This window comes from Streptomyces spectabilis, assembly GCF_008704795.1.
GTDB classification, from domain to species: Bacteria; Actinomycetota; Actinomycetes; order Streptomycetales; family Streptomycetaceae; genus Streptomyces; species Streptomyces spectabilis.
This window is the reverse complement of the sequence record NZ_CP023690.1, coordinates 6670675-6726774: the sequence shown is the minus strand read 5'-3', so window position 1 is coordinate 6726774 and position 56100 is coordinate 6670675. Positions and strand designations below refer to the sequence as shown.

Here is a 56100-nt window from a genome sequence, read left to right as displayed (position 1 = left end):
GGTCGAGCCAGATGCCGAGCAGGCCGGCGTCCCGGGCGCCGCGCGCGTCGATCTCCGGTTCGTCGCCGACGTAGGCGATCTCGCCGGGCGCCAGGGCCAGCGCCTCGCACACCGCCTGGAAGGCCTCCGGGGCGGGTTTGGCGACGCCCAGGTCGGCGGCGCACAGGACGGCCTCGAAGCGGTCGCGCAGGCCCAGTGAGCTGAGCTTGTACTCCTGCACGGACAGCGCCGAGTTGGAAAGGACCGCGTGGCGGTAGTCCCGGGCGAGGGCGTCCAGGGCGGGCACGGTGTCCGGGAAGAGGGCCCAGGCGGCCTCGTAGTGGCCCAGGTAGCGGCCGAACCAGGCGTCGGCCTCCGCGTCGTCGAGGGCGGCGCCCAGGAACTCGCGCACGCGGTCCCTGCGCTGGGCGTAGTACTCCACCTCGCCGGCGCCGAAGCGGGCCCAGTGCCGGTCCGTGACCTCCTTCCACAGGGCCAGGGCGCGATCGGCGGTGTCGTACCGGGCGAGGAGGCCTTCGGCGGCGAGATGGGCCCGCATGCCCGCGAGATCGGCGGAGGCGTAGTCGAAGAGGGTGTCGTCGACGTCCCAGACGACGGCCTTGACCGGCCCGGCGGCGCGCTGCGGCCCAACGGCGTTGATCGGCATGTTCCGAACGTACGCGAAAGGGCCCGGCAGCCGTGATGGCTTCCGGGCCCTTTCCCGCGGTCCGTACGGGCCGTGTGCGCGGGGCGGTGCGCGCCGGGCGCGCACCGGTGCGCGGTGTCTCCAGGCGCTACGCGGTCAGCTTCGCGAGCGCCGCGTCGATGCGCGCCAGGGCGCGGTCCTTGCCGAGGATCTCCAGGGACTCGAAGAGGGGCAGGCCGACCGTGCGGCCGGTGACGGCGACGCGGACGGGGGCCTGGGCCTTGCCGAGCTTGAGGCCGTGCTCCTCACCCGCGGCCAGGACGGCCTCCTTGAGGGCCTCGGGGGACGTCCAGTCGGCCGCCTCCAGCTTGGCGCGGGCGGTGGTCAGGAGCGCGTCGGAGCCCTCCTTCATGGCCTTGGTCCAGGAGGCCTCGTCGAAGACCGGCTCCGGCAGGAACAGGAAGTCGACGTTGTCCGTGATCTCGGAGAGGACCTTGAGGCGGGTCTGGGCGTGCGGCGCGATGGCCTCCCAGACCGCCGCGTCGAAGTCCTCCGGGGCCCAGGGGGCGTGCGGGGCGCGCAGCCACGGCTCGCAGGCCGCGGCGAACGCCTTCACGTCCAGCATGCGGATGTGGTCGGCGTTGATGGCCTCGGCCTTCTTCAGGTCGAAGCGGGCCGGGTTGGCGTTCACGTCCGCGAGGTCGAACTTGGCGACCATGTCGGGGATCGAGAAGACGTCCTGGTCGGCCGAGAAGGACCAGCCGAGGAGGGAGAGGTAGTTGAGCAGGCCCTCCGGGAGGAAACCACGCTCGCGGTAGAGGTTGAGCGAGGCCTGGGGGTCGCGCTTGCTCAGCTTCTTGTTGCCCTCGCCCATGACGTACGGGAGGTGGCCGAACTCGGGGATCGACTTGGCGATGCCCAGGCCGATCAGCGCCTTGTAGAGCGCGATCTGGCGCGGGGTGGAGGAGAGCAGGTCCTCGCCGCGCAGGACGTGGGTGATCTCCATCAGGGCGTCGTCGACCGGGTTGACCAGCGTGTACAGCGGGGCGCCGTTGGCGCGGACGATGCCGTAGTCGGTGACGTTCTCGGCCTGGACGGTGATCTCGCCGCGGACCAGGTCGGTGAAGGTGGTGGCCTCGTCCGGCATCCGGAAGCGGACGATGTGGCTGCGGCCCTCGGCCTCGTACGCCTGCTTCTGCGCGTCGGTGAGGTCGCGGCACTGGCCGTCGTAGCCGGACGGCTTGCCGGCGGCGCGGGCGGCCTCGCGGCGGGCGTCGAGCTCCTCGGTGGTGCAGTAGCAGGGGTAGGCGTGGCCCGCGTCGACGAGCTTGGCGGCGACGTCCCGGTAGATGTCCATGCGCTGCGACTGGCGGTACGGCGCGTGCGGGCCGCCCACCTCGGGGCCCTCGTCCCAGTCGAAGCCCAGCCAGCGCATGGAGTCCAGGAGCTGCTCGTACGACTCCTCGGAGTCGCGGGCGGCGTCCGTGTCCTCGATGCGGAAGACCAGGGTGCCCTCGTTGTGCCGGGCGTAGGCCCAGTTGAACAGGGCCGTGCGGACCAGGCCCACGTGCGGGTTGCCGGTCGGGGAGGGACAGAAACGTACCCGGACGGTGCCGCCGGGAGTCGCGTTAGCCACGCTTGATCACCTTGTTGGTGAGAGTGCCGATGCCTTCGATGGTGACGGCGACCTCGTCGCCGACGTTGAGGGGGCCAACCCCCTCGGGGGTGCCGGTGAGGATGACGTCGCCGGGCAGCAGCGTCATGGCCTCGGAGATGTTGACGACCAGGTCCTCGATGGAGTGCACCATCTCGGAGGTGCGGCCGAGCTGGCGCTGCTGGCCGTTGACCGTGCACTGGATCGTCAGGTCGCTCGGGTCGAGCTCCGTCTCCACCCAGGGGCCGAGCGGGCAGGACGTGTCGAAGCCCTTGGCCCGGGCCCACTGCTTCTCGCGCTTCTGCACGTCGCGGGCGGTGACGTCGTTGGCGCAGGTGTAGCCGAAGATGACGTCCTTCACGCGCTCGCGCGGGACCTCGCGGCACATGCGGCCGATGACGACGGCCAGCTCCGCCTCGTGGTGCAGCTCCTCGGAGAACGACGGGTACTGGATCGCGTCGCCGGAGCCGATCATCGAGGTGGCGGGCTTGAAGAAGGCGAACGGGGCGTCCGGCACCTCGTGGCCGAGCTCCTTGGCGTGCGCCGCGTAGTTCCGCCCGAAGGCCACGATCTTGTGGCCGATGACCGGGGCGAGGAGCCGGACCTTGCTCAGCGGGACCTTGACGCCGCTCAGCTCGAAGTCGGCGTACGGGCTGCCCTTGATGATGTCGACGACGAGCTCGTCCGGCTTGTCGCCCTCGACCGCGCCGAAGGCGACGTTGCCGTCGATGGAGAACCTGGCGATACGCACGTGGACGGTGCCCTTTGCTTGAACGGGTGACTGGGTGAGCCCAGTCTATGGGGCCCGGCCCCTCTGCCCCTTTTTGCCGCTTCGCGGCTCGTCCTCACCCTTGGGCTCCGGTGCCGAACGGCTCTGCCGGGCTACGGCGCTTCCATGAGGATGGTGCGCTTCGGGTTGGCCGTCTGGGCGGGGAGGGCCACGGAGTGCTCCGGCTGCTCGGGAGCCGTCTGCAGGGCTTCGGCGTCCTCGAGGTGCGCGAGGGTGGTGCGGCGCGGGTTGGCTATGTTGCGGAACATCATCGTGGACTTCATCTGCTGTTCTGGCCCTGTCGGTCGGGGCGCCGCCGAGTGGACGCCAGTTGTCGGATTCGCCATCCCTGTAAAGCGTCAGGCTAAACATGCAATTCCCAAGCAATGTCGAGAAGAGGCCATGATCTTCATGTGAGTTTGCTCACGAGGGCATGGATAAATAGGTCAATTCCGGCTGGCGACTGGACCTTTGAAAACGGACATTGCCCCCCTGAAGCTCCCATTCCGCTCCTGATCATGAAGACTGGGACACCCGCTCCGGCCTTGCGTCTCGTACGGGAAAGTCCGATTTGGGAGGCTTGACGTTCTACGTCTCGTGACGCGGCCCTCACGTCCTGTCACGGGGGGCCGGGCCTGGACCACGGGCCTTGTTGGAGATCCTGCACTGTGCTGGAATTCCCGGGACCGCCGCGGGATCGAACCGGCGCACAGGGGCGCAACGCAGCGCCGAGGGCGGCGGGAAGGGGGAGCAGCGCCGGTCTCACGACCACCATGGGGTGCCTGACGCCCCAAGACGCCGACACCGTCCTGCCGTCCACGCGGTGGGACGCCTGGTCCAGAGGTTGCGACGCTAGTGCAGGGACGTTTCAAGAGGGATGGCAGCGCTGCGGCGGAGCCGGAGCGCGGCGGAAGTGACCGCGGCTCCTCGGCCCAGCACGCCCAGAACCCCGCATCGGTACAGTCCGGTGACAGCGGCCCCGGAGCCGCCCGCACGGGCGCGCCGGGCGGCAGTCTGCCCGCGGACGAGACGAAGGCGAAGGGCTCCAAGACACCCCCTGGTCCCGGCCCTCGAATAGCCCTGCGCAACTGGCGCATCTCGACCCGCCTCGTCTCGCTCCTCGCCCTCCCCGTCATCACGGCGACCTCGCTCGGCGCCCTGCGCATCAACTCGTCGATGGACGAGATCCAGCAGCTCGACAACATGAAGCTGCTGACCGATCTGACGGAGGACGCCACCCGCCTGGCCGTCGCGCTCCAGGAGGAGCGCGACCAGTCGGCGGGTCCCCTCTCGCACGGCGCGAGCGACACCGACTTCACCGTCAAGAGCGTGCGGGAGAAGACGGACCGGGCCTACAAGAACTTCCTGGCCGGCACCCAGAACGTCGACGACAGCGACGGCGACAAGGGCTTCCTCGGCATCCGGCAGAACACGGTCCAGATCACCCGGCAGCTGCAGAAGATCAAGGACGTCCGCCGGGACGCCTATCAGAAGGACGTCCCGTCCTCGCAGACGGTCGACGGCTACAGCCAGCTGATCCAGCAGCTCCTCGCGCTCTCCGAGGACATGGCGCAGGCGACCAGCAACCCGGACATGATCCAGCGCACCCGCGCCCTGGCGGCCTTCTCCTCCGCCAAGGAGTTCGCGTCCGTGCAGCGGGCCGTCATCGCCGCCGCGCTCCCGCCGAACAACCGCGAGTTCGGCAAGCTCTCCGACCTCGACCGCCGCTACGCCCTCACCGCGTTCGAGAAGGAGGCCGACGAACTCCAGTCCTTCAACCGGATCTACGTCGGCAACGGCGCGAAGCTGCTGGCCCCCATCAGCCGCGGCAACCAGACGATCCAGGGCGCCGACGCCTACGCCCAGCGCGTCCTTGAGCAGCCCAACGGCATCAAGCTCCGCGGCAAGCGCTCCTACAAGGACTGGGTCGACGCCGACTCCTCCAAGATCTCGGAGATGGGCAAGATCGAGCTGACGCTGCTCGACGAGATGGAGCAGAAGGCCCGTTCGCTCAGGAACGAGTCCGAGCAGCAGGCGATCCTCAACGGTGCGCTCATCCTGCTGGTGCTCGGCGTCTCGCTCGTCGGCGCCTTCGTCGTGGCCCGGTCCATGATCCGCTCGCTCCGCCGGCTCCAGGACACCGCCACCAAGGTCGCCCAGGACCGACTGCCCGAGCTGGTCAAGCAGCTCTCCGAGTCCGACCCGCAGGACGTCGACACGTCCGTGGAGTCCGTCGGTGTGCACTCCCGGGACGAGATCGGCCAGGTGGCCGCGGCCTTCGACGACGTGCACCGCGAGGCGGTCCGCCTCGCCGCCGAGCAGGCCCTCCTCCGGGGCAACGTCAACGCGATGTTCACCAACCTCTCGCGCCGTTCCCAGGGCCTCATCCAGCGTCAGCTCTCGCTCATCTCCGAACTGGAGTCCCGCGAGGCCGACCCGGACCAGCTGTCGTCGCTCTTCAAGCTCGACCACCTCGCGACCCGCATGCGCCGTAACGGCGAGAACCTCCTCGTGCTCGCCGGTGAGGAGCCCGGCCGCCGCTGGACGCGGCCCGTGCCGCTCGTCGACGTGCTCCGTGCCGCCGCCTCCGAGGTGGAGCAGTACGAGCGCATCGAGCTGTCCTCGGTGCCCGCCACCGACGTCGCCGGTCGCGTCGTCAACGACCTCGTGCACCTCCTCGCCGAGCTGCTCGAGAACGCGACCTCGTTCTCCTCGCCGCAGACCAAGGTCAAGGTGACCGGTCACGCGCTGCCCGACGGCCGCGTGCTCATCGAGATCCACGACACCGGCATCGGCCTCTCCCCCGAGGACCTCGCCGCGATCAACGAGCGGCTCGCGTCGCCGCCCACCGTGGACGTCTCCGTCTCCCGCCGCATGGGTCTGTTCGTGGTCGGCCGCCTCTCACAGCGCCACGGCATCCGCATCCAGCTGCGGCCCTCCGACTCCGGCGGTACGACCGCCCTCGTCATGCTGCCCGTCGATGTCGCCCAGGGCGGCAAGAAGGGTCCGGGCCAGCCGGGCGCCCCGGCGCCGACCGGTGGTCCCGCCGCGGCCCAGGCCGCCGCGGGTGCCGCCGCCGCGCGTCGCGGTGGCGGTGTGGCGGCCGGTCTGAGCGGCGCGGCCCGCGCCCGCCAGAACAACCAGGTCGGCCCCGCCGCCGGTGCGCAGCGCGGCCAGGTCGCGGGCTCCGGTCCGCGCGCGGCGCTGCCGTCGCGCGGCAACGGCCAGGGTCCGGCGGCGGGCGCGCCGTCGGCACCTTCCCCGGTGGCGCCCGCCGGGCTCTCCGGCCCGGGTGCTCCCGGTGCCGGGGCGCAGGGCGGCCGCGGTGGCGCCGGTGCCTTCGGGCAGGGCCAGGGCGGCGGCCGCGCCGGGGCGGGCAGCATGCCGCAGCCTCCGGTGCCCCAGCAGCGTACGAACGACGCGGGTCAGGCCGTCGGGTCCGGCGCGGGTGCGGGCTCCGGCTCGGGCTCGGGTGAGCGGGACCGCAGGCCGCAGCTGCCGCCGCGCGGCGGTCCGCGGGCCGAGCTGCCCGGTGGCAGCCCGCAGCAGCCCCGCGTGCCCAGCTGGAGCGACGAGAACGCGCAGCCGCAGGTCTCGCGCGAGCCCTTCGACGCGCCCCGCGGCCACGAGGAGCCCGAGTCCACCGGCCAGTTCCCGCACCCCGGGGCGAACGCCGACGACCTCCAGGGCCCCGGCTCGACCTCGCAGTTCGAGCGCCCCGACTTCGATGGCCCGCCGCCCGGCACGCAGGGCGATGCCACCGGCGAGTTCGTGCGCTCCGACGTCTTCGGCGGCCCCTCCCCCGCGGCCCCGCAGGCGCCCCAGAACCCGCAGCCGGGCCAGTCTCCGCACGCCACGGGCGAGTTCTCGGTGCCGCGTCCGCCCGCGCCGCGCCGCGGCCAGGCTCCGCGCGCCGACCTCGACCAGGGCGGTCAGCAGCAGCCGCAGCGCCCCCAGGCCCAGCTGCCGCAGGCGCCGCAGCCGCAGCCCCAGCAGTCCGAGCCGGAGGCCCTGCCGCCCGCGTCCGGTCCGCTCGACGGCCGTACGCCGCTGTACGACACGCTGGAGACCAACTGGTTCTCGCAGCAGGCGCAGCAGCAGGCCGAACAGCAGGAGCGGGCCCAGCAGGAGCGGGCCCAGCAGGAGCGCGCCGAGCAGGAGCGTCAGGCCCAGGCCCGCGCCGAGCAGGAGCGTCAGCAGGCCGAGCGGAACCGCCAGGCCGAGCAGGCCGATGCGCACCGCCCGGAGCTGCCGCAGCGCGGCACCCATGGCCAGGCCGGCGCGCCGCAGGCCCCGCAGCAGCCCCAGCGCGGGCACGGGCTGCCCCGGCGGGAACCGCAGCTCCCGCAGCGCGAGCCGCAGCGGCCGCTCGGCGGCACGCGCCCCCAGGGCGCGCGTCCGCCGCAGCCGTCCCCCGCGACCCCGCCGCCGTCCCCGCGTCCGGGTGGCCTCCAGGCCCCGGGCCCGCACGGCCAGCCGGGCCAGGGCGTCCCGCAGAACCAGCAGCACCCCCAGAACCAGCAGAACCTGCAGAACCCGCAGAACCCGAACAGCACCACCGGCAACACCGCTTGGCGCGCCACGCCGAACGACGAGCTGGGCCGCCAGGCCGAGCGCGTCCGGCAGCCCTCCGCGGGCGGCGTCACCACCTCCGGCCTCCCGCGCCGCGTGCCACGGGCGAACCTCGTGGCGGGCACCGCACAGCAGGCGCAGGACAGCTCGGGTCCGCAGGTCTCGCGCGCGCCCGAAGAAGTGCGCGGCCGGCTGACCAATCTCCGTCGGGGCATTCAGCAGGGTCGTCAGGCCGGCACCGGCCAGACGGGCAGTTTCCCCACTCACCAGCAGGAGCGTTAGTTGAGTCCGATGAGCCAGGCGGCACAGAACCTGAACTGGTTGATCACCAACTTCGTGGAGAACACCCCCGGGGTGTCCCACACGGTCGTGGTCTCCGCCGACGGCCTGCTTCTCGCGATGTCCGAGGGCTTTCCGCGCGACCGCGCCGACCAGCTCGCGGCCGTCGCCTCCGGCCTGACCTCCCTCACCGCCGGGGCCTCCCGGATCTTCGAGGGCGGCGCGGTCACGCAGACGGTCGTGGAGATGGAGCGCGGCTTCCTGTTCCTCATGTCCATCTCCGACGGCTCGTCCCTCGCCGTGCTCGCGCACCCGGAGTGCGACATCGGCCTCGTCGGGTACGAGATGGCGCTGCTCGTCGACCGCGCGGGCACCGTCCTCACCCCCGACCTGCGCGCCGAGCTCCAGGGCAGCCTGCTGCACTAGCCGGCGCGCGGGCCAGGCCCGCCGCAGCCCCGGCCGCCTCACCGACCGGGGACGTCCGACCACACGCAACCACCCACCGTCCGGCCGCCACTCATGCCCCCACCAGGCTGACGTCAGACGGAACGCAGACGAACTGCTGTCCCGCCCGGAGGATCCATGAACCCGCCCACCGCCTCTCATGACCCGTACGGCGCCCAAGCCGGCTACGGCTACGAGGGCGACCAGCCGCTGGTGCGCCCGTACGCGATGACCGGTGGCCGGACCAGGCCCCGCTACCAGCTCGCGATCGAGGCGCTGGTCAGCACCACGGCGGACCCGGCCCAGCTGATGGGGCTGCTCCCCGAGCACCAGCGGATCTGCCATCTGTGCCGCGAGGTCAAGTCGGTGGCCGAGGTCTCCGCGCTGCTGTCGATGCCGCTCGGCGTCGCCCGCATCCTGGTGGCCGACCTGGCCGAGGCCGGGCTCGTCGCGATCCACCAGCCCGGCGGTGACGAGAACACCGGTGGCCAGCCCGACGTGACTCTGCTCGAAAGGGTGCTCAGTGGACTTCGCAAGCTCTAGCGCGGGCGGCTTCGCGGACTCCGCCGCCGCCGGCCGGTCCACCACCTCCGCCAAGATCGTGGTGGCGGGCGGCTTCGGTGTGGGCAAGACCACGTTCGTCGGGGCGGTCTCGGAGATCAACCCGCTGCGCACCGAAGCCGTGATGACGTCCGCGTCAGCGGGTATTGACGACCTCACGCATACCGGTGACAAGACCACCACCACGGTGGCGATGGATTTCGGCCGCATCACCCTTGACCAGGATCTGATCCTGTACCTGTTCGGCACGCCGGGTCAGGACCGCTTCTGGTTCATGTGGGACGACCTGGTGCGCGGCGCGATCGGCGCGATCGTCCTGGTGGACACCCGGCGCCTGGCCGACTGTTTCCCGGCCGTGGACTACTTCGAGAACTCCGGGCTGCCCTTCGTCATCGCCCTGAACGGCTTCGACGGACAGCAGCCGTACACCCCGGACGAGGTCCGCGAAGCGCTCCAGCTCGGCCCGGACGCCCCCATCATCACGACAGACGCGCGACAGCGTGCGGAAGCAAAGAGTGGCCTGATCACGCTGGTCGAGCACGCACTGATGGCACGACTCAAGTAGGCGGGATCATACGGAAGTTGCCGTATATCGCACGGAACGATCTGTGTCCTTTGACACGGACGGCCGCCGTGTTCATAACGTTTCGACAGAGAATTCCGCTGACCCCGCCACACATCGCGGTCGGCCGGTATCACTGTGCTCACAAGAGCCCCGCCTTTTGGCGGGGCTCGCTCTTTATGACCGATTTATCTGAGGCTTACACCACTCGGAACGCTTCGCTCCTACTGTTTGGAGGAGCACCACCTGACGTGCTGGAATGCGCTGAACTGCCCAGTAGCACGGGCCTTTGGAGACGACAGCGGCACCAGCGCGGGAGCCGCCGCCGAGAGGTTGTTGGTCGAGTGAGGCGAAGCAAGACGAGCCCCGCACCCCCGGAACGGGACACGCGGGGCAACTTCACCCCGCCCCCGCGAGCGGCGACGCCGTCGCCGTCCGCGGACGTACCCGGTGGCGAGCCACAGGCCGCCTCCGGCGGGCGCCTTTCGCCCCGGAACTGGCGCGTGCCGACCCGCCTCAACGCGATCCTCCTCATACCCGTGCTCGTCGGTCTCGTCATGGGCGGCTTCCAGGTCAAGGGCGCCATCGACACCTGGGACGAGGCCCGCGACGCCGAGGCCACGGCCCGTCTGGTGCGCGCTTCGCTGGACTACGGCAACCGCCTCATCGAGGAGCGCGACATCTCCGCCGCGCCCCTCCTGAACGGCAAGAAGAACGACCCGGGCGTGGCCGAGGCCCGCAAGGCCACCGACCGGGCCGCCGCCGTCTTCGCCGACGCCGCCGAGGCCATGCCGCACAAGGAGGGCCTGGAGCGCCGGCTCGCGACCTTCAAGAAGGTCGAGCCGAAGCTCGCGGGCCTGCGCCAGGCCGCGTACACCAGCAAGCTGCCGGGCGTGGAGACCGAGTCGGGCTACGTCGCCATCCAGCACCCGCTGATGGAGTTCGCCAACGAACTCGGCCTCGGCACCGGCAACATCACCTCCTACGGCCGCACCGTCTACGCGGTGTCCCTGGCCAAGGCGGCGCTCTCGCTCCAGCGCTCCATCGGCACCCACCTCCTTGTGAAGCCGGGCCCGACGCAGAGCGACTTCACCAAGCAGAAGGTCTCCTTCTCCTCGTACGCCTACCTCGAGCGCATCGCCATCGAGGAGTACACCGGCGGCGGCACGCCCTCGGACGTCCGCAAGCTCGAGGACGCCCAGAAGCAGCTCGTCGCCGACGCCACGAAGCAGGCCGAGCAGGACGCCGCCGAGGCGCGCGCCGCGGGCAAGAAGTACGTTCCGCCGCCGCGGGGCGAGAAGATGCTCGAACTCATCCTGGGCATGCCGAACACCCAGCCGAGCGCCCGCGTCGCGCTCAAGGCCAAGGGCATCGACAGCAAGGTGCTGTGGAAGGCCGCCACCGCCAAGTTCGACGTGTACCGCACCATCGAGGCGGACCTCGCCGACAAGGCCGTGAACGAGGCCTCCGGCATCGCCGACGACGCCAAGACCGACGCCTTCATCACCGGTGCCGTCGTCGTGGTCGCCCTGCTCGCCGCCTTCATCCTGGCCGGGCTCATGGCCCGCCAGATGGGCCGCTCGATGCGCAGCCTGCGCACCGCCGCCTTCGGCATCGCCGAGCAGCGCCTGCCGATGCTGGTCGACCAGCTGTCGCGCACCGACCCGGGCCGCGTGGACACCCGCGTCCAGCCCATCCCGATCACCACCACGGACGAGATCGGCGAGGTCGCCCGCGCCTTCGACCAGGTGCACCGCGAGGCCGTCCGGCTCGCCTCCGAGCAGGCGCTGCTCCGCGGCAACATCAACGCGATCTTCACCAACCTCTCGCGCCGCAACCAGTCCCTGATCGAGGGCCAGCTGACCCTCATCACCGATCTGGAGAACAACGAGGCCGACCCGGACCAGCTGGAGAGCCTCTTCCGCCTGGACCACCTGGCGACCCGCATGCGCCGCAACGGCGAGAACCTCCTCGTCCTCTCGGGCGAGGAGCCGGGCCGCCGCTGGGACCAGCCGGTGCCGCTCGTGGACGTCCTGCGCGCCGCCTCCTCCGAGGTGGAGCAGTACGAGCGCATCGAGCTCTCGGGCGTCCCGGAGGCCGAGATCCACGGCCTGGCCGTGACCGACCTCGTGCACCTGCTCGCCGAGCTCCTGGAGAACGCCACGACGTTCTCCTCGCCGCAGACCAAGGTCAGGGTCACCGCGACCCGTCTCCCCGACGGCCGCGTGATGATCGAGATCCACGACAAGGGCATCGGCCTGACCGCCGAGGACTTCGCGGACATCAACCACCGGCTCGCCAACCCGCCGACCGTGGACGCCGCGATCTCGCAGCGCATGGGCCTGTTCGTGGTCGGCCGCCTGTCCGACCGGCACGGCATCCGCGTCCAGCTGCGCCCCTCGGGCGAGCAGGCGGGCACCACCTCGCTCGTGATGCTCCCGGAGATCATCACGCACGGTGGCGGCGGCGAACTCCACCCGCAGGACAACGAGTTCACGGTCTCCTCGATCATCCCCGAGCAGCAGGCGCAGGCGGCCGAGCCGCTGCGCACGGCCGCCGAGCTGGGCTTCGACGACAACGCGTACCACGGCGAGCACGCCGAGGCGCAGGGCGGCCAGCTCGACCCCGTGGGCCGTTCCCTGGTCCGCGAGGAGCGCCGCGCGGCCCTGGAGGCGCAGGCCCAGTCCGGCCGCCCGCTGTTCCGCGACGAGGCGCAGGGGGGCCAGGAGACGTACGAGCAGCCCCAGGCGTACCAGGAGCAGGGCGCGTACGAGACGCCGGGCGCCGGTTACGAGGAGCAGTACGCCCCTCAGCAGGCGTACGACGGCACGCAGGCACCCGGATACGACCAAGCTCAGGGCGGCTACGACACCGGCTACGACGGGCAGCCGACCTACGACCAGGCCAAGGCGGGCCAGTCGGCGTACGACGATTCGTACTACACGACCCAGGACGGCTACCCGGACGGCGCGTATGCGGAGTCCGGACAGGGCGGTCACGAGGCCGCCGCGGGCACCCAGCAGGACGCCTTCGTCGCCTACCCGGAGCGGTCCCACCAGGACGACTGGCCGTTGCGCGACGGTTACCAGGAGGCCTACCAGGGCGAGTACGCTCCCGAAGCGGAATCCGCCCCGACGACTGACGCGGGCGAGGCGGAGCACGTAGGCTTCGACCGTCCGGGACCTGCGCCGACGCCTCCCACGGCCGGTCACGAGCTGACCGACGCGGGCCTGCCCCGCCGGGGCAGCGCCGCGGTGAACGGCAACGGGAGCGCCCCCGCCGAGCAGGCCGAAGAGGCCCACGACGGCGAGAGCCCGAACGGCGAGCCGAACAGCTGGCGCACGGCCAACGACGAGCGCTGGCACCGCGCCGAGCAGCTGCGGGAGCCCAAGGCGGGCGGGGTCACCTCGTCCGGCCTGCCGCGGCGGGTGCCCAAGGCCAACCTGGTCGAGGGCACGGCGGAGCAGACCCCGCAGGGCGGCCCCCAGGTCTCCCGCGACCCCGAGGAAGTACGGGGCAGGCTGAGCAACCTGCGCCGCGGCGTCCAGCGGGGCCGCAGCGCGGGCAGTGACACGAATGGCCAGGGCTTCAGCCCTGATAGCACCTACAACCAGGAGCGTTAGTGTGAGCCCGATGAGCCAGGCGGCGCAGAACCTGAACTGGTTGATCACCAACTTCGTGGAGAACACCCCCGGGGTGTCCCACACCGTGGTGGTCTCCGCCGACGGACTCCTTCTGGCGATGTCCGAAGGTTTCCCGCGCGACCGAGCCGATCAGCTCGCCGCGGTCGCGTCGGGTCTCACCTCCCTCACGGCCGGGGCCTCCCGGATCTTCGAGGGCGGCTCGGTGACCCAGACCGTTGTGGAGATGGAGCGAGGATTTCTCTTCATCATGTCCATCTCCGACGGTTCCTCCCTTGCCGTACTCGCCCACCCAGAGGCGGACATCGGTCTCATTGGGTACGAGATGGCACTTCTCGTCGACCGTGCCGGGACCGTCCTCACTCCGGACCTGCGCGCGGAGCTTCAGGGGAGCCTGCTCAACTAACAGACAGACGGTGCGTATTCGCGCCCCGGGGCCGTAAGGTTTCGGGACGCGGCTCCACAGCGATGGCGCCGGGCACAGTTTCGGAGGAGGAGTACGTGGCTGCAACACCCCCAGACGGTTCGTCTTCGGCCAACTGGCCTTCGGGCCGTGGCCAGGGCCAGGGTGACGGTTCGCAGAACCGGTACAACTTCCCCTCCGCGCCCAGCCACCGCCGTCAGCCGCAGTACCGGCAGCCCGGTCCGCAGGCGCCCGCGCCCGGCCCGTACGACAAGCCCGCTCCGGGCGCGTACGAGCAGCCGGCGCCGGGTCCCTACGACCGGCCCGCTCCGGGCGCGTACGACCAGCAGCGGCCGTACGCGCCCCGCATCAGGCCCGCGCAGGCGCAGCGCCGCTCCCCGGAGCCGGCGCCCGCCGCCAACCCCTTGGTGCGCCCGTACGCCATGACCGGCGGCCGCACCAGGCCGCGGTACCAGCTCGCCATCGAGGCGCTGGTGCACACCACCGCACAACCGCATCAGTTGCAGGGCCAGTTGCCCGAGCATCAGCGCATCTGCAACCTGTGCCGTGAGATCAAGTCGGTCGCCGAGATCTCGGCACTGCTCTCCATTCCCCTTGGCGTAGCCCGGATCCTCGTCGCCGACCTGGCGGAGGCCGGTCTGGTCGCCATCCATCAGCCCGGCGGGGACGAGTCCGCCGGCGGTCAGCCAGACGTGACACTGCTCGAAAGGGTGCTCAGTGGACTTCGCAAGCTCTAGCGGCGGAGCAACAGCCCGCTCCACCACCAGCGCGAAAATCGTGGTGGCGGGCGGCTTCGGCGTGGGCAAGACCACGTTCGTCGGCGCGGTCTCGGAGATCAACCCGCTGCGCACCGAAGCCGTGATGACGTCCGCGTCGGCGGGCATCGACGACCTGACGCACACCGGTGACAAGACGACCACGACGGTCGCCATGGACTTCGGCCGCATCACGCTCGACCAGGACCTGATCCTGTACCTGTTCGGCACCCCGGGTCAGGACCGCTTCTGGTTCATGTGGGACGACCTGGTGCGCGGCGCCATCGGAGCGGTCGTCCTGGTCGACACGAGGCGGCTCGCCGACTGCTTCCCCGCCGTCGACTACTTCGAGAACTCCGGGCTGCCCTTCGTCATCGCCCTGAACGGCTTCGACGGGCACCAGCCGTACACCCCGGACGAGGTCCGCGAGGCCCTGCAGATCGGCCCGGACACGCCCATCATCACGACGGACGCGCGCCACCGTGCCGACGCCAAGTCCGCGCTGATCACCTTGGTCGAGCACGCCCTGATGGCGCGCCTGCGGTAGGTCACCCGCCCGGTACACGCACTGTGGGCCCCGTACTCGGAGGAGTACGGGGCCCACAGTGCGTCGCTGTGCGGCGGGGCTCAGCCCTGCCAGCTGTGCGGGGCGCGGAAGCCGGGCGTGCGCTCCAGGCGGCGCCAGCCTGCCTTGTCACGGCCGTGCAGTACGGAGGGGACCGCGGCGGGCTGAGCGGCGGCACGGGCCAGCAGGATCGCCGTGAGGGCGGCGACTTCCTCGGGCTCGGCGTGGCCCTTCTCGACGCGGATGTCGGGAGTGGTCATGTGCGGCGTTCTCCTTGTGGGAAAGCGAAGGGGGCGGCGCGGCGCTACTGCGGCGGATTGCCGTGCTTGCGCGACGGCAGATCGGCGTGCTTGTTGCGCAGCATCGCGAGCGAGTTGATCAGCACGGACCGGGTCTCGGCCGGGTCGATCACGTCGTCGACGAGCCCGCGCTCGGCGGCGTAGTACGGGTGCATCAGCTCGGCCTTGTACTCCTTGACCATGCGGGCGCGCATGGCCTCGGGGTCCTCGGCGGCGGCGATCTGGCGGCGGAAGATGACGTTGGCCGCGCCCTCGGCGCCCATGACCGCGATCTCGTTCGTCGGCCAGGCGTAGGTGAGGTCGGCGCCGATGGACTGGCTGTCCATCACGATGTACGCGCCGCCGTACGCCTTGCGCAGGATGAGGGAGATGCGGGGCACGGTCGCGTTGCAGTACGCGTACAGGAGCTTCGCGCCGTGGCGGATGATGCCGCCGTGCTCCTGGTCGACGCCGGGCAGGAAGCCGGGCACGTCGAGCAGGGTGACGATCGGGATGTTGAAGGCGTCGCACATCTGGACGAAGCGCGCGGCCTTTTCCGAGGCCTCGATGTCCAGGACGCCCGCGAGGGTCTGGGGCTGGTTGGCGACGATGCCGACGACCTGGCCGTCGAGGCGGGCCAGGGCGCAGATGATGTTGCGCGCCCAGCGCTCGTGGACCTCCAGGTAGTCGCCGTCGTCGACGAGCTCCTCGATGACCTTCGTCATGTCGTACGGCCGGTTCCCGTCGGCCGGGACGAGGTCGAGCAGGACCTCGGAGCGGCGGTCGGCCGGGTCGTCGCAGGCGGCGACGGGCGGGTTCTCGCGGTTGTTCTGCGGGAGCATCGCGATGAGGTAGCGCACCTCGGCGAGGCAGGTCTCCTCGTCGTCGTACGCGAAGTGGCACACGCCGGAGGTCTCGGCGTGCACGTCGGCGCCGCCCAGGCCGTTCTGGGAGATCTCCTCGCCGGTCACCGCGCGGACCACGTCGGGTCCTGTGATGAACATCTGCGAGGTGTCGCGGACCATGAAGACGAAGTCGGTGAGGGCGGGGCTGTAGGCCGCGCCGCCCGCGCACGGGCCGAGCATCACGCTGATCTGCGGGATGACGCCGGAGGCCTTGGTGTTGCGCTGGAAGATGCCGCCGTAGCCCGCGAGGGCGGAGACGCCCTCCTGGATGCGGGCGCCCGCGCCGTCGTTCAGGGAGACCAGGGGCGCGCCCGCCGCGATGGCCATGTCCATGATCTTGTGGATCTTCGTGGCGTGCGCCTCGCCGAGGGCGCCTCCGAAGATCCGGAAGTCGTGGGCGTACACGAAGACCGTCCGGCCCTCGACCGTGCCCCAGCCGGTGATGACACCGTCGGTGTACGGCTTCTTGGCCTCCAGGCCGAAGCCGGTCGCCCGGTGCCGGCGCAGCTGCTCGACCTCCTGGAACGAACCCTCGTCGAGGAGAAGCGCGATCCGCTCGCGGGCCGTCAGCTTGCCCTTGGCATGCTGAGCCTCGGTCGCCTTCTCGCTCGGCCCGGCCAGGGCCTGCGCGCGGATCCCGGCCAATTCGGCCACTCGGCCCCGCGCGTCGGTGGGCTCACCCGCTGAAGATCCAGCTTCGTCCAAAACGGTCATGCTCTCGACCTTACGAAGTACACGCGCGAAAACGGACCGTCGACTCTGAACAGCTTCGGGACCGTTTTCCTGGCACCCCCGGACAGAAGTTTTGTGCGGTGCAGCCGAAGCCACTGCTCAGGGGCCCATCCGGCTGTAGGGATTCCACAAGACGGCGGATGAGACTCGGGTCACATCCAGGCACCGGAATGAGTGCTTCCGGGCGGGCTCGGCGCGACCCTCGCGGGGCGGCACGAGCACCCGGGGCGCGGCGGAATTGGCGGGGGCCGACAACGCCCCGCCGCCTTTCCAGCCACCCGGCGGCGGAGCGGGCGGCCCCGCTCACGGGCCTCAGGCGCGGTGGATCACGATGTCGCCCAGGCCCGTGCGCGCCCGCACCTTGACCGTCTCACCGGAGTCGCCGGGGCCCGCGGACGAGCCGAGCGACTGGCGCACGGAGCCGTACTTGGTCTGCACGTCGAGCCAGGCGGCGGTGCCCTCGCTGATGCCGATGTCGACCCGGCCCGTGCCGGTCTCCAGGACGGCGGTGCCGCGCGTCACCTCGCCGATCTCGATGGCGCCGGTCGCGGTCTTCACGGTGACGTCGCCGTGCGCGCGGGAGACGATGACGGACCCGTTGGCGGAGCGGACCCGCAGCTCGCCGGTGACCTCGCCGATCTCGGTGGACCCGTTCGAGTTCTTGATGACGGCCGCGCCGCCGATCGTGCCGAGCCGCACCTCGCCGGAGGCCGTGGTGACGTCGGCCTGGCCCTCCGTCCGGTCCACGTACACCCGGCCGTGCCCGGTGTCGAGGCGCACCGAGGCCGCCCGGACCACCCGGATCTCCCCCATGGAGGTCTTGACCTCGCACTCGCCGAGGCCGCCCTCGATGGTGCAGTCGGCCATGGAGGTGGTGACCTGCACGTGCGAGCCCTCGGGCAGCGCGACCTCGACGTCGACCGACGAGCCCCTGCCGAACAGGGAGCGCTCCTTGGGGCCCTTCACCAGGAGGCGGCCCGCCGTGTACTCCACCCGGGTCCGCTCGGCGGCGCGGACGTCGGCGGCGCGCGTCTCGCTGGTCGCGCGCACGTCGACGACGGTCTCGGCGCGGTCGCCCGCGGTGATCCGCACCGTCCCGCTCTCGATGATCACTGAGGCGTTGATGGGCTTGGCGGTGTCGAAGGTTGGCATGGCTGTCCTCGTCGTTCGTAGTCCCGGTCCTGGTCCTGGTGGATGCGGCGGGGTGCGCGGCCCGGACGCGTCGGTCCGGGCCGGGCGGGGGCGGGCCGCTACCGGGCCCACCCGGTGAAGCTGTTGCCCACGCCCTCGCCGCGGGCGGCGGGCTGCGGGCTCTCGCTGGGCCTGAGGGCCTCGGCGACGGTGCGGACCAGCCAGGCGTTGACCGACAGGCTCTCGGCCGCGGCGGCCTCCTCGGCCTGGGACTTGAGGTGCATGGGCAGCCGGAGGTTGATGCGGGCGGTGCCGCCCTCCTCGGCCTCGGGGACGGGCGCGAGGGCGGGCGCGACGCGGGCCACGGGCGCCTCCATGACCGGCGCCTCGAACGCGTCGGCGAGGGGCGGCGGCGTGACCACGAAGTCCGGGTCACCCCCACGCAGGCGCACGTCGACCGAGCCGGGGGCGAGGTCTCGGGTAACCTCGTCCATGGCCGCGGAGAGCACGTTCAGCAACGTGAGCCGGGTGGCCGACTCGAGCGGGGCGATCAGACGCTCGGCCACCGCGCGAGCATCCTCACCACCGGCCTCGGCGGCGACCGCGAGCTCCTGACGGAGTTGGTCGACATACGGCGTGAGATTCATGGCATCACTATGGCACCACAATGGCGCCATGGCAAGTTCTTAACGCGCCCCCGCAGCGGCGATTCCTCCACCTTCAGCAGGTCGGGCCGCGCGCGCCGCCACCGCCGAACCCCTCACCCCCGCACGGCGAACGCCCCACCTCCCCCGTGAGCGCCACACCGCTCCCCCTCTTGTGGCACCACGCATGGCGCCATCACTTCCACCCCGCCCACCCGGCGTAATCGAGCCAACACGCGACGATCAAGGTTGAAGATTGAACAAATCAGCGCTACAGTCAATGTTGTTGAACATTAAACTGCTCATGGCCGCAGCTCCCCCGTAGCGCGGCCCGCCCCCCCAAGGAGCACGTCATGGGACTCTTCGGCCGCAAGAACGACACCGCCCCCGCGCCCGCCGCCGTCAACCCCGAACTCGCCGCCCTGACCGGTGACTACACGCTCGACCCCACGCACACCAGCATCGGCTTCGTCGCCCGGCACGCCATGGTCACGAACGTCAAGGGCTCCTTCCTCGACGTCAGCGGCTCGCTGCACCTCGACGGCACCGACCCGGCCGCGTCGACGGCCGTCATCGACGTGACGATGGACAGCATCGACACCGGCAACGCGGACCGCGACGGTCACCTCAAGAGCGCGGACTTCTTCAAGACGGAGGAGTTCCCGAAGATGACCTTCCGTTCGACCAAGGCGGAGGCGCTCGGCGGCGACGACTACCGCGTCACCGGTGATCTGACGATCCTCGGCACCACCCGGCCGCTCACCATCGACCTGGAGTTCAACGGCTCGGCCACGGACCCCTTCGGCAACGAGCGCGTCGGCTTCGAGGGCAAGGCGGAGCTGCTGCGCTCGGAGTGGGGCCTGACGTGGAACGCGGCCCTGGAGACGGGCGGGGTGCTGGTCTCCGACAAGATCAAGCTGACCTTCGACATCTCGGCCATCAAGGACTCCGGGCAGGCCTGAACTTCCCTGCTCCCCCGCTCCCCCGGCGCAGAGGCTCAGAAGCCGCCGCCGAAGTCCCCGCCCCCGCCGAAGTCGCCGCCGCCCCCGAAGTCGCCCGCGTCGAAGTCGGCGCCCGTGACGTCGCCGCCGTCGGCCGCCGGTACGCCCGCCGACGCGGCGTACGCCGGGGACGACAGGGCCGAGCCGAGCAGCGTGCCGACGAGGAGGCCGGGGAGCAGACCGCCGCCGAAGTAGCCGCCCGCCCAGGGGCCGTAGGCCGGGCCCGCCTCCCAGTAGGGGCGGCGCTCGCCGGTGTCGGTGGTCACCGTGCGGGTCATCGGCTCTTCGCCGTCGGCGAGCCGGACCGCGTCGGCCGCGCACACCGGGACCTCGCGGGACGTGCCGCCCGCCGGGGTCCACTCGGCGTCCTTCACGGAGGGGCCGTGCCGGGGGTCGAAGAAGCACGGCGGCCGCCGCTCGGGCAGCGCGCGGCCCTCGCGGCGCGCGGCCAGCAGGGCGAGCGCGAAGCGGCCGTCCTCCAGGGCCTGCGTGACGGCACGGACCTGCTCGGACCGCTCGGCGGCCGCCATGAAGGACTTGGCCTTCTCGTACGCGTCCAGCGCGCGCTCGTAGTCGGCGCGCATGGCGTCGTCGGCGCCGGCCTCGGCGGGGTGGAAGTCGAGCCGTTCCAGTTCCTCGCCGAAGGCGGTGATGTCCTCGTCGACGACGACGCGCAGCTTCTCCAGGGCCGCGCGCTCCTCCTCGGCGCGCTTGCGGCGCCGGCTGCGTGCCACCGCGTAGGCGCCCGCGCCGCCCGCGGCGATCACCGCGCCGACGCCGATCAGTGCCCCGACGGGGGCGCCGTCACTGCCGCCGGTGTCGCCCCAGGAGGCGGGCGCGCTGCCCGACGTCTGGGTGAGTGCCCGGTCCACGAAGTCGTTGAGCTGCTGTTTCACGGGCTCGTCCCGGACGAGCGAGGAGAGGTTCCGGACGGCGTTGTTCGACAGGGCCGTGCTGTCGGCCCTGGCATCGAAGGCGTCGCCGAGCCGGATCGCGTACACGCCCGTGATCCCCGTGGCCGTCCGCAGGTCGCGGAACAGGTCCTGCTGGGGGAACGACTCCGGGAGCACGGCGACGAAGACCGGCTTGTCGGCCTTCTTGATCTTGTCGGCGAGGGCGTCGGCGTCGGCTCGGGAGAGCTGGGACGCCGCCGCCCCGTCGACGTACACGGGGTTCTCGCGCAAGGCGTCGGCCACCGTCCCGACGTCCGTGGCGGCCCGGGCCGCGGGCGCGAGCGTGGCGCCCAGGGCCAGGAGCAGTCCGGACAGGATGACGGTGAGCCGCGACGCCGCCTGTCTGGTGGGCCTCATACTTCACGCTAACCCAGCCCGGGCGCGAACGACCTCCCGCGGCTACTCGGCGGGCTCGACCCCGGCCTTGAGCAGGCCGTAGGTGACGGCGTCCTCCAGGGCCTGCCAGGACGCGGCGATCACGTTGTCCGCGACGCCGACGGTCGACCACTCGCCGTCGCCGTCCGAGGTGGAGATGAGCACGCGGGTGGTGGAGGTGGTGCCGTGCTTGCCCTCCAGGATGCGGACCTTGTAGTCCACGAGCTCCAGCTTGGCCAGCTCCGGGTACATCCGCTCCAGGGCGACGCGCAGGGCCCGGTCGAGGGCGTTGACGGGGCCGTTGCCCTCCGCCGTCGCCACGATGCGCTCGCCCTTGGCCCACACCTTCACGGTGGCCTCGTTGGCGTGCGAGCCGTCGGGCCGGTCCTCGACGATCGCGCGCCAGGACTCGGTGCGGAAGTAGCACAGCGAGCGTCCTTCGGCCTCCGCCCGCAGGAGCAGCTCGAAGGACGCGTCGGCCGCCTCGTACGTGTAGCCCTTGAGCTCGCGCTCCTTGACGCGCTCCACGACCCGGGCGACCAGCTCGCGGTCGCCGCCGAGGTCGACGCCCAGCTCCTTGCCCTTGAGCTCGATGGAGGCGCGGCCCGCCATGTCGGAGACCAGCATGCGGATGCGGTTGCCCACAAGCTCGGGGTCGATGTGCTGGTAGAGGTCCGGGTCGACCTTGATCGCGGAGGCGTGCAGGCCCGCCTTGTGCGCGAAGGCCGAGACGCCGACGTAGGGCTGGTGGGTGGCCGGGGTGAGGTTCACGACCTCGGCGATGGCGTGCGAGACCCGGGTCATCTCGCGCAGCGCGCCCTCGGGCAGGACCTGTTTGCCGTACTTCAGCTCCAGGGCGGCGACGACCGGGAAGAGGTTGGCGTTGCCGACGCGCTCGCCGTAGCCATTGGCGGTGCACTGGACGTGGGTGGCGCCCGCGTCGACGGCGGCGAGGGTGTTGGCGACCGCGCAGCCGGTGTCGTCCTGGGCGTGGATGCCGAGCCGGGCGCCGGTGTCGGCGGCGACGGTGGCGACCACGGCCTGCACCTGCGCGGGCAGCATGCCGCCGTTGGTGTCGCACAGGACCACGACGTCCGCGCCCGCCTCGTGCGCGGCCCGCACGACGGCCTTGGCGTACTCGGGGTTGGCGCGGTAGCCGTCGAAGAAGTGCTCGCAGTCGACGAAGACGCGGCGGCCCTGCGCGCGCAGGTAGGAGACGGTGTCGCGGACCATCTCCACGTTCTCGTCGAGCGTGGTGCGCAGGGCGAGTTCGACGTGCCGGTCGTGGGACTTGGCGACCAGTGTGATCACCGGGGCTCCGGAGTCCAGGAGCGCCTTGACCTGCGGGTCCTCGGCGGCCTTGCCGCCCGCGCGACGGGTGGCGCCGAACGCGACGAGCTGCGCGTTCTTGAAGGTGACCTCCGCCGTGGCGCGGGCGAAGAACTCGGTGTCGCGCGGATTGGCGCCGGGCCAGCCGCCCTCGATGAAGCCCACGCCGAAGTCGTCCAGATGCCGGGCGATGGTCAGCTTGTCCGCGACGGTCAGATTGATGCCCTCGCGCTGCGCTCCGTCGCGCAGCGTGGTGTCGAACACGTGGAACGAATCGTCGGGCTGGCTGGTTTCCGTCGTCATCTTTCTGGCTCCTGTGTCGGATCTCGGTCTACCGGATGACCGGCTCCACCATCCTCATGATCCCTCGCGCCACGTCCGTCCGGCTGGGGTGGGCCGGAAAACAAAAAACCCCTCGCGGGTGCGAGAGGTCTGCGCGCGGATCGAAGACGGTGCCGCCCCGTACGGTCGTACGGGGGCGGTCACTGCGGACCGGCGCGCCTGCTGCCCATAATCACGGCGGTAAGCATGGGCTCAGCCTGCCATACCCCGGGCCGTACTTGAACGGCCGTCTCAGCATGCGGGCGCCGCCGGACAGCAGTCGGCCGGACGGGCTCCGCTCAGCGGAGGTGGCGCACGAACGCGTCGTAGCCGTCGTTCGTGTCACCCGGCAGCAGGCCCGCGTCCGCCGAGAGGAACGCGACGCGCTCGCCGTTCGCCGAGAGCGCGCCCGGGGCGACCTTCGCCGAGGCCGTGCCGCCCGTGGCGTCGGGGGTGACGAGGACCGTCCTGCCGGTCTTCAGGTCGCGTGCGTAGACGGGCGTTTCGGTGCCGTACCGGCTGCCGGGCTCCTTCACCTCCGTCATATAGGTGAGGCGGCGGCCGTCGGCGCTGACGGCGGGGGCGCGGGTGTAGGCCGCGCCGGGGCCGCCCTGGGTGCCGTGGACGCGCTGGTTCCGGCCGGAGGCGAGGTCGTGGACGAAGACGTTCCAGGCCTTGTCGTCGTCGTTCGGCACGAGGTGGGTGTCGCGGGACTCGAAGACGACCTTGCGGCCGTCGCCGCTGAGGGACGGTTCGAGGGACTCCTTCTCGGTCTTCGAGCCGTCGTGGGAGCGGTCGACCTGCGTCAGGCGTCCGGTGGCGCGGTCGCGCAGCCACACGTCGCTCCAGTCGTCGCCCCGCGGGCCGTTGGTGTAGTTGTGCGCGTAGACGACCTTGCGGCCGTCGTCGCTGACCGTCGGGGTGTGCGCGGAGCGCGGCTCCCAGCCGGGGTTGGGGTGGCTGATCCGCTCGGTGGTCTTCTTCTTCCGGTCGCGCAGGAACACGACCTGGCCGTCGGAGCCCTCGCGCTGCCGGGTGTCGAAGACGGCGTAGCGGGCGTCCGGAGTGAGCGAGACGGTGCCCGCGCCCTTGCCGTCGAAGCCGTCCGGCAGCTCCACGTCCAGGCGCTGGAACTTCTTCGTCGTGCGGTCGTACAGACGCACGTCGGACGCTCCGTAGTCACCGGCGGGGGCCGTGATGACGGCGACGTAGCGGCCGTCGCGGCTGAGCGAGGGGCTGCGGAGCTGGCGGCCCGCGAGCGCGACGCGCTCCGTCCTGCCGGTGGCCAGGGTGCGCACGAACACGTCGGAGCGGCCGCCCGTGTCCCCGGCCACCAGGTCGCTCGCCTCCGAGTCGAAGGCGACGACCTTGCCGTCGCGGCTGATCACCGCGGACGAGACGGCCGCGTTGCCCGCCGTGCCGCCGGGCGTGACGCTCACGCCGACCGTGCGCGGCGCGGCGGGCGCCGCGAAGGCGGTGGGCAGGGCGGTCGCCGTGACCGCCGCGACGACGACCGCGGCGGCCAGGGCCGCGCGCTTGGTGTTCTGGTGCATGGTTCGGTTCCCCCGTGCGGTGAGTGTGCGGGTCCGGCGCCCATGGCTCCGGCGTCGGTAAGGACTGCCGTACGGGCGCTCTTGGTTGCCGGTACGACTGTTCGCCCCGGGGGCGCGCGGGGGCACGTCCGACACGCCGTTCGCTTCCCCCTCACCGGATCGGTCGTCAGCGGAGGTGGCGTACGAAGACGTCGGCCTCGCCGTTGGTGTCGTCCGGTACGAGGTCGGGCGCCGCCGAACCGAACGTGACGGCGCGGCCCCCGGCGGCCACCGCGCCGACGCCCGCGCGCGCGTCGGGCGGGCCGGCGGCGGTGCTGCGGCCGGTGCGCAGGTCGAGCAGGTGCAGCCCGTCGGCCCGGGACAGCACGACGTGCCGGGCCGACGCGGTGGCCGACCTGGCGCGCCCCTCGGCGACGCGCCGGGTGGTGCCGGTGCGCGCGTCGTGGACGTACAGGCCGCCCTGGGCGTTGAAGAGGACCCGGCGGCCGTCGGCGCTGATCCGGACCAGTTCGGCCGTGCCGAGACCGGCGTCGAGCCGGGTCCGCTCCGCCGTGCCGCGAGCCTTGAGGAAGACGTCCGCCGTGTCCTCGGGGCCCTCGCTGTAGCCGCCGGTCTGGTACGCGACGCGGGTGCCGTCGCCGTTCACGGACGCCCCGCCCTTCCAGCCCTCCTCCGGTGGCGAGATCAGCTCGTCGGTTCCGGCGGCGGTGTCACGGACGTACAGCAGCCGGGAGCCCTGGGTGCCGTGGCGGTTGCCGATCGTGTACGCGACGTGCGTGCCGTCGGGGCTCAGGGACCGCACGGCGCCCAGCTCGTTGGAGCCGGGCGGGTTCTCGGGCCACAGGCGCTGCGCGGTGCCGGTGGTGGTGTCGTACACGTAGGGCGCCGTGAAGCGCGTGCCCGCGGTGAAGGCGACGCGGTCGCCGTCCGCGCTGAGCAGGGGCGCGCTGTAGAGGTGGCCGCCACCGATGTCGATGCCGGTCAGGTCGCCGGTGGTCAGGTCCTTGACCTTGAGGCAGGGCAGGAACGGCGCGCAGCCGAGGCCCGGAGCCCGCGTCACGAACGCGACGCGGCGGCCGTCGCCGCTGAGCGCGGCGTCGCCGGAGGGCCCGTCGAGCTGGGCGCCGTCGGCCGCGGTGCTGACGCGTTCGGTGCGCGGTACCTGCGGGGCCGCTTCGGCGGCGGTCGGGGCGGTGGCGCCGAGCACGGTTACCAGGGCCGCGCCCAAAAGGGTCAGGGGCCTGACGTGGCGCATGGGTTCGCCTCCTGGCGGACCGTGCGGGCGAACACGTCCGGGACGCCGTTGGTGTCCCCGGCCACGAAGCGGTCGTCGTCGAAGCCGGTGAAGACGACGGTCCGGGCGCGGGCGTCCATGCGGGCGTCCACGGCGTTCGCGGGCCTGCCGTCCTTGTCCGGCGACACCAGCCTGTCGGCGCCCGTGCGCAGGTTCCGGACGTACTCGGCGTCGTCGACGGTGTGGACCGGCCAGGTGTCGAGCAGCAGCTTCCTGCCGTCGGCCGAGACCCCGTCGACGGACAGGACGCCCTGGGGGCCGGGCAGGGCCGCGTCGACGCGGGTGACCCTGCCGGTGCGCAGATCGCGGACGAAGGGGTTGACGCTGTCGTTGGGGTCCCGGCCCGGGACGAGGTTGGAGGCGCCGGAGTCGAAGACCAGCGTGGTGCCGTCCGCGCTGAGCAGCGGGCCGGTGGCGGCGCCGTCCGCGGGGCTGCCGTCGTACGTGGTGTCGGCCTGCGTCTCGCCGCCGGTGTCGCGGTCGTGGACGTAGAGGTCGGCCCAGTCGCCGCGCGGCGGGGTGCCGTGCACGGTCTGGTAGGCCACCGTCCTGCCGTCGGCGCTGATCGTCGGGGCGCGGAAGCCGCGGAAGCCCTCCTCGCCGTCGACGGGGAAGCTGACGCGCTCGGTGCGCCGCGCACGCAGGTCGCGCACGTAGACGGCCTGGGCCCCGGTGGTGGTGTGGTCGGTGTCGTCGACGGTGAAGGCGACGGTGCGGCCGTCGGCGGAGAGCGCGGGCGCGTAGCCGCTCTCGAAGGGCATCGGCAGGTCGACGTCGGCGCGCTCGGTGCGGCCCGTGCGCAGGTCGCGGACGACGACGGCGGTCGTGTCGCCGTCCCGCGCCGTGTAGGCGAGGTGGCGGCCGTCCGCGCTGAGCGCCGGTGCGGAGAGTTCACCGAGGGGGTCCACGACGCGCTGGGTCCTGCCGCGGCGCAGCTCGCGGACGAACAGGTCGGCCCGGTCGTTGGTGTCGCCGTGGACGAGGTTGCTCGCCTGCGAGGTGAAGACGGCGATCCGGCCGTCGGCGCTCACGACCGGGTTGCCGGAGGGGCCGTTCGCCGCGCCGCCGTCGACGGCGGCGCTGATCAGGCGGGTGGTCCCGGCGGCCCCCGCCGGTGCGTGCGGCGCGGGCGCCGCGACGGCCGCGGGCAGGACCGCCACCGCGAGGAGGCCGGCCAGGGCGCTCGCGCCCGCCGCCCTCGCGGCTCGGCCCCGTCTCTTCTTCCGCTGGTCCTGGGCCATGCGTTCCCCCCGGAAGGCAGGGGCCCCGGCCCGGTGCCAGGGGCCCATCGGATGCAAGCGCACGCCGGGCGCGGGGGTCAATCAGTCGGAACGCGTACAACCTGGACGGGGCCTCAAGCGTCCGCGACGGGTCGGGGGCCGAGTGTCTGGTCGGTGAACTCCCGGGCATGGCCGAGGACTTGGGCCCTGTCCGTGCCGCGCAGACCGATCGCCAGATGGATGCTCAGGCCGTCGAGCAGCGCCCGGAGGCGGGTCGCGACCCGGTCGGGGTCGACGGCTCGGAACTCGCCGTGCGAGACGCCCTCGGCGAGCAGCGCCACCAGGTCGCGGTGCCAGGCGCCCTCGATGGCGGCCTGCCGGTCGCGGCCGCCCGCGTCGGCGTTGAGCGAGCGGTTCCACACCTCCAGCCAGAGCGTCCAGTGCGGGTCGCGGTGGCCCTTGGGCACGTACAGGTCGACGTAGGCGTCCAGGCGCTCGCGGGCCGAGGCGTCCTGGGCGAGGAGCCTGCGCCGCCGCGCGCCGAGCCGGCCCTCGCTCCACTCCAGGGTGCGCAGGAGCAGCTCGTCCTTGGAGCCGAAGTAGTAGAGGAGGTGGCCGCTGCTCATGCCGACCTCGCGGCCGAGCGCGGCCATGGTGAGCTTCTCCAGGCCGCGCTCGGCGATCATCTCCATGGCCGCGGCGAGGACGTCTTCGCGCGGGGGCGCGTTCCTGCGCGCGCTGCCCGAGGGGCTCGCTTCGGCCACGTGGTGCTCCCGCCGTCAGATCCTTGGCTGCTGCTGGGTGACGCAGTGAATGCCGCCGCCTCCGGCAAAGATCGTACGGGCGTCGACGAGCGTGACCGTGCGGCGCGGGAAAAGGCGCCGGAAGATGCCCGCGGCGAGCTCGTCGCGGGGGTCGTCGAAGCCGCACAGGACCACGCCGCCGTTGCACAGGTAGTGGTTGATATACGAGTGGTCGACCCAGCCCTCGTCGTCGGCGAGGACGGTGGGCGCGGGCACCTCGACGACTTCCAGGGCGCGGCCGCGGGCGTCCGTGCGCCCGCGCAGCAGGCCCGCGACCTCCTTGCTGACCTCGAAGTCCGGGTGGGCCGGGTCCTGCTGGCTGTGCACGAGGACGACGCCGGGCGCGGCGAAGGCGGCCACGATGTCGACGTGGCCGAGGGTGCCGAAGCCGTGGCCCGGGTAGTCGGCGGTGAGGCCGCGGGGCAGCCAGATCGCCTCGGTGGTGCCCAGGCGCGCGTGGATCTCGGCCTCGACCCGCTCCTTGGTCCAGCCGGGGTTGCGCTCGGGGCCGAGCTGCACGGTCTCGGTGAGCAGCACGGTGCCCTCGCCGTCGACGTGGATGCCGCCGCCCTCGTTCACGAGCGGCGAGGCGTGCACGGGGGCGCCCGCGAGGTCCGCGACGTGCCGGGCGATCTTCGCGTCGTGCTCCCAGCTGGCCCACTCCTGGGCGCCCCAGCCGTTGAACACCCAGTCCACGGCGGCCAGGCCGCCGGTGGCGGTGTCGCGCACGAAGGTGGGGCCGATGTCGCGCATCCAGGCGTCGTCGAGCTCCCGCTCGACGACGTCCACGTCCGGGCCGAGGAGCTGCCTCGCGGAGCCGGTCTGGCCGGGGCCGCACACCATGGTGACCGGCTCGAAGCGGCGCACGGCCCGGGCGACGGCCGCCCAGGCCCGGCGCGACGCGGCCAGGTCGTCCGGGTCCTGGAAGGTGGTGTTGGGGCCTGGCCAGGCCATCCAGGTGCGGTCGTGCGGGGCCCACTCCGGGGGCATGTACAGCGTCATGGCGGGTTCCTTGGCGAGGGTGGGGCGTCAGAGGAAGTACAGGCGGTTGAGGGACACCGAGTCGGCGGGCTCGGAGCGCAGCGGGTCGCCGTCGAGGGTGACGAGGCCGGTGCGCTGGTCCACGTCGACGGCGCCCGTACGGGAGTTCAGGCGCAGGTCCGCGGGGCCGATGCCGCGGGTGCCGCGCACGGCGACGCGGCGGCGGCGCGTGGGCATGAGGTCGTTGCCCTGGCCCACGGCGGCCTGGGCGACGAAGGCGACGGAGAGGTCGGCCGCGGTCGCGCCGTACGCCCCGAACTGCGGCCCGAGGACGAGGGGTTCGCAGGTGTCGGTCGCGGCGTTCGGATCGCCGACGACGCCGTAGGCGGGGAATCCGGCCTTCAGTACGAGCTGCGGCTTGGCGCCGAAGAACTCGGGCCGCCACAGCACGATGTCGGCGAGCTTGCCGGTCTCGATCGAGCCGACCTCGTGGGCGAGGCCGTGCGCGATGGCGGGGTTGAGGGTGAGCTTGGCGATGTAGCGCAGGACGCGCGCGTTGTCGTCGTCGGGGCCGTCGCCCTCCATCGGGCCGAGGTCGGCCTTCATCTTCCCGGCCATGGCGAAGGTGCGCCGCACGGTCTCCCCGGCGCGGCCCATGCCCTGCGCGTCGGACGAGGTGATGCCGATGGCGCCGAGGTCGTGCAGCACGTCCTCCGCGCCCATGGTCCCGGCGCGGATGCGGTCGCGGGCCATGGCGGCGTCGCCGGGCAGGTCCGTCTTCAGGTCGTGGACGGAGACGATCATCCCGTAGTGCTCGGCCACGGCGTCCCGGCCGAAGGGCAGGGTGGGGTTGGTGGAGGACCCGATGACGTTCGGCACGCCCGCCATCTTCAGGACGTTCGGTACGTGGCCGCCGCCGCACCCCTCGATGTGGAAGGCGTGGATGGTGCGCCCTTCCAGGACCTTCAGGGTGTCCTCCACCGACAGGCACTCGTTCAGGCCGTCGCTGTGCAGGGCGACCTGGACGTCGTGCTCCTCGGCGACGCGCAGCGCGGTGTCGAGGGCGCGGGTGTGGGCGCCCATGTCCTCGTGCACCTTGAAGCCGCTCGCGCCGCCCTCGGCGAGGGCCTCGACCAGCGGGGCCGGGTCCGACGACGAACCCCGGCCCAGGAAGCCGATGTTGACGGGCCAGGCGTCGAAGGCGTTGAACGCGTGCCGCAGCGCCCAGGGCGAGTTCACGCCGACGCCCCACACGGGCCCGAACTCCTGCCCGATGACCGTGGTGACGCCGGAGGCCAGCGAGGCCTCCATGATGCGCGGCGAAAGGAGGTGGACGTGGGTGTCCACGGCTCCGGCGGTGGCGATGAGTCCTTCGCCGGACACGATGGACGTACCGGTGCCGACGACGACGTCCACGCCGTCGAGGGTGTCGGGGTTCCCGGCCCGTCCGATCGCGGCGATCCGGCCCTCGCGGATGCCGATGGACACCTTCCTGATGCCCTGCGCCGCGTCGATGACGAGGACGTTGCTGATCACGACGTCGCAGGTGTCGCGGACGGCCGCGGCCTTGAGGTGCAGTCCGTCGCGGGCGGTCTTGCCGAATCCGGCGAGGAACTCGTCGCCGTACCGCTGCGCGTCGGACTCGACGCGGACGGTCAGGCCGGAGTCGCCGAGCCGGACGCGGTCCCCGGCGCGGGGGCCGTGGGTCGCGGCGTAGGCGTACGGATCGATGCTCATCGTGTCCTCGCTCCCAGGTAGCCACAGGCGGCGGCCCTGCGCAGGGCCTCTTCCTTCGCGCCCGGCGCGTCGAGCGCGCCGTCGACAAGGCCTGCGAAGCCGATCGCGACGCGGTCGCCGCCGATCGGCACGAGCCCGACGTCGACGCGCTCGCCGGGCCCGAAGCGCACCGAGGACCCGGCGGGGACGGCGAGCCGCATGCCGTAAGCGGCGGCGCGGTCGAAGTCGAGCCGGGGGTTGGCCTCGAAGAAGTGGAAGTGCGAGGTCACCGAGACCGGGACGGTGGCGGTGTTGTGCACGGCGAGGGCCGCCACCGGTGCGGGGTCCGCGTGCGCGGGTCCCGGCAGGAGGGCGCCCGGTGCCCGCTCGCCCCCGCCGTCGCCGCCGATCGGCCGGGACACGACGGCGAGCCGGGAGCCGTCGTCGAAGACGGCCTCCACGTGGACCTCGGTCACCACGTCCGCGACGCCCGGGAGCACGTCGTCCGGGCCGAGCACGGACCGGGCCCGCTCGACGGCCTCGGCGAGCCGGGCGCCGTCGCGCGCCGCCTCGCACACGGTGTCGGCGATGAGGGCGGTCGCCTCGGGCACGTTGAGCCTAAGGCCGCGCGCCCTGCGGGCCCGGGCGAGCTCGGCCGCGCCGAAGAGCAGCAGCCGGTCGCGTTCGGTGGGGGTCAGTCGCATGCCAGGCACCTCGTATCCCTGCCGCACATTTGAACGCCACTCTAAGCAAAGATTCGAGAACACGGAAGGTTCACCCATTGACGCGGCAGTGCGGCGTATCCCACATTGAACGCCACTCAAACACAGCGTCAGGGGCCCTTCATGCCGATCGAACAGCGCGGAGTCGACACCGTCCCCGAGGAGGAGCGCACCAGCGGCCCCCGTGACGTGGTCGCGATCCTCCTCGGCTCCAACCTCTGCCTCGGCGTGATCGTCTTCGGCTGGCTGCCGGTGTCGTTCGGCCTGAGCTGGTGGCAGTCCGTGTCGGCGGTGGTGGCGGGCACCCTGGCCGGCACCGCGCTGACCGCGCCCCTCGCCCTGGTGTCGCTGCGCACCGCCACGAACCTGTCCACGTCGTCCGGCGCCCAGTTCGGCGTGCGCGGCCGCCTGGTCGGCTCGGTGGTCGGGCTGCTGCTCTCGCTCGGCTACACCGCCCTGACGCTGTGGATCGGCGGCGACGTGATGGTGGGCACCCTGCACCGGCTGTGCGCCCTTCCCACCGGCGGGTTCACGTACGCCGTCGTGTACGCGCTGCTCGCGGCGGCGACCGTGGGCGGCGCGGTGTACGGCTACCAGGCGCTGCTGCGGCTCTCCCGCATGCTCGCCGTCGGCATGACCGCGCTGCTCGCCCTCGGCGTCGTGGCGTACGCGCCCGGCTTCACCGCGGCCGCGCCGCCCGAAGCGGGCGGCTACGCGCTCGGCTCCTTCTGGCCGACCTGGGCCCTCGCCCTGGTGGCCGCGGGCCTGTCCGGGCCCATCGCCTTCATCACCCTGCTCGGCGACTACACCCGGTACGTCTCCCCCGCCCGGCACACCTCGGGCTCGGTCCTGCGGGCGACCTGTCTCGGCCTGGTCGCGGGGCTCCTGGTCCCCCAGCTCTTCGGCACCTTCACGGCGTACGCGGCGAGGGCGGCGCTCGACTACGCCGGGCCGCTGGTCGCGGCGGCACCCGGCTGGTACCTGGTCCCGCTGCTGCTCGCCGCGTCCGCCGGGTCCGTCGGCAACGCGGGCCTGATGCTGTACTCGATGGGGCTCGACCTGGACGCGATCGTGCCGCGGGCGTCGCGGGCGCGGGCCACGTGCACCGTGGCGGTGCTCGCCACGGGGTGCGTGTTCGCCGGGCACTTCGCCTGGGCCGCGCAGGACGCGATGACGTCCTTCGTGCTGCTGCTCACGGCCGTCGGCACGCCCTGGGCCGTCATCACGCTCATCGGGTTCGCGCGCTGCCGCGGCGTGTACGACGCCGACGCCCTCCAGGTCTTCAACCGCCGCGCGCGGGGCGGGATCTACTGGTTCCGGGGCGGCTGGAACCCGTGGGCCACGGGTGCGTGGGCGCTCGGCGCGGCGGTGGGCCTGCTCTCGGTGTCCCTCCCCTCCTACGAGGGGCCGCTGCTCGGCCTGACCGGCGGGGTGGACGTGAGCTTCCTGCTGTCGGGGGCGGTGGGGGGTGCCGCTTACGCGGCGCACCCCGGGCCCGCCCCTTCCCGGGCCTAGGCCAGGTCCAGGACCGCCTTGCCGTGCAGGCGCCTGCCCCGCAGGGCCTCCGCGGCCTCGGCCGCCTCGGTCCACGGGCCCCGCCAGGCCACCCCGGCGTCGAGAGCGCCGGAGGCGACGCGGCCGGCCAGCCACGCCAGGTCCCGGCCCAGGGGGGCGCCCCCGCCGAGGAGGAAGAAGCTCACGACCGACCGGTCGTGCCGCCCCAGGTCCCCGTACAGCACGCCGTGCGCGAAGTGCTCGTCGTCACCGCCCGCGTGCCCCACGGACACCAGCGTCCCCCCGGCGGCCAGCGTCTCGTACGCGGCGACGAGCTGGCGCCCGCCCACCAGGTCCACCACGCCGTCCACGTCCGGCCCGGCGTCGGCGGGGTCGGCGAGGACCTCGTGCGCGCCGAGCCCCCGCAGCAGTTCCCCGTGCGCGTCCGGGTCACCGGTCGTGGCCACGACGTACGCCCCGCCCTGCCGCGCGAGCTGCACCGCGTACCGGCCGACGCCGCCCGTCGCCCCGGTGACCAGGACGCGCCGCCCGAGGAGCGGCCCGAGCCGGTGCAGGGCCCGCAGCGCGCTGGCCCCGGCGACGGGCACGGTGCTGATGACGCCGAGGTCCGCGCCCTCGGGCACGGCGCCGAGCAACGCGGTGTCGACCGCCCGGAGTTCGGCCCAGCCCCCGGCCTCCCCCACGGTCACCACCGGGGTGCCCGCGGCGGGACCGGAGCCGTCGGCGGCCGCCCGCTCCACATATCCGGCCGCGTCCCAGCCGAGCACGGCGCCCGGCTCCGCGCCCGGCACGAGCAGGGTGACCTCGCCGTGGTTCAGGGAGGTCGCGGTCACCCGGACCAGAGCCTGGTGCGCGGCGGGTTCGGGGTCGGGCGCCGTGCCGAGGCGCAGACCGGCCGGGGCGGAGGGGTCGACGAGGAGGGCGCGCATGAGGGCACCCCTTTCGGATGAGGAAGCAGGTGCCGCCATAGTGCCACTGAGTGGCATAAGCCATCAAGAGGCATTGGCTACCCGACTACACTCCCCTCATGGACACCGCCCGAGCCGCCGCTCCCCTGTCCCTGCGCGAGCGCAAGAAGCTCCGCACCCGCCAGGCGCTCATCGACACGGCCCTGGAGCTGTTCACGGAGCGCGGCTTCGACCACGTCACGCTCGACGAGCTGTGCGACGCCGTGGAGGTGTCCAAGCGGACCTTCTTCCGCACCTTCACCAGCAAGGAAGACGTGGCGATGGCGCCGCTGCACGACCTGTGGACGGCGTTCCTCGACGAACTGGGCACGGCCCGGCCCGACGGCGGTCCGCTGAGCGAGCTCCTCCGCGACGTCCTGCTCGCCGCCCTCGACCGGATGCCCGGCGAGGAGTGGGCGCACCGCGTGCTGCTCAGCCGCCGCCTCGCCGCGCACCACCCGTCGATGGACGCGCACGGCCTCGCCTTCTGCGACCGCACGGGGCGGGCCGCCCTGGACGTCGTCGTACGCCGCTTCGACCTCGGCGGCGCCGCGCACGACCCGGACCGGCTGCGCGCGCACCTGGCCGTCGACCTGCTCGTGGCCGCGTGGCGCCGCGGCCTGGAGGCCTGGACGGCGGAGGCGGGCACCCCGACCCGCGCGGACCTCGCCGCCGCCTTCCGCCGGGCCTGCGCGGCCCTGCCCGAGAGCCTGGCCCTGACCGCGCGCGTCAAGGCGGACTAGGGCCGCCGGTCCGGACGCACGAGGGCCGGGCCCGGCAGTGGCTGCCGGGCCCGGCCCTCGGGGACGGATGATTCGGACGGGGGCTCAGCCCAGGCGGTGCATCCAGCCGTGCTCGTCCTCGCGCACGCCGCGCTGGATGTCGAGCAGCGCCTCGCGGAGCCTCATGGTGACCTCACCGGGCCGGCCCTCGCTCTGCGTCCACTCGCCGCGCTGCGCCTTGACGGTGCCGACGGGCGTGATCACGGCGGCCGTGCCGCAGGCGAAGACCTCCGTGAGCGTGCCGTTCTCCGTGTCGGCCTGCCACTGGTCGATGGAGACGCGGGCCTCCTCGGACACATAGCCGAGGTCGCGGGCGACGGTCAGGAGGGAGTCGCGCGTGATGCCCTCCAGGATGGAGCCGGAGAGCGAGGGGGTCACGATCCTGTCCCCGTACACGAAGTACAGGTTCATGCCGCCCAGTTCCTCGACCCACTTGTGCTCGACGGCGTCGAGGTAGGCGACCTGGTCGCAGCCCTTCTGCGCGGCCTCGGCCTGCGCGAGCAGCGACGCGGCGTAGTTGCCGCCGGTCTTGGCGTCGCCCATGCCGCCGGGGACGGCGCGCACGCGGTCCTCGGAGAGCCAGATCGAGACGGGCTTGACGCCGCCGGGGAAGTAGGCGCCCGCCGGGGAGGCGATGACCACGAAGAGGTACTCGTTGGCGGGCTTCACACCGAGGCTCGCCTCGGTCGCGATCATGAACGGGCGCAGATACAGGGACTCCTCGCCGCCGTGGCCCGGCACCCAGTCGATGTCCTGGCGCACCAGCGCGTCACAGGCCTCGATGAAGGTCTCGACCGGCAGCTCCGGCATGGCCAGGCGGCGCGCGGAGGACTGGAAGCGGCGGGCGTTGGCCTCGGGGCGGAACAGGGCGACCGAGCCGTCGGGCTGGCGGTAGGCCTTCATGCCCTCGAAGATCTCCTGCGCGTAGTGCAGGACGTTCGTCGCCGGGTCGAGCGAGAGCGGGCCGTAGGGCACGAGCTGGCCGTCGTGCCAGCCGCGGCCCTCGGTCCAGCGGATCGTCACCATGTGGTCGGTGAAGTGGCGGCCGAACCCGGGGTTGGCGAGCACCGCCTCGCGCTCCGCGGCCTGGGCCGGGGTCGAGGAGGGCTTCAGCTCGATCGTGGGCGTCGTCATGGTTGCGTGTCCTTCACCGGTTTCGTGTGTGACGGACCGCGCTCACTCAGACCGTACGCGCGTGCTGCTCACGACGTACGGGTGTGCGCCGCTTCGCGGCCCCACGTCCGATTATCGCTCGTGGGGTGCCGTGCACGAAACGGCGGGATCTGCGGCCCCTGGGATCCGATGGTGACACCCGGTGACCGGATACGAGAAGCCGCCGGGTGCCCATGATGACCCGGCGGCTTCAAGGAAGGGAGCTGCTGCCGACGGATCAGCCCGCTACGCGTACGGCGAGCGCGTCGCCGATCTCGTCGGTGCTGCGCACGGTGGTCCCGCGGGCGCCGAGGTCGGTGGAGACGGCCTCCTCGACCCGGGCCGCCTCGGCGTCGTACCCGAGGTGGCGCAGGAGCAGGGCGACGGAGAGCACGGTCGCGGTCGGGTCGGCCTTGCCCTGGCCCGCGATGTCGGGCGCCGAGCCGTGCACCGGCTCGAACATCGACGGGAACGCGCGGGCGGGGTTGATGTTGCCGGAGGCCGCGACGCCGATGCCGCCGGAGACGGCCGCGGCGAGGTCGGTGATGATGTCGCCGAAGAGGTTGTCGGTGACGATCACGTCGAAGCGCTCGGGCTGGGTGACGAGGTAGATCGTCGCCGCGTCCACGTGCATGTACTCGGTGGTGACGTCGGGGAACTCCGCGGCCACCTTGTTGAAGACGTTCGTCCACAGGTGGCCGGCGAAGGCGAGCACGTTGTTCTTGTGGATCAGCGCGAGCTTCTTGCGCGGCCGCGCCTGGGCGCGGGCGAAGGCGTCGCGCACGACGCGCTCCACGCCGAAGGCGGTGTTGACGGAGACCTCGGTGGCGACCTCGTGCTCGGTGCCCTGGCGGATGGTGCCGCCGTTGCCCGTGTAGGGGCCCTCGGTGCCTTCGCGGACGACGACGAAGTCGATCTCGGGCTGCCCGGCGAGCGGGGTCGCGACGCCCGGCAGGAGCTTGCTCGGACGCAGGTTCACATGGTGGTCGAAGGCGAAGCGGAGCTTGAGCAGGAAGCCGCGCTCCAGGACGCCGGAGGGCACCGACGGGTCGCCGATGGCGCCGAGCAGGATCGCGTCGTGCTTCTTCAGGTCCGCGAGGTCGGCGTCGGTGAGGGTCTCCCCGGTGGCGTGGTAGCGCCGCGCGCCGAAGTCGTACTCCTTGGTCTCCAGCTTCACATCCTGCGGGAGGACGGCGTTGAGGACCTTGAGCCCCTGGGCCACGACTTCCTGGCCGATCCCATCACCGGGGATCACTGCGAGATTGATGCTGCGAGACATGACGGCACCCTACCGTTCGTCCCATCCAATGACACGGGCCGTCCGCGATGTGGACAGACCCGTTCCCTCCGCGCGTACGCCACCACACGGACATGCTCTCTTCACCCGCAGGTATGGCGGGAGTTGGACGCCCCTGGGAAGTTCCCACGTCATGGAGACTCCCGATGTCGGCATACCCGAGCGGCTCGCACGGCGGATGACGATGGCCGAGCAGCACGAGTACCTGCGCGCGAAGCTCTCCCGGCGCAGGGTGCTCGCCGGTTCCTTCGCGACCGCGGGCGCCGCGGGCGGGCTCGGTCTGCTCGCGGGCAGCTCGGGCAGCGCGTACGCCGAGCGCCCGACGGCGGCGCACCCGCTCGCGGCGCCGGCCGCACCGGTGCGCGTGGACGGCCGTCTCGTCGCGCCCTTCGGCCGCCACCTGGCCTTCGGCGCCGATCCGCGGACGCAGCTGCGCGTCTCCTGGCAGGTGCCGCTGGCGGTCAAATCCCCGTACCTGCGCGTGGGTACGGAGCCCTGGGAGCTGAGCCAGAGGATCCCGGCGGAGGTCCGGGACCTGCGCACGCCGTCGCTCTCACGGAAGCTCCCCGCGGTCGAGCAGTACTACCTGCACGCGGCCCTGGACGGTCTGAGGCCGGGCACGACGTATTACTACGGCGTCGGCCACGACGGCTTCGACCCGGCGTCGCCCGAGCGCTCGGGCACGATCGGCACGTTCCGCACCGCGCCGGCGCGACCGGAGAAGTTCGTCTTCACGGCCTTCGGCGACCAGGGCGTGAGCTATCACGCGCTCGCCAACGACCAGTTGATCCTGGGGCAGAACCCGTCGTTCCATCTGCACGCGGGCGACATCTGCTACGCGGACACCACCGGGCACGGCAAGGACACGGACAAGTACGACGCCCGCGTGTGGGACCAGTTCCTCGCGCAGACGGAGTCGGTGGCGAAGTCCGTGCCGTGGATGGTGACGACCGGCAACCACGACATGGAGGCCTGGTACTCGCCGAACGGCTACGGCGGCCAGTCGGCCCGCTGGTCGCTGCCGGACAACGGCTTCGACCCCGCCGACGCGCCCGGCGTCTACTCGTTCCGCTACGGCAACGTCGGCGTCGTGGCGCTCGACGCCAACGACGTGTCGTACGAGATACCCGCCAACAAGGGCTACTCGGACGGCAGGCAGACCGCGTGGCTCGACCGGCGCCTGGGCGAGCTGCGCGCGGACGACGACGTCGACTTCGTCGTCGTCTTCTTCCACCACTGCGCGTACTCGACGTCGACGCACGGCTCCGACGGCGGGGTGCGCGACGCGTGGGTGCCGCTGTTCGCCAAGCACCAGGTGGACCTGGTGATCAACGGCCACAACCACGTGTACGAGCGGACCGACGCCATCAAGGGCGGCGAGGTCGGCAGGCCCGTACCGGTCGGAGCGTCGACCGATCCGACGCGCGACGGCATCGTGTACGTCACCGCGGGCGGCGCGGGCAAGGACCTCTACGGCTTCCCGGCCGGGGTGAAGGACAGCTACGAGGGCCGGGTGAAGGACCGGGAGTCGGTCCTCACCTTCCACTGGACCAAGCTCCGCCTGCCCGACCCGGACACCGTGGAGTGGTCACGCGTGCGCTACACCGGCTTCTCGTTCCTCGCGGTGGAGGTGACGGCCGGGGCGCACCCCAGGCTCACGGTCTCCGCGCTCGCCGAGAGCGGCGAGCGCGTCGACCACTTCGAGATCGTGCGCGGCGCGTAGCCGCGGGGCGGCTCAGTGCCCCGTCTCGCCGCCGTTGTCCCTGCGGTCGAGGGCCCGCTGGAGGGCGGCGGCGGCGTTCTTGCGCTCGGTGTCGCTGGGGCGGAGGCTGCGGCGGACTCGTCGGACGGTCGTCTCGGCCATGGGTATTCGACTCCTTCGAACCAGGCGTCCGCGGAAAAGGGGACGCAAAGGGTTACGAGACGCCGGAAAGGGCGGGGAGCGGGGCCGCAGGGTTCGCCTGCGCGGGGCCGTGCTCACATCCGCCGTTCGCTTGATCGAGCGAGACGTTCGGCTCCTACAAAGCTAGGACAGCTTCCGCTTTCTGTCTCTACAAATACTCGGGCTTCCTACTATTTGAGACGGCGGCCTCCGCGGCGGCCGCTCTCAGCTCCCGGATCAGCGCTCTGACCACGTGCGTCGCGGCCTGCTCGGGCGTAGTGACATAGCCCACGGAGCGGGTCGGCCGGCCGGGCCCGAGATCGGTGACCGCCACGCTCGGCGGCGCCCCCGTGAGCGACAGGGCGGGCATGACCGCCATGGCGTGCCCGGCGCTCACCAGCGCGAGCACCGCGCCGTCGTCCTCGGTCCGCGTGGTGGCCCGCGGCAGCCAGTCCTGCCGCGCCCACCAGTCGCGGGTGTACGAGGTGCAGTTCTCGGCCCAGTCGACGAGGGGCAGGGAGCGCGGGTCCGGATGCCCTGCCGGGTGCACGAACGCGTAGGGCTCCTCCACCAGTACGCCGCCGACGAGCCCGGCCGGTACCGGTGAGGTCGTGCCGATGGTGGCGATGCCGACGTCGGCGCGGCCGTCGGCGACCTCGCCCGCGGTGCCGCGCCCCAGCTCCCGCACCACGCGGACCTCGGGCTCGATGCCGGGGTGGCGGGCGCGCAGCCGCGTGAGCGCGGCCGGGAGCAGATGCAGGGCCGCGCTGCGGAACGCGGCGATGCGCAGCGGCCCGGCGACGGCGACCGGGCCGCCACCGTCGGCGGCGGCGCGCGCCTCGGCGGCGAGGGTCTCCAGGAGCCGCAGCACGCGCCGGGCATGGGCGACGGCGCTCTCGCCCGCCGCGGTGGGCGCGGCTCCCCCGCGGCCGCGCTCGAAGAGCACGGCGCCGATCTTCTGCTCCGTGCCGCGCACCGAGTGCGAGACGGCGGACTGCGTCAGGCCGAGGGCCGCGGCGGCGCCGGAGAAGCTGCGGGTGTCCGCGACGGCCACGATGATCCGCAGCTCGTGCGGGGCGAGGTCGTGCTCGGCCATCCGTTCCCACTCGTCCTTCCCTGCCCACGAGGGGCGTGCCACCTGCGCCCATGAGGAGCGCTCATGGTTCACCGCGTTCCATGAGCCGAACCCTCTGCCGCGCGGGGGCATTCCCGCCGTACGTTTCCCGGCATGACCAGCGACACGGCCCTGACCGTCCAGCAGACCGCCCGCCCGCACGGCTTCCCCTCGCCCGCGCACTTCGCGTTCGTGGAGTCGGCGCTTGAGGGGCCCGCGCCGGGCTCGGCGCTCGTGGAGAACCTCTACTGGTCGGTGGACCCCTACCACCGCGAAATGATGGACGGCGACTTCGCGCTCGACGCGCCGCTGGAGGGCCGCACCCTGGGGCGGGTGATCGCCTCGCGCGAGCCGTCGCTCCCGGAGGGCGAGATCGTCTTCCACCGCAAGGGCTGGCGCACGCACGCGGTGGTGACGCCGCGGGAGGCCCGCGTCCTGCCGCGCTTCGAGGGGGTGCCCCTCTCCGCGCATCTGGGCATCCTGGGCGGCACCGGCCTGACCGCGTACGTCGGCCTGACCCGGATCACGCCGGTGCGCGCGGGCGACGACCTGTTCGTGTCGGCGGCGGCGGGCGGCGTCGGCACGGCCGCCGGGCGCCTCGCGAAGCTCCTCGGCGCGGGCCGGGTCGTCGGCAGCGCGGGCTCGGCGGCGAAAGTCGCCTACCTCAAGGAACACGTCGGCTACGACGACGCCTTCGACTACCACGAAGGACCGGCCGCCGCGCTGCTCGCGAAGGCGGCGCCCGGCGGCGTGGACCTCTACGTCGACAACGTCGGCGGCGAGCAGCTGGAGGCGGCGATCGAGGGCCTGCGCGACCGCGGCCGCATCCTCCGCGTCGGCACGGTCGCGCAGTACAACAGCACCCGGGCCCTGGCCGCGCCCCGCAACCTCTCGGAGATCGTGGAGAAGAGCCTGCGCATGGAGGGCTTCCTCGTCCGTGACTACTACGACGTACAGGAGGAGTTGTACGCGTACGTGGTCCCGCATCTGCTCAGCGGCCGGATCGGTCTCGACGAGACGGTGGTGGACGGCTTCGACCGGATCGTCGAGGCGTTCCTGGGGATGCTGCGGGGCGAGAACGTGGGGAAGATGATCGTGCGGGCACGAACGTGAGCCCGGGCGCGGAACCGCGAGAACGCCCTCAGAAAACGTCCCCGTCGCGCCAGTCGATCAGCAGCGGATGCGCCGGGTCGAGGTCCGCGCCGTACAGCATGGGGGCGTCCTCGTCGGGCATCTCCTCCACGCCCTCGGGGCCGAGCGTCCCGACGAGGCCCGGCCAGGTCCGCCAGCCGTGCGCGAGGTACAGCTTCTCGCCCTCCTCGGACGGTGAGAGGACGCCCAGGTCGTAGGCCCGCTCGACGATTCCCTCCAGGGCGCTCATGACCTGCGCGCCGAGGCCCTGCCGCTGCCGGTCGGGGCGGGTGGCGACGGCTTCCACGTAACCGACGCGCAGCGAACGGCCGTTGTGCAGGACGCGCCGCTGCACGACGGAGCCGTGCGCGAGCAGCTCCCCGTCGGCGTCGTGGACGAGGGCGTGCAGACCGCCGAGCCCGTGGTCCCAGTCCTCGTCGGAGAAGTCCCCGTCGAAGGCGAGGTCCATGAGGGCGCGGGCGGCGGCGAGGTCGGCGGGGGCGAGTTCCGCGGTGTGCGCGGTGCGGAGGGCGGTCTGCGTGGTCACGCGCTCACGGTACTTAGGCGGCACTTGAGTACGCATCCCGATTTGCCGGGGCCCGGGCGGCGGCAGAGTCGACGGCATGAACGGTTCCCCCGGCTCCCACGGCCTCGGCCTCTACGCCCTCAAGCCCTGGTACGCCGCCAAGCTGTCCGGCGTGCGCGGTGCGCTCGCCCGCCGCGGTGTGTCGCCGGACGCGCTGACGGCGGCGGGCGTGGGGTGTGCCGCGGGCGCGGCAGCGGCCCTCGCGTGGCTGCCCGCGCCGCTCGCCGCGCTCCCGGCGGCGGTCCTGCTCGCGGCGCGCCTGGCGTGCGCGAACCTGGACGGCGCGCTGGCCCGCGACACCGGCCGCACGACGCGGCGCGGGGCCCTGCTCAACGAACTCGGCGACAGGGCGGCCGACTTGGTGGTGCTCGCGGGCTTCCTGCCGCTGGCCCCGCTGTGGCTCGTGGCGACGGCCGCCCTCGCGGCGACGCTCCCGTCCTGGGTCTCCCTCGCGGGCGCGGCGGCGGGCGCGGAGCGCCTGAACGGCGGCCCGGTGGGCAAGACGGAGCGCTGCGCGCTCGTCGTGGTGGCCGCCGCGTCCGGTCTGGCGGCACCCGTGCTCGTGGCGATCGCCGCGGGCTCCGCGCTGACGGCGGCCGCCCGGTGCGGGCGCCTGTGGGGGGAGTTGGGGACCCGATGAGCGTCGCCTTCGTGGCGGGCGAGGCGGCCGCGCGGGCCGTGCCCGTGGTGGCCGGAGCCCTCGGTGCGGGCGGCGTCGCCGTCGCCGCGCTGCCGTCCCGGGTCCGGATGCGGGCCGAGCTGCGCAGGCGCTGGCGGACCTGGGCGCTCGCGGCGCCGCTGTTCCTCGGCGCGCTCTGGGCGGGCCGGGCGGGGGCGTTCGCCCTGGCGGCCGGGCTCGGCGTGGTCGCCGTGGCGGAGTACGCCCGGATGGCCCGCCTCGAGCGCGGCGAGCGGGCGGTGCTCGGCGTCGCGGCCGTCCTGCTGCCCGCGGCGGCCTGGCTCGCGCCCGCGGGGCTCGATCTGCGCGCGTTCGCCGCCCTCCTGATCATGTCGGCCCTGCCCGCGCTCCTGACCGGCGACACCGAGCACGGCTTCACACGGGCGTGCCGCACGCTCTTCGGGGTGCTCTGGATCCCGGTCTCCCTCACCGGCCTGGTCCTGTTGGACGGCACGGCGGTGGCGCTGGGCGTGGCGGTGGCCTTCGGGGACGTCGGCGCGTGGTGCGCGGGCACGGCGCTGGGCCGCGGAGGCCCGCTGGCCCGCCCCCTCTCCCCGCTGTCCCCCAACAAGACGTGGGCGGGAGTGCTCGGCACCGCGGCGGCGACGGCCCTGGCCCTGGCGGCGGTCGGGGCCCTCACGCTCACGCTGTGGGCGGCGGTGCTCGTCGGCTGCGTCCTGGGCGACCTCCTGGAGTCCATGGTGAAGCGCGAGGCGGGCGTCAAGGACGCGGGCACCTGGCTCCCCGGCTTCGGCGGCCTCCTGGACCGGGTGGACTCGCTGCTCCTGGCCCTGCTCCTGACGATGGCGGTGGGCCTGTGAAGACGGGGAGCGAGCCCCTCGCGCGGGCCTGGGGCGCCGCCGCGAGGGCCGTGCTGTGGCGCACCCTGCTCACCCTCACCGGCGGCATCACCCGCGAGGGCGCCCTGCCGGACGGCGGCTGCGTGGTCGTGGCCAACCACACCTCCCACGCCGACACCGCGGCCCTGCTGGCCGCCCTGGACGCGCGCCACTCCCCCACCATCGCCGCCGCGGCGGACTACTGGTTCGCCTCCCCCTGGAGGCGCCGGGTGTGCGCGCGCCTGGCCGCGGGCTTCCCCGTGCGCCGCACGGGAGGCGGCATGGACGACCTCCTGGCCCGGGCGGACGCGCTGCGCGCGGGCCACGCGGTGGTGCTGTTCCCGGAGGGCACCCGGGCCCGCCGCGGCGAACTCGGCACGTTCCACAAGGGCGCCCTGGTCCTGGCCCGGGAGGCGGACGTGCCGGTCGTCCCCGTGGGCATCGCCGGCACGGACCGCCTCCTCCCGAAACACGGCAGGCTGCGCCCGTCCCTGGTCCGCGTGACGATCGGCGAGCCGCTGCCGCCGACGGTGACGCCGCAGGAGGCCCGGGCGGCGGTGGCGGAGCTGCACCGCCGCACCGCGGACGAGCCCCTGCCGGACTCCCGTACGCGCAAGCGGGTCGCGGCGGCGGCCTGCTCCCCCTTGGGCCTGCCGCTGGCGTTCGCGTGGGCGTGCGCGGAGGCGCTGAGCTGGCCGCTGATGCCGGAGCTGCTCCTCGCAATCGCGTGCGCGGCGGTGCCCCGCAGGTCCCTCAAGCTGGCCCTCGCGGCCCTGGGCGGCAGCCTCACCGGCGGCCTCCTGGCACTGCAACTGGCCGGTTCCGGCGTGCAGTTGCCGCACCCCCTCACCACGGACCGGATGCGCGCCGAGGTGCGCCAGGAGCTGGCCGCCGAGGGCGCGGCGGCGGTCCGGCACCAGCCGTGGAACGGCGTCCCGTTCAAGGTGTACGCGGCCGAGGCGGGCCGCGCGGAGGTCCCGGCCCGCGACTGGCTGGCCGAGTCGGCGCTCTCGCGCGGCTCCCGCACCCTCACCGTGGGCCTCGGGTTCGGCGCGTTCGGCTTCCTGGCCCACCGGCTGCGCCGCCGCTACGGCGCGTATCTGGCCCTGCTCGGCGGCGGGTTCGCGACAGGCCTCGGCCTGATCGTGGCGGGCTGGAGCTGACGGACCCGCGCGGAGGGCACCTCCCGCGCATTCCATTGGTACGCACCATGGCGCACCGCCGCCCCCGGTCCCAGAATCGAGGCATGCCTGATACCGAACAGCACAAGCCGGAGACCGGACACCCCGCCGACCGCTGGACACCGATCCACGGGCAGCCCTACCGCTCGGTTCCCTACCGCCCCGCCCGCATGCCCCAGGCCGAATCCCTCGCGCACGCCGCCGAGTTGAGGGAGCGGATGGACGAGCGCCGCACCGTGCGGCAGTTCTCGTCGGACCCCGTGCCGCCGCAGGTCGTACGGGACGCCGTCGCGTGCGCGGCGACCGCGCCCTCGGGCGCGCACCAGCAGCCGTGGACGTTCGTCCTGGTGCGGGACCCCGAGGTGCGCCGCCGCATCCGGGAGGCCGCCGAGCACGAGGAGCGGATCTCGTACGACGGGCGGCTCGGCGAGGAGTGGCTGGCCGCGCTGCGCCCGCTGGGCACGGACGAGGTGAAGCCGCACCTGACGGACGCGCCCGCGCTGATCGTCGTCTTCCAGCAGCGGTACTGGCTCGGCGACGACGGCACCAAGCACAAGCACTACTACGTCGACGAGTCGGTCGGCATCGCGGTCGGCATGCTCCTGTCCGCGCTGCACCTGTCGGGGCTCGCCGCCCTGATCCACACGCCGAGCCCGATGCGGTTCCTGTCCGAGGTGCTCGGACGGCCGGAGAACGAGAAGGCGTTCGCGGTGATCCCCGTCGGCTATCCGGCACCGGACTGCCAGGTGCCCGATCTGGTGCGCAAGTCCCTCGATCAGGTGCTCGTGGAGGTCTGAAGCTCCCGGGCGCCGAGGGCGGGGTAGTCGGTGTACCCCTCGGCGCCGTTCGTGTACAGGTGCGCCGCGTCGAGGTCGTTCGGCGGCGCGCCCACGGCGAAGCGGTGCGGCAGGTCCGGAGTGGTGAGGAACGCCCTGCCGTAGGAGACGAGGTCGGCGCGGCCGTCGGCGACGACGGCCTCGCCCGCCTCCTTGGTCGTCGGGTCGCCGTTCTCGCCGACGTTGGCGATGAGGGTGCCGCTCCAGTGGGGGCGCAGGTCGTCGAGGGCGGGGTAGCGGTCGTTGTCGGTGAGGTGCAGATAGGCCAGGCCGAGGCCGTCGATCTCGTCGAGCAGCGCGCGGTAGACCGGTCCCGGGTCGGCCTCGTACATGCCGAACTGCGGGTTGCCGGGCGAGAGCCGCAGGCCGAGCCGCTCCGCGCCGATGGCGTCGGCGACCGCGCGCACCACCTCCACCGCGAACCGGATGCGGTTCTCCATCGACCCCCTGCCGTACGCGTCGTCGCGGAGGTTGGTGTTGTCGGCGAGGAACTGGTGGATCAAGTAGCTGTTGGCGCCGTGCAGTTCGACGCCGTCGAAGCCCGCCTCGATGGCGTTGCGGGCCGCGGCCACGTGGTCGTCGACGGCGGTGCGGATGTCGTCGACGGTCATCACGCGCGGGGTCACGGGCTCGGCCTTGCCGCCGTCACGCACGTGCACCAGCTCGGGCGAGACCACGACGGACGGGGCGGCGGGCGCGTCGCCGTCGATGCGCGACAGCGGGTGGCCGTGCCGGCCGCCGTGCATGAGCTGGGCGTAGATCCGCCCGCCCGCGGCGTGCACGGCCTCGGTGACCCGCCGCCAGCCCGCGACGTGCGCGGCCGTCTCCAGGCCGGGGATGCGCCAGCCGCTCTGGCCGCGGCTGCTGGGCCAGATGCCCTCCGTGACGATGAGCCCGGCGCTCGCCCGCTGGGCGTAGTAGTCGGCGACGATCGGCTGCGGGGTGCCGTCCTCCTCGCCGCGGAAGCGGGTCATGGGGGCCATGACCATGCGGTTGGGGAGGTGGCCGAAGGGGGCGGCGTACGGGGTGAGGAGCGTGTTCTGCGTCATGCCGCAACGGTAGAAGCTGACACAGGTGTCAGTTTCAAGTCCGCTCCGACCTAACCTTTCAATTCATCTTGACCAGTTAGGCAGAAGCGTGGTGCACTTACCGCACGCCAACCACCAAAGTCAGCATGAGGGGTTAGAAGAATGAGCGCCCAGGTCCACCACCGCACCACCACCGTCCGCGGCCACGAGGTCTTCTACCGCGAGGCGGGGCCCGCCGACGCCCCCGTGCTGCTCCTGCTGCACGGCTTCCCGTCCAGCTCGCACATGTTCCGGGACCTCATCCCGCTCCTCGCCCACCGCTACCGCGTCATCGCCCCTGACCACATCGGCTTCGGCCGCTCCGCGGCGCCCGCCGCCGACACCTTCTCGTACACCTTCGCCGAACTGGCCGAGATCACCGCCGAGTTCACCGAGCGGATCGGCCTGACCCGGTTCGCGCTGTACGTCCAGGACTACGGCGCGCCGATCGGTCTGCGCCTCGCGCTCGCCCACCCCGGACGGATCACGGCGATCGTCACGCAGAACGGCAACGCGTACGAGGAGGGCCTCGGCGCCGAGGCCTGGGCGCCCGTCTTCGCGTACATCAAGGACCCGAACGAGGAGACGGCCGCGGCCGTGCGGGAGATCCGCTCCCCCGAAGGCATCAAGTGGCAGTACACACACGGCGTCCCCGAGCGCTACCTCGACCTGATCAGCCCCGACGCGTGGGAGCACGACACCGCGGCGATGGCGCGAGCGGGGCAGGACGCCGTCCAGCTCGGCCTGATGGGCGACTACGGCGGCAACATCGCGCTGTACCCGGACTTCCAGGCGTACTTCCGCGAGAGCCAGGTGCCGCTGCTCGCGGTGTGGGGCGCACACGACCAGATCTTCGTGCGCGCGGGCGCGACCGCCTTCCAGCGCGACCTGCCCGAGGCCGAGGTGCACCTGCTCCCCACGGGCCACTTCGCCCTGGAGACGCACGCCGGGCAGATCGCGGACCTGATCGAGAACTTCCTCGGCCGCCGCGCGCAGGCCTAGCCCCCGCGCTATCCGCTGTGCGTCGCGCTCCGGATGGCCCGCCACCGCACCCGGAAGAACCGCAGGAAGACCGCCTCGGTCATCACCGCGTAGAGCAGCACGGCCCCGCCGAGCGCGACGTCGTCCCAGGGCGTGCCGCCGCCCGCGTACCGCTCGATGAGGAAGTAGGCGCCGAGGACCTCTGCGAGCACGCCGGTGCTCAGGATGAACGCGGCCGTCGCCACGTACGGATACCCCATGTGCGTACCGGAGGAGACGAGGCGGGACTCCCAGCTGAGCACGGCGGGGCCGCCGAGCAGCGCGTTGATCCGGCGCTCGACCACGGCGACGCCCTGGCCCGCCCGCTGCGACCGGTGGTACTCGCCCAGCCAGATCAGCAGGCTCGCCTTGGCGGCCGCGGGCACGAAGACCAGGCAGGCCGGGATCAGGACGCCGCGGGACAGGTCGGACGTCAGCACGGCCGCGACGACCACCGCGAGCGAGGTGAACGCGAAGTTCATGATCTGGATGCGGTTGGTGATGGCCTGGAGGCTCTCCTGCCGCAGCGAGTTGTACTCGGCGAGGAGCGTGGCGATCACCGGCGACGCAGCCGTGAGGCCCGCCTCGGCGTCCGGGGGCCGCACCCCCGCGGGGCCCTTGCGGGGCGGCCGCGCGGAGGGGTCCGACGAGGGCGGCGGCACGCTCATGCCGAGAGCCTCCTCAGCAGTTCCCGCGCGTCAGCGACCGGTCGGCCCTCCGAAGGCGCCGCTCCCTCGAACGCGTACGCCGCCGTCCGGAAGCCGAGCCCTCGCGCGCGGCGCAGATTGCCCGCGCGGTCCTCGATCAGAAGGGTCGACGGCGGGTGCACGCGCTCGGCGGCCGCTTCGAGGAGGCCGCGGCCCCTTGCGCCCTTCGTGACGCCCAACTCATGAGAGAGGAAGACGAGTCGGGGGTCCAACCACTGGTGCAGGGACAGACGCTCGGCCTGCTTCGCGTACCAGAAGGACGTGTTGTTCGAGGCGATGCCCACCGGCCGCGCCCCGGCGTCCGAGGCCGCGGCGAGGAGTTCGGCTGCCGCCGGGTTGGCGACGAGGAGGCGGTCCTCCAGCTCCTCGACCAGTGAGGGCGGGACCTTCCTGCCGAGCTCGCGCCCCAACTCCTCCCAGTACTCGCCCTCTTCCGCCTCGACCACGCTGAACCGGCGCCAGAGCCGCCGCCCGACCGTGTCGACCTCGTCGCGATCGAGCCCGAGGCGGTCGGCGAGGCCCTCTCCCTCGGTCAAGAGCAGCGTTTCCCACGGGTCGCGGAACAGCACGTTGCCGAGGTCGAACAGGACCACCGACGGCCGGTTCTTCGGATCGTCCACCCGCTAGCCCCCTGGGTCGCGCGCTGTCGTGTCGTCGCAACCTATACGACACCGCCCCCGGCCGGGGTGGGGCCCAAGCCGGGGGCGGGGGTTCATGAGGGCGTGCGCCCTCGGGGGGGGGCGTCAGCCCATGTGCGGGTAGCCGTAGTCGGTCGGCGCGACCAGCGTCTCCTTGATGGCGCGGGTCAGGGTCCAGCGCATCAGGTTCTGCGGGGCGCCCGCCTTGTCGTTGGTGCCGGAGGCACGGCCGCCGCCGAAGGGCTGCTGGCCGACGACGGCGCCGGTCGACTTGTCGTTGATGTAGAAGTTGCCCGCGGCGTAGCGGAGCTTCTCCATCGTGTACGCGGCCGCCGCGCGGTCCTTGGAGATGACCGAGCCGGTGAGCGCGTAGGCCGACACCGACTCCATCTGGGTCAGCATCTCGTCGTACTTGTCGTCCTCGTAGACGTACACGGCCAGGAACGGGCCGAAGTACTCGTCCTTGAAGACCTCGTTGGCCGGGTCGGTGCACTCGACGACCGTCGGGCGCACGAAGTAGCCCTCGGAGTCGTCGTAGCTGCCGCCCGCGACGATCGTGCAGGTCTCGTCGGCCTTGGCCCGGTCGATCGCCGCCTTGTTCTTGGCGAACGCGCGGTCGTCGATGACGGCGCCGATGAAGTTCGACAGGTCGGTGACGTCACCCATCTTGATGCCGTCGACCTCGGCCGCGAACTCCTCCTTGAACCCGTCGTTCCAGATGGAGGCCGGGATGTAGGCGCGCGAGGTGGCCGAGCACTTCTGGCCCTGGAACTCGAAGGAGCCGCGGGTCAGCGCGGTCTTCAGGACGGCGCGGTCGGCGCTGGGGTGCGCCACCACAAAGTCCTTGCCGCCCGTCTCGCCCACGATGCGCGGGTAGGAGCGGTACTTCTCGATGTTCGTGCCGACCGTCTTCCACAGGTGCTGGAAGGTGCGGGTCGAGCCGGTGAAGTGGATGCCGGCCAGGTCCGGGTGGTGCAGGGCCACGTCGGAGACGGCGATGCCGTCGCCGGTCACCAGGTTGATGACGCCCTTGGGCAGGCCCGCCTCCTCCAGGAGCTGCATGAGCAGGACGGCGGCGTGGGTCTGCGTCGGGGACGGCTTCCACACGACCACGTTGCCCATCAGGGCCGGGGCGGTCGGCAGGTTGCCCGCGATGGCCGTGAAGTTGAACGGCGTGATCGCGTAGACGAAGCCCTCGAGCGGGCGGTGGTCCAGACGGTTCCAGACGCCGGTGGAGTTCGCCGGGGGCTGCTCGGCGAGCAGGTCACGGGCGTACTTCACATTGAAGCGCCAGAAGTCGACGAGCTCGCAGGGCGTGTCGATCTCGGCCTGCTGGGCGGTCTTGGACTGGCCGAGCATGGTGGAGGCGGCCAGCGTCTCGCGCCACGTCGTGGACAGCAGCTCGGCGGCGCGCAGGATGATCGCGGCGCGGTCGTCGAAGGCCATCGCGCGCCAGGCAGGGGCGGCGGCGAGCGCGGCGTCGATCGCGTCCTGGGCGTCCTGCTGCGTGGCGCCGCGGCCGGTGCCGATGACGGCCTTGTGGTTGTGCGGCTGGACGACCTCGAACGGCTCGCCGCCGCCGAGGCGCTTCTCGCCGCCGATGGTCATCGGCAGCTCGATCGGGTTCTCGGACAGCTCCTTGAGCTTGGCCTCGAGCCGGGCGCGCTCCGGGGAGCCCGGGGCGTAGCCGTGTACCGGCTCGTTGACCGGGGCGGGGACCTGGGTCACAGCGTCCATGAGTTCCTTGGCTCCTTTTTGTGCGGGGGCTCTGTGCGGGAGGGGCGGGCGGCTCAGCCCTTGGTGAGGATGGAGCGGCCGAAGAACAGCAGGTTCGCCGGCTTCTCCGCGAGACGGCGCATGAAGTAGCCGTACCAGTCGGTGCCGTAGGCGGTGTAGACGCGCATGCGGTGGCCCTCCGCGGCGAGCCGCAGGTGCTCCTCGCTGCGGATGCCGTACAGCATCTGGAATTCGTACTCGTCCAGTTTGCGCCCGGCGCGCCGGGCCAGCTCCTGGGTGATGGCGATCAGGCGCGGGTCGTGGGACCCGATCATCGGATAGCCCTCGCCGTCCATCAGGATCTTCAGGATGCGGACGTACGCCTTGTCGATCTCCGCCTTGTCCTGGTACGCGACCTCGGCGGGCTCCTTGTACGCGCCCTTCACGATGCGCACGCGGCTGCCGTTGGCGGCCAGGCGGCGGGCGTCGTCCTCGGTGCGGAACAGATAGGCCTGGATCACACAGCCGGTCTGCGGGAAGTCCTTCCGCAGCTCGTCGTGGATGGCGAACATCGAGTCCAGGGTGGTGTGGTCCTCGGCGTCCAGCGTGACGGTGGTGCCGATGGCGGCGGCGGCCTCGACGACCGGGCGGACGTTCGCGAGGGCCAGCTCGTGGCCGCCCTCCAGCGCTTGGCCGAACATGGACAGCTTCACGGACATCTCGGCCTTCTCGCCGAAGCCGAGGTCCTTGAGGCGGTCGATGAGCTCCAGATAGGCGTCGCGCGCGGCGTGGGACTGCTCGACGGTGGTGATGTCCTCGCCGACGACGTCGAGGGTGACCTCCAGGCCCTTGCCGACCGCGTCCTCGACGATCGGGACGACCTGGTCGACGGTCTCACCGGCGATGAAGCGGTCGACGACCTGCTTGGTGCCCGGCGCCGCCGAAACGAAACGACGCATCTTGTCACTGCGTGACGCGGCAAGGATCACGGGACCCAGCACGGGGCACCTCCACGGGAGTACGAACGAAGCCGCACCGGCATCATTTTTGCGACAAAACTGGTACGGCACGGAGAACCACCGTGAAACCTAAGGATCCCTCCGATCCTGAGCCATCGACACCTGTCACGCATCCGTGGGCTGGATCTCAGACAGATGTCTGAGACGGACGCCCGACTGCGCGAGAATGGCTCTCGAAAGCATTGACGACGAGGGAACCGGGCAGGCGGCACAGCCCGCACGGAGCGAAGGAAGGGCCCGGTGAAGGGCGACTACCAGGAACTGGTCGACGAGATCTCGGCCCTGCTCGGCGCGCCCGCGACCCTGGAGAACCGCGACTTCGAACTGATCGCCTTCGGCGCCCACGACGGCGGTGACGGCTTCGAGGCGGCCGACCTCGACCCGGTCCGCACCCGCTCGATCCTCACCCGCCGCTCCACGGCGGCGGTCCGCTCCTGGTTCGAGAGCTTCGGCATCACGCGCGCCACCACCCCGGTCCGCATCCCGCCGACCCCGGAGGCGGGCGTGCACCGCGGCCGGATCTGCCTCCCCGTACGCCACCGGGGCTACGCCCTGGGCTATGTGTGGCTGCTCGACGACGAGCCGGGCCCCGCGGAGGAGCGGCTCGGCGCCGCCATGGAGGTGGCCGCCCGCATCGGCGCGCTCCTCGCCGACGAGGCACAGGCGGGCGCCGATCTGACCCGTGAGTTCCGGGCGGTCCTGACGGCGGAGCGCGGCTGGCAGCGGGACATGGCCCTGGCGGCGCTCCGCACGGCGCTCGGCGCGCGCGGCGAGAGCCTGCACGCGGTGGTGTGCGTGGCGCCGTGGCCCGCGGCGGGCCCGGAGGACGCGCCCGCGCTGCGGACCGTGCCGGGGGCGACGGCCCTGTGCACGGTGCCGTGGACCACGACGGGCGCGGTGGGCCAGTCCCTCGCGGTGATGGTGCGGCTGCGCTCGGCGGACGCCCTGACCCCGGCGCTCACGACGGCGTCCCGGCTCGTGGAGTCGGCGGGCGGTGGCGCGACGGCCGGGGTCGCGGGCGCCCGGCACGGCCTCGAGGACCTGGGCGCGGCCTGGGCGGAGGCGTCGGCCGCGGCCCGCGCGGCGCTCGCCGAACCCCGGCTCGGGCCGCTCGCCCGCTGGTCGGACATCGGCCCCTACCGCCTCCTCACCGCGCTGCCCGCGGAGGCCGCCCAGGACGCGGTGGCCCGCGCGCTGCTGACCCCCGCGCACCGCGAACTGGCCCGCACCGCCGAGGTGTTCCTCGACTGCGCGGGCCAGGCGGGCCGCGCCGCGGCGGAGCTGGGCATCCACCGCCAGACGCTCTACTACCGCCTCTCGCGCGTGGAGCAGCTCACGAAGCTGGACCTGGACGAGGGCGAGGACCGGCTGCTCCTGCACATGACCCTGAAGGCGTCACGACTGCGGTAGCCGCCGGCCCTCCGCCGCCGAGGCCCGCTCAGCCACCCGCCGCAGCCCCTCCGTGAGCTGCCCGGCCGTGGTGGCCGAGCCCGGGTCGAAGAGCCACTGCACCATGAGGCCGTTGAGCAGGGTCGTGTAGAGCCGCCCCTCGGCGTTCACGACGTCCTCCGGCACGGCGGTGTCGTCGAGGTCGAGCAGGAGCGCGGCGAGCCCGGCGCGGCCCTGGACCTGGGCCTTGACCATGATGTCCCGCACCCCGGCGAGCCGCTCGCCCTGGGTGATGAACTCAAGGGTCAGCATCCAGATCCCGCGCGCCTCGGGGAACGACTGGATGACGTTGCCCCACATCTTCTCGAACCGCTCCAGCGAACCGCCGGGTCCCGCGTCGCCGTCGGGCGGCCCCACGAAGCCGTCGCCGAGGTCCTCGATGAGCGAGATGTAGGCCTCGGCGAGCAGCGCGTCCTTCGAGCCGTAGTGATAGCCGATCGACGCGAGATTCGTACCCGACTCCTTGACGACGTCGCGCGCCGTCGTGCGCACGAAGCCCTTCTCCAGCAGGCAGCGCTTGGCCCCTGCGAGCAGATCCTCACGGTGTCCCATGCGCGCACCCTACGCCCGCCCCAGACAACCGTCCAAGACAAGCGTCTTACACAGTCGTTCTAGACAACCGTCTAAGACGACCGTACAGTCCTGCCCCATGACCACGACAACCCCGCCTCCGCCCGCCCCCGCCACCGACCGCGCGGGCCGCAAGGAGTGGACGGCCCTGGCCGTCCTGATGCTGCCGCTGCTGCTCGTGTCGATGGACGTGTCGGTCCTCTACTTCGCGGTCCCCGCCTTGAACGCCGACCTGGAGCCCAGCGGCACCCAGCAGCTGTGGATCTTCGACATCTACGCGTTCGTGCTCGCGGGTCTGCTGATGACCATGGGCTCGCTCGGCGACCGCATCGGCCGCCGCAAGCTCCTGCTGATCGGCGCGGCCGCCTTCGGCGCGGCGTCCCTCACCGCCGCCTACGCCACGAGCCCGGAGCTGCTCATCGCCGCCCGCGCGGTCCTCGGCATCGGCGGCGCGACCCTGATGCCGTCCACGATGGCGCTGGTCCGCACCCTGTTCCGCGACCCCGGTCAGCGCGCCACGGCGATCGGCATCTGGTCGGGGGTCATGGTCGGCGGCGTCGCGCTCGGCTCGGTGCTCAGCGGCGTCCTCGTCGAGTTCTTCTGGTGGGGCTCTGTCTTCCTGGTCAACCTGCCCGCGATGGTGCTGCTCCTGATCCTCGCGCCCGTCCTCATCCCCGAGTCCAAGGACCCGCGTCCGGGCCGCTTCGACCTGCTGAGCGTGCCCCTGTCCCTCGCGGCGGTGCTGCCCGTGGTCTACGGCCTCAAGGAGCTGCCGTCCCAGGGGGTGCGGTGGCCGTACGTCGCCTCACTCGTGGTCGGCGCCCTCTTCGCCGTGCTCTTCGTGCGCCGTCAGCTCACCGCGTCGTCGCCGCTGATCTCCCCCGCCCTCTTCCGCGGCGGCCGGGGCTTCGGGACCGCCGTCGCGCTGAACCTCATCTCGTCCTTCGCGATGCTCGGTTCGGCGTACTTCACCACGCAGTACCTCCAGTCGGTGCTCGGCAAGAGCGCGCTGGAGGCCGCGCTGTGGGCGCTGCTCCCCTCGGTCCTCATCGGCTTCGCCGCGCCGGTCGCGACGGCGGCGGTGCGCGGGGGCGCGGCGCGGGCCCACGTGGTCGCGGGCGGCTTCGCGCTCTCGGCCTGCGGCTACGGCCTGCTCTTCGCCGCCGGTACGGACGCGATGTGGACGGTGCTCGCCGGGGCCGGGGTGCTCGCCTGCGGGGCCGTGGTCGTGGGCTCCCAGCTGACGGACCTGGCGCTCGGGGCGGCCCCCGCGGAGAAGGCGGGCGCGGCCTCGTCCCTCCTGGAGACGGGCCAGGAGTTCGGCGGCGCCCTCGGGATGGCGGTCCTGGGCTCCATCGGCACGGCGGTGTTCCGCCACGAGATGCCGGACACGGCCCCGGACGCGGCCCGCGAGACCCTGGGCGGCGCCGTGGCGGTCGCCTCCCAGCTCCCGCCCACGGCGGCGGACGCCCTGACGGCCGCGGCCCGGACCGCCTTCACCAGCGGCATGCACATCGCGGCCCTGGCGGGTGCCCTCGTCCTGCTCGCGGCGGCGGCCCTGGCGGCGAGGGCGCTGCGCTGAGCAGGGCGCACGCAAACGCCGGACGGGCTGGAAAGTTCCAGCCCGTCCGGCGTTTGAGGACGAGGCGCGAAGCGCCGATGAAGGCGGGACCCGTCAGTCGGCCAGGTTCACCGAACGGGCGGACGTGGCCCCGATCTCGGCGGCGACCTCCGCCAGCACCCCGGCCGGCACGGTGTCGTCGACGGTGAGGACGGCCAGTGCCTCCCCGCCCACGTCAGCGCGAGCGACCTGCATGCCCGCGATGTTGATCCCGGCCTCCCCGAGGACGCGCCCGACGGTGCCGACGACACCGGGCCGGTCCGCGTACCGCAGCACGACCATGTGGTCGGCGAGCGCCAGGTCCACGTCGTAGTCGCCGACCGCGACGATCTTCTGGTGGTTCTTGGGTCCGGCGAGCGTGCCGGACACCGCGACCTCCTCGCCGTCGCCGAGCGTGCCGCGCACGGTGACCACGTTGCGGTGGTCGGGCGACTCCGAGGAGGTGGTGAGCCGCACCTCGACGCCGCGCTCCTGCGCGAACAGCGGCGCGTTCACGTACGAGACGGTCTCGTCGACGACGTCCTCGAACACGCCCTTGAGCGCGGACAGTTCGAGCACCTTCACGTCGTGCTGGGTGATCTCGCCGTACACCTCGACGTCGAGCCGGACCGCGACCTCGCCCGCGAGGGCGGTGAAGATCCGGCCGAGCTTCTCGGCGAGCGGCAGTCCGGGGCGCACGTCCTCGGCGATGACACCGCCCTGGACGTTCACCGCGTCGGGGACCAGCTCGCCCGCGAGCGCGAGCCGCACGGACTTGGCGACCGAGATGCCCGCCTTCTCCTGCGCCTCGTCGGTGGACGCGCCGAGGTGCGGGGTGCACACGACCTGGTCGAGCTCGAACAGCGGGGAGTCGGTGCACGGCTCCTTCGCGTACACATCGAGGCCGGCACCCGCGACGCGGCCCTCCTTGAGCGCGGAGTACAGCGCTTCCTCGTCCACGATGCCGCCGCGGGCGGCGTTCACGATCCGCACCGCCGGCTTGACCTTGTGCAGCGCGTCGTCGCCGATGAGGCCCACCGTCTCGGGCGTCTTCGGCAGGTGCACGGTGATGAAGTCCGAGACCTCGAGCAGCTCGTCGAGGGAGAGCACCTTCACGCCCATCTGCGCGGCGCGCGCGGGCTGTACGTACGGGTCGTAGGCGACGACCTTCATGCCGAACGCGGACATCCGCTGCGCCACGAGCGCGCCGATGCGGCCGAGGCCGACGACGCCGAGGGTCTTCTCGGCCAGCTCCACCCCGGTGTACTTGGAGCGCTTCCACTCGCCGTTCTTCAGCGCCGTGTTGGCCTGCGGGATGTTGCGGGCGGTGGCCAGGAGCAGGCCACAGGCCAGCTCGGCGGCGGTGACGATGTTCGAGGTGGGGGCGTTCACCACCATGACGCCCGCCTTGGTGGCGGCGGAGACGTCGACGTTGTCGAGGCCGACGCCCGCGCGGGCGACGACCTTCAGCTTGCGGGCGGCGGCGATGGCCTCGGCGTCGACCTTGGTCGCGGAGCGGACCAGGATGGCGTCGACGTCGGCGATGGCGGGCAGCAGCTCCGCG

50 protein-coding genes (2 of these 50 cut by a window edge) are annotated in these 56100 nt (G+C 72.6%); 20 read left to right on the top strand and 30 right to left on the bottom strand.

The window, feature by feature from the left end; translation table 11 throughout:
- From CP982_RS29620 to CP982_RS41880, 4 genes are all read right to left on the bottom strand, one after another.
- A protein-coding gene (locus CP982_RS29620) for an HAD family hydrolase (RefSeq protein ID WP_150513270.1) crosses the window boundary here: on the bottom strand, window positions 1-646 show its 5' portion. It extends 116 nt beyond the left edge of the window; 646 of the gene's 762 nt are visible here — the first part of the coding sequence; the start codon lies at window positions 644-646; its stop codon lies beyond the left edge, outside the window.
- 127 nt (window positions 647-773) lie between these two features.
- Window positions 774-2261, bottom strand: coding sequence for a glutamate--tRNA ligase (gene gltX / locus CP982_RS29615; RefSeq protein ID WP_150513269.1), 1488 nt, complete (start codon window positions 2259-2261; stop codon window positions 774-776).
- Entirely contained in the window at window positions 2254-3030 is a 777-nt protein-coding gene (locus CP982_RS29610; RefSeq protein ID WP_150513268.1) for a fumarylacetoacetate hydrolase family protein, read from the bottom strand. Before CP982_RS29610 ends, gltX begins: the two co-directional genes overlap by 8 nt.
- A 131-nt stretch (window positions 3031-3161) precedes the next feature.
- Window positions 3162-3332 carry a hypothetical protein gene (locus CP982_RS41880; RefSeq protein WP_170316507.1) on the bottom strand — a complete coding sequence of 57 codons (171 nt, stop codon included), beginning with the start codon at window positions 3330-3332 and terminating at the stop codon, window positions 3162-3164.
- A gap of 571 nt (window positions 3333-3903) precedes the next feature.
- On the opposite strand from CP982_RS41880, the gene CP982_RS29605 reads away from it, so the two are divergent.
- From CP982_RS29605 to CP982_RS29570, 8 genes are all read left to right on the top strand, one after another.
- Window positions 3904-7902 (top strand): sensor histidine kinase, encoded by a 3999-nt coding sequence (locus CP982_RS29605; RefSeq protein WP_150513267.1) that lies wholly within the window; start codon window positions 3904-3906, stop codon window positions 7900-7902.
- Window positions 7903-7911: 9 nt separating this feature from the next.
- Window positions 7912-8325 (top strand): roadblock/LC7 domain-containing protein, encoded by a 414-nt coding sequence (locus tag CP982_RS29600; protein WP_030676095.1) that lies wholly within the window; start codon window positions 7912-7914, stop codon window positions 8323-8325.
- A 156-nt stretch (window positions 8326-8481) separates the two neighbouring features.
- Complete coding sequence (locus CP982_RS29595; protein WP_030676098.1) at window positions 8482-8886, top strand: DUF742 domain-containing protein; 405 nt, start codon at window positions 8482-8484, stop codon at window positions 8884-8886.
- Window positions 8867-9469 carry a GTP-binding protein gene (locus CP982_RS29590; RefSeq protein ID WP_030676100.1) on the top strand — a complete coding sequence of 201 codons (603 nt, stop codon included), beginning with the start codon at window positions 8867-8869 and terminating at the stop codon, window positions 9467-9469. Before CP982_RS29595 ends, CP982_RS29590 begins: the two co-directional genes overlap by 20 nt.
- A 341-nt stretch (window positions 9470-9810) precedes the next feature.
- Window positions 9811-13089 (top strand): sensor histidine kinase, encoded by a 3279-nt coding sequence (locus CP982_RS29585; RefSeq protein ID WP_150513266.1) that lies wholly within the window; start codon window positions 9811-9813, stop codon window positions 13087-13089.
- A 10-nt stretch (window positions 13090-13099) separates the two neighbouring features.
- Window positions 13100-13513, top strand: coding sequence for a roadblock/LC7 domain-containing protein (locus tag CP982_RS29580; RefSeq protein WP_030676106.1), 414 nt, complete (start codon window positions 13100-13102; stop codon window positions 13511-13513).
- A 62-nt stretch (window positions 13514-13575) separates the two neighbouring features.
- On the top strand, window positions 13576-14268 hold the full coding sequence (locus CP982_RS29575; protein WP_150513265.1) for a DUF742 domain-containing protein: 693 nt from the start codon (window positions 13576-13578) through the stop codon (window positions 14266-14268).
- Window positions 14249-14833, top strand: a complete 585-nt coding sequence (locus CP982_RS29570) for a GTP-binding protein (RefSeq protein ID WP_030361923.1) — start codon at window positions 14249-14251, stop codon at window positions 14831-14833. Before CP982_RS29575 ends, CP982_RS29570 begins: the two co-directional genes overlap by 20 nt.
- 80 nt (window positions 14834-14913) lie before the next feature.
- On the opposite strand, the gene CP982_RS29565 is transcribed toward CP982_RS29570, so the two are convergent.
- From CP982_RS29565 to CP982_RS29550, 4 genes are all read right to left on the bottom strand, one after another.
- The gene (locus CP982_RS29565; protein ID WP_150513264.1) at window positions 14914-15111 is read right to left on the bottom strand and encodes an acyl-CoA carboxylase subunit epsilon; all 198 of its coding nucleotides are present in this window, start codon (window positions 15109-15111) and stop codon (window positions 14914-14916) included.
- A 44-nt stretch (window positions 15112-15155) separates the two neighbouring features.
- Complete coding sequence (locus CP982_RS29560; RefSeq protein ID WP_150513263.1) at window positions 15156-16748, bottom strand: acyl-CoA carboxylase subunit beta; 1593 nt, start codon at window positions 16746-16748, stop codon at window positions 15156-15158.
- Between the two features lie 330 nt (window positions 16749-17078).
- Window positions 17079-17918: a DUF4097 family beta strand repeat-containing protein gene (locus CP982_RS29555; protein ID WP_150513262.1), complete on the bottom strand. Its 840-nt coding sequence runs from the start codon at window positions 17916-17918 to the stop codon at window positions 17079-17081.
- A 98-nt stretch (window positions 17919-18016) separates the two neighbouring features.
- The gene (locus CP982_RS29550) at window positions 18017-18544 is read right to left on the bottom strand and encodes a toxin-antitoxin system HicB family antitoxin (RefSeq protein ID WP_150513261.1); all 528 of its coding nucleotides are present in this window, start codon (window positions 18542-18544) and stop codon (window positions 18017-18019) included.
- 350 nt (window positions 18545-18894) lie between these two features.
- On the opposite strand from CP982_RS29550, the gene CP982_RS29545 reads away from it, so the two are divergent.
- Window positions 18895-19503, top strand: coding sequence for a YceI family protein (locus tag CP982_RS29545; protein ID WP_150513260.1), 609 nt, complete (start codon window positions 18895-18897; stop codon window positions 19501-19503).
- A 35-nt stretch (window positions 19504-19538) separates the two neighbouring features.
- On the opposite strand, the gene CP982_RS29540 is transcribed toward CP982_RS29545, so the two are convergent.
- From CP982_RS29540 to ureA, 9 genes are all read right to left on the bottom strand, one after another.
- Window positions 19539-20852, bottom strand: a complete 1314-nt coding sequence (locus CP982_RS29540) for a hypothetical protein (RefSeq protein WP_150513259.1) — start codon at window positions 20850-20852, stop codon at window positions 19539-19541.
- A gap of 42 nt (window positions 20853-20894) precedes the next feature.
- On the bottom strand, window positions 20895-22502 hold the full coding sequence (cimA, locus tag CP982_RS29535; protein ID WP_150513258.1) for a citramalate synthase: 1608 nt from the start codon (window positions 22500-22502) through the stop codon (window positions 20895-20897).
- A 317-nt stretch (window positions 22503-22819) separates the two neighbouring features.
- On the bottom strand, window positions 22820-24073 hold the full coding sequence (locus tag CP982_RS29530) for a TolB family protein (RefSeq protein WP_150513257.1): 1254 nt from the start codon (window positions 24071-24073) through the stop codon (window positions 22820-22822).
- A gap of 166 nt (window positions 24074-24239) precedes the next feature.
- Entirely contained in the window at window positions 24240-25328 is a 1089-nt protein-coding gene (locus CP982_RS29525) for a hypothetical protein (protein ID WP_150513256.1), read from the bottom strand.
- Window positions 25307-26608: a TolB-like translocation protein gene (locus tag CP982_RS29520; RefSeq protein WP_150513255.1), complete on the bottom strand. Its 1302-nt coding sequence runs from the start codon at window positions 26606-26608 to the stop codon at window positions 25307-25309. Before CP982_RS29520 ends, CP982_RS29525 begins: the two co-directional genes overlap by 22 nt.
- Window positions 26609-26721: 113 nt before the next feature.
- The gene (locus CP982_RS29515; RefSeq protein ID WP_150515767.1) at window positions 26722-27279 is read right to left on the bottom strand and encodes a TetR/AcrR family transcriptional regulator; all 558 of its coding nucleotides are present in this window, start codon (window positions 27277-27279) and stop codon (window positions 26722-26724) included.
- A gap of 87 nt (window positions 27280-27366) precedes the next feature.
- On the bottom strand, window positions 27367-28392 hold the full coding sequence (locus CP982_RS29510; RefSeq protein WP_150513254.1) for an agmatine deiminase family protein: 1026 nt from the start codon (window positions 28390-28392) through the stop codon (window positions 27367-27369).
- A gap of 27 nt (window positions 28393-28419) precedes the next feature.
- Window positions 28420-30108, bottom strand: coding sequence for an urease subunit alpha (locus CP982_RS29505; RefSeq protein ID WP_150513253.1), 1689 nt, complete (start codon window positions 30106-30108; stop codon window positions 28420-28422).
- A complete protein-coding gene (gene ureA, locus CP982_RS29500) occupies window positions 30105-30791 on the bottom strand; it encodes an urease subunit gamma (protein ID WP_150513252.1) in 687 nt (228 codons plus the stop codon). The genes CP982_RS29505 and ureA overlap by 4 nt, the downstream gene beginning before the upstream one ends.
- 141 nt (window positions 30792-30932) lie before the next feature.
- On the opposite strand from ureA, the gene CP982_RS29495 reads away from it, so the two are divergent.
- On the top strand, window positions 30933-32324 hold the full coding sequence (locus CP982_RS29495; protein WP_150513251.1) for a cytosine permease: 1392 nt from the start codon (window positions 30933-30935) through the stop codon (window positions 32322-32324).
- Here the strand turns inward: CP982_RS29495 and CP982_RS29490 are convergent.
- Entirely contained in the window at window positions 32321-33253 is a 933-nt protein-coding gene (locus CP982_RS29490; RefSeq protein WP_150513250.1) for a zinc-binding dehydrogenase, read from the bottom strand. The genes CP982_RS29495 and CP982_RS29490 overlap by 4 nt on opposite strands.
- Before the next feature lie 98 nt (window positions 33254-33351).
- Between CP982_RS29490 and CP982_RS29485 the strand changes: the two genes are divergently transcribed.
- Window positions 33352-34014 (top strand): TetR family transcriptional regulator, encoded by a 663-nt coding sequence (locus CP982_RS29485; RefSeq protein ID WP_150513249.1) that lies wholly within the window; start codon window positions 33352-33354, stop codon window positions 34012-34014.
- Between the two features lie 84 nt (window positions 34015-34098).
- Here CP982_RS29485 and CP982_RS29480 read toward each other — a convergent pair whose 3' ends face one another.
- Together CP982_RS29480 and CP982_RS29475 are read right to left on the bottom strand one after the other, a co-directional pair.
- Window positions 34099-35187, bottom strand: coding sequence for a branched-chain amino acid aminotransferase (locus CP982_RS29480; RefSeq protein WP_150513248.1), 1089 nt, complete (start codon window positions 35185-35187; stop codon window positions 34099-34101).
- Window positions 35188-35443: 256 nt separating this feature from the next.
- Complete coding sequence (locus CP982_RS29475) at window positions 35444-36484, bottom strand: 3-isopropylmalate dehydrogenase (RefSeq protein ID WP_150513247.1); 1041 nt, start codon at window positions 36482-36484, stop codon at window positions 35444-35446.
- A 151-nt stretch (window positions 36485-36635) separates the two neighbouring features.
- On the opposite strand from CP982_RS29475, the gene CP982_RS29470 reads away from it, so the two are divergent.
- Entirely contained in the window at window positions 36636-38225 is a 1590-nt protein-coding gene (locus CP982_RS29470) for a purple acid phosphatase family protein (protein WP_150513246.1), read from the top strand.
- A 12-nt stretch (window positions 38226-38237) separates the two neighbouring features.
- On the opposite strand, the gene CP982_RS43000 is transcribed toward CP982_RS29470, so the two are convergent.
- Both CP982_RS43000 and CP982_RS29465 read right to left on the bottom strand, forming a co-directional pair.
- On the bottom strand, window positions 38238-38366 hold the full coding sequence (locus tag CP982_RS43000) for a hypothetical protein (protein ID WP_260422910.1): 129 nt from the start codon (window positions 38364-38366) through the stop codon (window positions 38238-38240).
- Between the two features lie 187 nt (window positions 38367-38553).
- Complete coding sequence (locus CP982_RS29465) at window positions 38554-39480, bottom strand: LysR family transcriptional regulator (RefSeq protein ID WP_150513245.1); 927 nt, start codon at window positions 39478-39480, stop codon at window positions 38554-38556.
- 132 nt (window positions 39481-39612) lie between these two features.
- Here CP982_RS29465 and CP982_RS29460 point away from each other — a divergent pair, with 132 nt between their 5' ends.
- The gene (locus CP982_RS29460) at window positions 39613-40611 is read left to right on the top strand and encodes an MDR family NADP-dependent oxidoreductase (protein WP_150513244.1); all 999 of its coding nucleotides are present in this window, start codon (window positions 39613-39615) and stop codon (window positions 40609-40611) included.
- A gap of 28 nt (window positions 40612-40639) precedes the next feature.
- Here the strand turns inward: CP982_RS29460 and CP982_RS29455 are convergent, their stop codons facing one another.
- Window positions 40640-41212 carry a GNAT family N-acetyltransferase gene (locus tag CP982_RS29455; protein WP_150513243.1) on the bottom strand — a complete coding sequence of 191 codons (573 nt, stop codon included), beginning with the start codon at window positions 41210-41212 and terminating at the stop codon, window positions 40640-40642.
- A 40-nt stretch (window positions 41213-41252) separates the two neighbouring features.
- Between CP982_RS29455 and CP982_RS29450 the strand changes: the two genes are divergently transcribed.
- From CP982_RS29450 to CP982_RS29435, 4 genes are all read left to right on the top strand, one after another.
- Window positions 41253-41855 carry a CDP-alcohol phosphatidyltransferase family protein gene (locus CP982_RS29450; protein ID WP_150513242.1) on the top strand — a complete coding sequence of 201 codons (603 nt, stop codon included), beginning with the start codon at window positions 41253-41255 and terminating at the stop codon, window positions 41853-41855.
- Window positions 41852-42715, top strand: coding sequence for a phosphatidate cytidylyltransferase (locus CP982_RS42680; RefSeq protein WP_150513241.1), 864 nt, complete (start codon window positions 41852-41854; stop codon window positions 42713-42715). Before CP982_RS29450 ends, CP982_RS42680 begins: the two co-directional genes overlap by 4 nt.
- On the top strand, window positions 42712-43896 hold the full coding sequence (locus CP982_RS29440; RefSeq protein WP_229878458.1) for a lysophospholipid acyltransferase family protein: 1185 nt from the start codon (window positions 42712-42714) through the stop codon (window positions 43894-43896). Before CP982_RS42680 ends, CP982_RS29440 begins: the two co-directional genes overlap by 4 nt.
- An 83-nt stretch (window positions 43897-43979) precedes the next feature.
- Window positions 43980-44711, top strand: a complete 732-nt coding sequence (locus CP982_RS29435) for a nitroreductase family protein (RefSeq protein ID WP_150513240.1) — start codon at window positions 43980-43982, stop codon at window positions 44709-44711.
- Here CP982_RS29435 and CP982_RS29430 read toward each other — a convergent pair.
- Entirely contained in the window at window positions 44690-45799 is a 1110-nt protein-coding gene (locus tag CP982_RS29430; protein ID WP_150513239.1) for an alkene reductase, read from the bottom strand. The genes CP982_RS29435 and CP982_RS29430 overlap by 22 nt on opposite strands.
- Before the next feature lie 141 nt (window positions 45800-45940).
- Here CP982_RS29430 and CP982_RS29425 point away from each other — a divergent pair, with 141 nt between their 5' ends.
- On the top strand, window positions 45941-46819 hold the full coding sequence (locus CP982_RS29425; protein WP_150513238.1) for an alpha/beta fold hydrolase: 879 nt from the start codon (window positions 45941-45943) through the stop codon (window positions 46817-46819).
- Between the two features lie 8 nt (window positions 46820-46827).
- Here the strand turns inward: CP982_RS29425 and CP982_RS29420 are convergent, their stop codons facing one another.
- From CP982_RS29420 to CP982_RS29405, 4 genes are all read right to left on the bottom strand, one after another.
- Complete coding sequence (locus CP982_RS29420; protein ID WP_150513237.1) at window positions 46828-47505, bottom strand: hypothetical protein; 678 nt, start codon at window positions 47503-47505, stop codon at window positions 46828-46830.
- The gene (locus CP982_RS29415) at window positions 47502-48164 is read right to left on the bottom strand and encodes an HAD family hydrolase (RefSeq protein WP_150513236.1); all 663 of its coding nucleotides are present in this window, start codon (window positions 48162-48164) and stop codon (window positions 47502-47504) included. The genes CP982_RS29420 and CP982_RS29415 overlap by 4 nt, the downstream gene beginning before the upstream one ends.
- Before the next feature lie 123 nt (window positions 48165-48287).
- Window positions 48288-49919 carry an L-glutamate gamma-semialdehyde dehydrogenase gene (gene pruA / locus CP982_RS29410; protein WP_150513235.1) on the bottom strand — a complete coding sequence of 544 codons (1632 nt, stop codon included), beginning with the start codon at window positions 49917-49919 and terminating at the stop codon, window positions 48288-48290.
- A gap of 53 nt (window positions 49920-49972) precedes the next feature.
- Entirely contained in the window at window positions 49973-50899 is a 927-nt protein-coding gene (locus tag CP982_RS29405) for a proline dehydrogenase family protein (protein WP_150513234.1), read from the bottom strand.
- 258 nt (window positions 50900-51157) lie between these two features.
- Here CP982_RS29405 and CP982_RS29400 point away from each other — a divergent pair, with 258 nt between their 5' ends.
- Window positions 51158-52327 carry a PucR family transcriptional regulator gene (locus CP982_RS29400; RefSeq protein WP_150513233.1) on the top strand — a complete coding sequence of 390 codons (1170 nt, stop codon included), beginning with the start codon at window positions 51158-51160 and terminating at the stop codon, window positions 52325-52327.
- Here the strand turns inward: CP982_RS29400 and CP982_RS29395 are convergent.
- Complete coding sequence (locus tag CP982_RS29395) at window positions 52313-52918, bottom strand: TetR/AcrR family transcriptional regulator (protein ID WP_150513232.1); 606 nt, start codon at window positions 52916-52918, stop codon at window positions 52313-52315. The genes CP982_RS29400 and CP982_RS29395 overlap by 15 nt on opposite strands.
- Before the next feature lie 97 nt (window positions 52919-53015).
- On the opposite strand from CP982_RS29395, the gene CP982_RS29390 reads away from it, so the two are divergent.
- On the top strand, window positions 53016-54518 hold the full coding sequence (locus CP982_RS29390) for an MFS transporter (RefSeq protein ID WP_150513231.1): 1503 nt from the start codon (window positions 53016-53018) through the stop codon (window positions 54516-54518).
- Between the two features lie 93 nt (window positions 54519-54611).
- Here the strand turns inward: CP982_RS29390 and serA are convergent, their stop codons facing one another.
- Window positions 54612-56100, bottom strand: the 3' portion of a protein-coding gene (gene serA, locus CP982_RS29385; RefSeq protein WP_150513230.1) for a phosphoglycerate dehydrogenase. 116 nt of this gene lie beyond the right edge of the window; the window shows 1489 of its 1605 coding nt (coding positions 117-1605); the start codon falls outside the window, past its right edge; its stop codon occupies window positions 54612-54614.

Excerpts from the sequence above, each read along its gene's own strand:
- CP982_RS41880 (WP_170316507.1), bottom strand. The coding sequence starts at position 3,332 with ATGAAGTCCACGATGATGTTCCGCAACATAGCCAACCCGCGCCGCACC.
- CP982_RS29460 (WP_150513244.1), top strand. The coding sequence starts at position 39,613 with ATGACCAGCGACACGGCCCTGACCGTCCAGCAGACCGCCCGCCCGCAC.
- CP982_RS29505 (WP_150513253.1), bottom strand. The coding sequence starts at position 30,108 with ATGAGCATCGATCCGTACGCCTACGCCGCGACCCACGGCCCCCGCGCC.
- CP982_RS29510 (WP_150513254.1), bottom strand. The coding sequence starts at position 28,392 with ATGACGCTGTACATGCCCCCGGAGTGGGCCCCGCACGACCGCACCTGG.
- ureA (WP_150513252.1), bottom strand. The coding sequence starts at position 30,791 with ATGCGACTGACCCCCACCGAACGCGACCGGCTGCTGCTCTTCGGCGCG.
- CP982_RS29490 (WP_150513250.1), bottom strand. The coding sequence starts at position 33,253 with ATGCGCGCCCTCCTCGTCGACCCCTCCGCCCCGGCCGGTCTGCGCCTC.
- CP982_RS29560 (WP_150513263.1), bottom strand. The coding sequence starts at position 16,748 with ATGACCGTTTTGGACGAAGCTGGATCTTCAGCGGGTGAGCCCACCGAC.
- CP982_RS29435 (WP_150513240.1), top strand. The coding sequence starts at position 43,980 with ATGCCTGATACCGAACAGCACAAGCCGGAGACCGGACACCCCGCCGAC.
- CP982_RS29515 (WP_150515767.1), bottom strand. The coding sequence starts at position 27,279 with ATGGAGATGATCGCCGAGCGCGGCCTGGAGAAGCTCACCATGGCCGCG.
- CP982_RS29495 (WP_150513251.1), top strand. The coding sequence starts at position 30,933 with ATGCCGATCGAACAGCGCGGAGTCGACACCGTCCCCGAGGAGGAGCGC.
- CP982_RS29455 (WP_150513243.1), bottom strand. The coding sequence starts at position 41,212 with ATGCGTACTCAAGTGCCGCCTAAGTACCGTGAGCGCGTGACCACGCAG.
- CP982_RS29565 (WP_150513264.1), bottom strand. The coding sequence starts at position 15,111 with ATGACCACTCCCGACATCCGCGTCGAGAAGGGCCACGCCGAGCCCGAG.
- CP982_RS29475 (WP_150513247.1), bottom strand. The coding sequence starts at position 36,484 with ATGTCTCGCAGCATCAATCTCGCAGTGATCCCCGGTGATGGGATCGGC.
- CP982_RS29550 (WP_150513261.1), bottom strand. The coding sequence starts at position 18,544 with ATGAATCTCACGCCGTATGTCGACCAACTCCGTCAGGAGCTCGCGGTC.
- CP982_RS29530 (WP_150513257.1), bottom strand. The coding sequence starts at position 24,073 with ATGCACCAGAACACCAAGCGCGCGGCCCTGGCCGCCGCGGTCGTCGTC.
- CP982_RS29470 (WP_150513246.1), top strand. The coding sequence starts at position 36,636 with ATGGAGACTCCCGATGTCGGCATACCCGAGCGGCTCGCACGGCGGATG.
- CP982_RS29580 (WP_030676106.1), top strand. The coding sequence starts at position 13,100 with ATGAGCCAGGCGGCGCAGAACCTGAACTGGTTGATCACCAACTTCGTG.
- CP982_RS29420 (WP_150513237.1), bottom strand. The coding sequence starts at position 47,505 with ATGAGCGTGCCGCCGCCCTCGTCGGACCCCTCCGCGCGGCCGCCCCGC.
- CP982_RS29545 (WP_150513260.1), top strand. The coding sequence starts at position 18,895 with ATGGGACTCTTCGGCCGCAAGAACGACACCGCCCCCGCGCCCGCCGCC.
- CP982_RS29480 (WP_150513248.1), bottom strand. The coding sequence starts at position 35,187 with ATGACGACGCCCACGATCGAGCTGAAGCCCTCCTCGACCCCGGCCCAG.
- CP982_RS29595 (WP_030676098.1), top strand. The coding sequence starts at position 8,482 with ATGAACCCGCCCACCGCCTCTCATGACCCGTACGGCGCCCAAGCCGGC.
- CP982_RS29540 (WP_150513259.1), bottom strand. The coding sequence starts at position 20,852 with ATGAGGCCCACCAGACAGGCGGCGTCGCGGCTCACCGTCATCCTGTCC.
- CP982_RS43000 (WP_260422910.1), bottom strand. The coding sequence starts at position 38,366 with ATGGCCGAGACGACCGTCCGACGAGTCCGCCGCAGCCTCCGCCCCAGC.
- CP982_RS29555 (WP_150513262.1), bottom strand. The coding sequence starts at position 17,918 with ATGCCAACCTTCGACACCGCCAAGCCCATCAACGCCTCAGTGATCATC.
- CP982_RS29425 (WP_150513238.1), top strand. The coding sequence starts at position 45,941 with ATGAGCGCCCAGGTCCACCACCGCACCACCACCGTCCGCGGCCACGAG.
- pruA (WP_150513235.1), bottom strand. The coding sequence starts at position 49,919 with ATGGACGCTGTGACCCAGGTCCCCGCCCCGGTCAACGAGCCGGTACAC.
- CP982_RS29485 (WP_150513249.1), top strand. The coding sequence starts at position 33,352 with ATGGACACCGCCCGAGCCGCCGCTCCCCTGTCCCTGCGCGAGCGCAAG.
- CP982_RS29600 (WP_030676095.1), top strand. The coding sequence starts at position 7,912 with ATGAGCCAGGCGGCACAGAACCTGAACTGGTTGATCACCAACTTCGTG.
- CP982_RS29525 (WP_150513256.1), bottom strand. The coding sequence starts at position 25,328 with ATGCGCCACGTCAGGCCCCTGACCCTTTTGGGCGCGGCCCTGGTAACC.
- CP982_RS29390 (WP_150513231.1), top strand. The coding sequence starts at position 53,016 with ATGACCACGACAACCCCGCCTCCGCCCGCCCCCGCCACCGACCGCGCG.
- CP982_RS29575 (WP_150513265.1), top strand. The coding sequence starts at position 13,576 with ATGGCGCCGGGCACAGTTTCGGAGGAGGAGTACGTGGCTGCAACACCC.
- CP982_RS29450 (WP_150513242.1), top strand. The coding sequence starts at position 41,253 with ATGAACGGTTCCCCCGGCTCCCACGGCCTCGGCCTCTACGCCCTCAAG.
- CP982_RS29395 (WP_150513232.1), bottom strand. The coding sequence starts at position 52,918 with ATGGGACACCGTGAGGATCTGCTCGCAGGGGCCAAGCGCTGCCTGCTG.
- CP982_RS42680 (WP_150513241.1), top strand. The coding sequence starts at position 41,852 with ATGAGCGTCGCCTTCGTGGCGGGCGAGGCGGCCGCGCGGGCCGTGCCC.
- cimA (WP_150513258.1), bottom strand. The coding sequence starts at position 22,502 with ATGACGACGGAAACCAGCCAGCCCGACGATTCGTTCCACGTGTTCGAC.
- CP982_RS29465 (WP_150513245.1), bottom strand. The coding sequence starts at position 39,480 with ATGGCCGAGCACGACCTCGCCCCGCACGAGCTGCGGATCATCGTGGCC.
- CP982_RS29520 (WP_150513255.1), bottom strand. The coding sequence starts at position 26,608 with ATGGCCCAGGACCAGCGGAAGAAGAGACGGGGCCGAGCCGCGAGGGCG.
- CP982_RS29430 (WP_150513239.1), bottom strand. The coding sequence starts at position 45,799 with ATGACGCAGAACACGCTCCTCACCCCGTACGCCGCCCCCTTCGGCCAC.